General features: G+C 55.2%; 52 protein-coding genes, 1 tRNA gene and 1 riboswitch (2 of these 54 running past the window's edge). Of the genes, 36 read left to right on the forward strand and 17 right to left on the reverse strand.

Annotated elements, in window-relative coordinates; genetic code table 11:
• The 5 genes from FHS72_RS14325 to FHS72_RS14345 all read left to right on the forward strand — a co-directional run.
• Nucleotides 1-68 carry the end of a DUF1513 domain-containing protein gene (locus tag FHS72_RS14325; protein ID WP_183530336.1) on the forward strand. Its footprint begins 1,015 nt before the window's first position, so only the last 68 of its 1,083 coding nucleotides appear in the window; its start codon lies off the left edge, out of view; it ends in the stop codon at nucleotides 66-68.
• 221 nt (nucleotides 69-289) lie between these two features.
• Nucleotides 290-1,450 carry a glutamate 5-kinase gene (gene proB, locus FHS72_RS14330; RefSeq protein ID WP_183530338.1) on the forward strand — a complete coding sequence of 387 codons (1,161 nt, stop codon included), beginning with the start codon at nucleotides 290-292 and terminating at the stop codon, nucleotides 1,448-1,450.
• A 307-nt stretch (nucleotides 1,451-1,757) separates the two neighbouring features.
• Nucleotides 1,758-2,762 carry an ABC transporter substrate-binding protein gene (locus FHS72_RS14335; RefSeq protein WP_183530340.1) on the forward strand — a complete coding sequence of 335 codons (1,005 nt, stop codon included), beginning with the start codon at nucleotides 1,758-1,760 and terminating at the stop codon, nucleotides 2,760-2,762.
• Between the two features lie 60 nt (nucleotides 2,763-2,822).
• Nucleotides 2,823-3,611, forward strand: a complete 789-nt coding sequence (locus FHS72_RS14340) for an ATP-binding cassette domain-containing protein (RefSeq protein ID WP_183530469.1) — start codon at nucleotides 2,823-2,825, stop codon at nucleotides 3,609-3,611.
• Nucleotides 3,611-4,369: an ABC transporter permease gene (locus FHS72_RS14345; RefSeq protein WP_183530342.1), complete on the forward strand. Its 759-nt coding sequence runs from the start codon at nucleotides 3,611-3,613 to the stop codon at nucleotides 4,367-4,369. Before FHS72_RS14340 ends, FHS72_RS14345 begins: the two co-directional genes overlap by 1 nt.
• Nucleotides 4,370-4,596: 227 nt before the next feature.
• Here the strand turns inward: FHS72_RS14345 and FHS72_RS14350 are convergent.
• From FHS72_RS14350 to FHS72_RS14370, 5 genes are all read right to left on the reverse strand, one after another.
• Nucleotides 4,597-4,671: transfer RNA gene (locus FHS72_RS14350), tRNA-Glu, on the reverse strand.
• 83 nt (nucleotides 4,672-4,754) lie between these two features.
• Nucleotides 4,755-6,512 (reverse strand): single-stranded-DNA-specific exonuclease RecJ, encoded by a 1,758-nt coding sequence (gene recJ, locus FHS72_RS14355; protein WP_183530344.1) that lies wholly within the window; start codon nucleotides 6,510-6,512, stop codon nucleotides 4,755-4,757.
• A gap of 94 nt (nucleotides 6,513-6,606) precedes the next feature.
• On the reverse strand, nucleotides 6,607-7,572 hold the full coding sequence (gene glpX, locus FHS72_RS14360; protein WP_183530346.1) for a class II fructose-bisphosphatase: 966 nt from the start codon (nucleotides 7,570-7,572) through the stop codon (nucleotides 6,607-6,609).
• A 140-nt stretch (nucleotides 7,573-7,712) separates the two neighbouring features.
• Nucleotides 7,713-8,999 carry a homoserine dehydrogenase gene (locus FHS72_RS14365; RefSeq protein WP_183530349.1) on the reverse strand — a complete coding sequence of 429 codons (1,287 nt, stop codon included), beginning with the start codon at nucleotides 8,997-8,999 and terminating at the stop codon, nucleotides 7,713-7,715.
• Nucleotides 9,000-9,054: 55 nt separating this feature from the next.
• Nucleotides 9,055-9,363: a hypothetical protein gene (locus FHS72_RS14370; protein WP_183530351.1), complete on the reverse strand. Its 309-nt coding sequence runs from the start codon at nucleotides 9,361-9,363 to the stop codon at nucleotides 9,055-9,057.
• A 119-nt stretch (nucleotides 9,364-9,482) separates the two neighbouring features.
• Here FHS72_RS14370 and FHS72_RS14375 point away from each other — a divergent pair, with 119 nt between their 5' ends.
• Together FHS72_RS14375 and FHS72_RS14380 are read left to right on the forward strand one after the other, a co-directional pair.
• Nucleotides 9,483-10,076 (forward strand): TetR/AcrR family transcriptional regulator, encoded by a 594-nt coding sequence (locus FHS72_RS14375; protein ID WP_183530353.1) that lies wholly within the window; start codon nucleotides 9,483-9,485, stop codon nucleotides 10,074-10,076.
• Between the two features lie 134 nt (nucleotides 10,077-10,210).
• Nucleotides 10,211-10,699, forward strand: coding sequence for a hypothetical protein (locus FHS72_RS14380; protein ID WP_183530355.1), 489 nt, complete (start codon nucleotides 10,211-10,213; stop codon nucleotides 10,697-10,699).
• Here the strand turns inward: FHS72_RS14380 and FHS72_RS14385 are convergent, their stop codons facing one another.
• The 3 genes from FHS72_RS14385 to FHS72_RS14395 are packed head-to-tail and all read right to left on the reverse strand — an operon-like array spanning nucleotide 10,700 to nucleotide 13,304.
• Entirely contained in the window at nucleotides 10,700-11,287 is a 588-nt protein-coding gene (locus FHS72_RS14385) for a TadE/TadG family type IV pilus assembly protein (protein ID WP_183530357.1), read from the reverse strand.
• Entirely contained in the window at nucleotides 11,284-11,847 is a 564-nt protein-coding gene (locus FHS72_RS14390) for a TadE/TadG family type IV pilus assembly protein (protein ID WP_246414720.1), read from the reverse strand. The genes FHS72_RS14385 and FHS72_RS14390 overlap by 4 nt, the downstream gene beginning before the upstream one ends.
• Nucleotides 11,844-13,304: a TadE/TadG family type IV pilus assembly protein gene (locus FHS72_RS14395; protein WP_183530361.1), complete on the reverse strand. Its 1,461-nt coding sequence runs from the start codon at nucleotides 13,302-13,304 to the stop codon at nucleotides 11,844-11,846. Before FHS72_RS14395 ends, FHS72_RS14390 begins: the two co-directional genes overlap by 4 nt.
• Nucleotides 13,305-13,692: 388 nt before the next feature.
• On the opposite strand from FHS72_RS14395, the gene dnaG reads away from it, so the two are divergent.
• From dnaG to ribD, 5 genes are all read left to right on the forward strand, one after another.
• On the forward strand, nucleotides 13,693-15,654 hold the full coding sequence (gene dnaG / locus FHS72_RS14400; protein WP_183530363.1) for a DNA primase: 1,962 nt from the start codon (nucleotides 13,693-13,695) through the stop codon (nucleotides 15,652-15,654).
• Between the two features lie 151 nt (nucleotides 15,655-15,805).
• The gene (gene rpoD / locus FHS72_RS14405; RefSeq protein ID WP_183530365.1) at nucleotides 15,806-17,782 is read left to right on the forward strand and encodes an RNA polymerase sigma factor RpoD; all 1,977 of its coding nucleotides are present in this window, start codon (nucleotides 15,806-15,808) and stop codon (nucleotides 17,780-17,782) included.
• A gap of 3 nt (nucleotides 17,783-17,785) precedes the next feature.
• Nucleotides 17,786-18,055 (forward strand): HlyU family transcriptional regulator, encoded by a 270-nt coding sequence (locus FHS72_RS14410; RefSeq protein WP_183530367.1) that lies wholly within the window; start codon nucleotides 17,786-17,788, stop codon nucleotides 18,053-18,055.
• A 302-nt stretch (nucleotides 18,056-18,357) separates the two neighbouring features.
• Nucleotides 18,358-18,825 (forward strand): transcriptional regulator NrdR, encoded by a 468-nt coding sequence (gene nrdR / locus FHS72_RS14415; protein WP_183530369.1) that lies wholly within the window; start codon nucleotides 18,358-18,360, stop codon nucleotides 18,823-18,825.
• The gene (ribD, locus tag FHS72_RS14420; RefSeq protein ID WP_343042698.1) at nucleotides 18,822-19,910 is read left to right on the forward strand and encodes a bifunctional diaminohydroxyphosphoribosylaminopyrimidine deaminase/5-amino-6-(5-phosphoribosylamino)uracil reductase RibD; all 1,089 of its coding nucleotides are present in this window, start codon (nucleotides 18,822-18,824) and stop codon (nucleotides 19,908-19,910) included. Before nrdR ends, ribD begins: the two co-directional genes overlap by 4 nt.
• On the opposite strand, the gene FHS72_RS14425 is transcribed toward ribD, so the two are convergent.
• The 3 genes from FHS72_RS14425 to FHS72_RS14435 form a co-directional block, all read right to left on the reverse strand.
• Complete coding sequence (locus tag FHS72_RS14425; RefSeq protein WP_183530373.1) at nucleotides 19,907-21,940, reverse strand: capsular polysaccharide biosynthesis protein; 2,034 nt, start codon at nucleotides 21,938-21,940, stop codon at nucleotides 19,907-19,909. The genes ribD and FHS72_RS14425 overlap by 4 nt on opposite strands.
• Nucleotides 21,941-21,942: 2 nt before the next feature.
• Nucleotides 21,943-23,088 carry a polysaccharide biosynthesis/export family protein gene (locus tag FHS72_RS14430; protein WP_183530375.1) on the reverse strand — a complete coding sequence of 382 codons (1,146 nt, stop codon included), beginning with the start codon at nucleotides 23,086-23,088 and terminating at the stop codon, nucleotides 21,943-21,945.
• 192 nt (nucleotides 23,089-23,280) lie between these two features.
• Entirely contained in the window at nucleotides 23,281-24,567 is a 1,287-nt protein-coding gene (locus FHS72_RS14435; protein WP_343042699.1) for a capsule biosynthesis protein, read from the reverse strand.
• 144 nt (nucleotides 24,568-24,711) lie between these two features.
• On the opposite strand from FHS72_RS14435, the gene FHS72_RS14440 reads away from it, so the two are divergent.
• The gene (locus FHS72_RS14440; RefSeq protein WP_183530377.1) at nucleotides 24,712-25,314 is read left to right on the forward strand and encodes a riboflavin synthase; all 603 of its coding nucleotides are present in this window, start codon (nucleotides 24,712-24,714) and stop codon (nucleotides 25,312-25,314) included.
• 94 nt (nucleotides 25,315-25,408) lie between these two features.
• On the opposite strand, the gene ftsY is transcribed toward FHS72_RS14440, so the two are convergent.
• Entirely contained in the window at nucleotides 25,409-26,674 is a 1,266-nt protein-coding gene (gene ftsY / locus FHS72_RS14445; RefSeq protein WP_183530379.1) for a signal recognition particle-docking protein FtsY, read from the reverse strand.
• 160 nt (nucleotides 26,675-26,834) lie between these two features.
• On the opposite strand from ftsY, the gene FHS72_RS14450 reads away from it, so the two are divergent.
• Nucleotides 26,835-27,080: a hypothetical protein gene (locus FHS72_RS14450; protein WP_183530381.1), complete on the forward strand. Its 246-nt coding sequence runs from the start codon at nucleotides 26,835-26,837 to the stop codon at nucleotides 27,078-27,080.
• A gap of 32 nt (nucleotides 27,081-27,112) precedes the next feature.
• Here FHS72_RS14450 and FHS72_RS14455 read toward each other — a convergent pair whose 3' ends face one another.
• On the reverse strand, nucleotides 27,113-28,798 hold the full coding sequence (locus tag FHS72_RS14455; protein ID WP_183530383.1) for an NAD(P)H-dependent oxidoreductase subunit E: 1,686 nt from the start codon (nucleotides 28,796-28,798) through the stop codon (nucleotides 27,113-27,115).
• Nucleotides 28,799-28,983: 185 nt separating this feature from the next.
• On the opposite strand from FHS72_RS14455, the gene FHS72_RS14460 reads away from it, so the two are divergent.
• From FHS72_RS14460 to FHS72_RS14475, 4 genes are read left to right on the forward strand one after another with little or no spacing between them, the layout of a single operon-like run.
• On the forward strand, nucleotides 28,984-30,006 hold the full coding sequence (locus FHS72_RS14460) for an alkane 1-monooxygenase (protein ID WP_183530385.1): 1,023 nt from the start codon (nucleotides 28,984-28,986) through the stop codon (nucleotides 30,004-30,006).
• Nucleotides 30,007-30,040: 34 nt separating this feature from the next.
• Entirely contained in the window at nucleotides 30,041-30,430 is a 390-nt protein-coding gene (locus tag FHS72_RS14465) for a hypothetical protein (protein WP_183530387.1), read from the forward strand.
• Nucleotides 30,431-30,457: 27 nt separating this feature from the next.
• A complete protein-coding gene (locus tag FHS72_RS14470; RefSeq protein ID WP_183530389.1) occupies nucleotides 30,458-31,360 on the forward strand; it encodes a DMT family transporter in 903 nt (300 codons plus the stop codon).
• A 51-nt stretch (nucleotides 31,361-31,411) separates the two neighbouring features.
• On the forward strand, nucleotides 31,412-32,017 hold the full coding sequence (locus tag FHS72_RS14475) for an inner membrane-spanning protein YciB (RefSeq protein WP_183530391.1): 606 nt from the start codon (nucleotides 31,412-31,414) through the stop codon (nucleotides 32,015-32,017).
• Here the strand turns inward: FHS72_RS14475 and FHS72_RS14480 are convergent, their stop codons facing one another.
• Nucleotides 32,018-32,338, reverse strand: a complete 321-nt coding sequence (locus tag FHS72_RS14480; protein WP_183530393.1) for a hypothetical protein — start codon at nucleotides 32,336-32,338, stop codon at nucleotides 32,018-32,020. It lies immediately after the preceding gene.
• Nucleotides 32,339-32,529: 191 nt separating this feature from the next.
• On the opposite strand from FHS72_RS14480, the gene FHS72_RS14485 reads away from it, so the two are divergent.
• The 5 genes from FHS72_RS14485 (at nucleotide 32,530) to FHS72_RS14505 (ending at nucleotide 39,064) form a co-directional block, all read left to right on the forward strand.
• The gene (locus FHS72_RS14485; protein ID WP_183530395.1) at nucleotides 32,530-33,174 is read left to right on the forward strand and encodes a hypothetical protein; all 645 of its coding nucleotides are present in this window, start codon (nucleotides 32,530-32,532) and stop codon (nucleotides 33,172-33,174) included.
• An 82-nt stretch (nucleotides 33,175-33,256) separates the two neighbouring features.
• Nucleotides 33,257-33,334: riboswitch (SAM riboswitch) on the forward strand.
• A 66-nt stretch (nucleotides 33,335-33,400) separates the two neighbouring features.
• On the forward strand, nucleotides 33,401-34,588 hold the full coding sequence (metZ, locus tag FHS72_RS14490) for an O-succinylhomoserine sulfhydrylase (protein ID WP_183530397.1): 1,188 nt from the start codon (nucleotides 33,401-33,403) through the stop codon (nucleotides 34,586-34,588).
• Between the two features lie 227 nt (nucleotides 34,589-34,815).
• Entirely contained in the window at nucleotides 34,816-35,919 is a 1,104-nt protein-coding gene (gene folE2 / locus FHS72_RS14495; RefSeq protein WP_246414730.1) for a GTP cyclohydrolase FolE2, read from the forward strand.
• A 108-nt stretch (nucleotides 35,920-36,027) separates the two neighbouring features.
• Entirely contained in the window at nucleotides 36,028-37,476 is a 1,449-nt protein-coding gene (locus FHS72_RS14500; RefSeq protein ID WP_183530399.1) for a TrkH family potassium uptake protein, read from the forward strand.
• A gap of 1 nt (nucleotide 37,477) precedes the next feature.
• Nucleotides 37,478-39,064: a 5-guanidino-2-oxopentanoate decarboxylase gene (locus tag FHS72_RS14505; RefSeq protein WP_183530401.1), complete on the forward strand. Its 1,587-nt coding sequence runs from the start codon at nucleotides 37,478-37,480 to the stop codon at nucleotides 39,062-39,064.
• Between the two features lies 1 nt (nucleotide 39,065).
• Here the strand turns inward: FHS72_RS14505 and FHS72_RS14510 are convergent, their stop codons facing one another.
• Nucleotides 39,066-40,880 (reverse strand): trypsin-like peptidase domain-containing protein, encoded by a 1,815-nt coding sequence (locus FHS72_RS14510; RefSeq protein ID WP_183530403.1) that lies wholly within the window; start codon nucleotides 40,878-40,880, stop codon nucleotides 39,066-39,068.
• Between the two features lie 185 nt (nucleotides 40,881-41,065).
• Between FHS72_RS14510 and FHS72_RS14515 the strand changes: the two genes are divergently transcribed.
• From FHS72_RS14515 to glmM, 8 genes are all read left to right on the forward strand, one after another.
• Nucleotides 41,066-41,986 (forward strand): glycine--tRNA ligase subunit alpha, encoded by a 921-nt coding sequence (locus FHS72_RS14515; RefSeq protein ID WP_183530405.1) that lies wholly within the window; start codon nucleotides 41,066-41,068, stop codon nucleotides 41,984-41,986.
• Nucleotides 41,983-42,513, forward strand: a complete 531-nt coding sequence (locus FHS72_RS14520; protein WP_183530407.1) for a DUF6446 family protein — start codon at nucleotides 41,983-41,985, stop codon at nucleotides 42,511-42,513. Before FHS72_RS14515 ends, FHS72_RS14520 begins: the two co-directional genes overlap by 4 nt.
• Nucleotides 42,513-44,561 (forward strand): glycine--tRNA ligase subunit beta, encoded by a 2,049-nt coding sequence (glyS, locus tag FHS72_RS14525; RefSeq protein WP_183530409.1) that lies wholly within the window; start codon nucleotides 42,513-42,515, stop codon nucleotides 44,559-44,561. Before FHS72_RS14520 ends, glyS begins: the two co-directional genes overlap by 1 nt.
• 48 nt (nucleotides 44,562-44,609) lie before the next feature.
• Complete coding sequence (locus FHS72_RS14530; protein WP_183530411.1) at nucleotides 44,610-47,195, forward strand: putative PEP-binding protein; 2,586 nt, start codon at nucleotides 44,610-44,612, stop codon at nucleotides 47,193-47,195.
• A 171-nt stretch (nucleotides 47,196-47,366) separates the two neighbouring features.
• A complete protein-coding gene (locus tag FHS72_RS14535; protein WP_183530413.1) occupies nucleotides 47,367-48,041 on the forward strand; it encodes a cell wall hydrolase in 675 nt (224 codons plus the stop codon).
• Between the two features lie 97 nt (nucleotides 48,042-48,138).
• Nucleotides 48,139-49,053 (forward strand): dihydroneopterin aldolase, encoded by a 915-nt coding sequence (locus FHS72_RS14540; RefSeq protein ID WP_183530415.1) that lies wholly within the window; start codon nucleotides 48,139-48,141, stop codon nucleotides 49,051-49,053.
• Nucleotides 49,050-50,060, forward strand: a complete 1,011-nt coding sequence (gene folP, locus FHS72_RS14545; protein WP_425511121.1) for a dihydropteroate synthase — start codon at nucleotides 49,050-49,052, stop codon at nucleotides 50,058-50,060. Before FHS72_RS14540 ends, folP begins: the two co-directional genes overlap by 4 nt.
• The gene (gene glmM / locus FHS72_RS14550; RefSeq protein ID WP_183530419.1) at nucleotides 50,053-51,399 is read left to right on the forward strand and encodes a phosphoglucosamine mutase; all 1,347 of its coding nucleotides are present in this window, start codon (nucleotides 50,053-50,055) and stop codon (nucleotides 51,397-51,399) included. Before folP ends, glmM begins: the two co-directional genes overlap by 8 nt.
• Nucleotides 51,400-51,458: 59 nt before the next feature.
• On the opposite strand, the gene FHS72_RS14555 is transcribed toward glmM, so the two are convergent.
• Entirely contained in the window at nucleotides 51,459-52,355 is an 897-nt protein-coding gene (locus FHS72_RS14555; RefSeq protein ID WP_183530421.1) for an EamA family transporter, read from the reverse strand.
• Nucleotides 52,356-52,516: 161 nt separating this feature from the next.
• On the opposite strand from FHS72_RS14555, the gene FHS72_RS14560 reads away from it, so the two are divergent.
• Nucleotides 52,517-53,578, forward strand: coding sequence for a hypothetical protein (locus FHS72_RS14560; protein WP_183530423.1), 1,062 nt, complete (start codon nucleotides 52,517-52,519; stop codon nucleotides 53,576-53,578).
• A gap of 90 nt (nucleotides 53,579-53,668) precedes the next feature.
• On the opposite strand, the gene ilvC is transcribed toward FHS72_RS14560, so the two are convergent.
• Nucleotides 53,669-54,691: a ketol-acid reductoisomerase gene (gene ilvC / locus FHS72_RS14565; RefSeq protein WP_183530425.1), complete on the reverse strand. Its 1,023-nt coding sequence runs from the start codon at nucleotides 54,689-54,691 to the stop codon at nucleotides 53,669-53,671.
• 132 nt (nucleotides 54,692-54,823) lie between these two features.
• Between ilvC and FHS72_RS14570 the strand changes: the two genes are divergently transcribed.
• From FHS72_RS14570 to FHS72_RS14585, 4 genes are all read left to right on the forward strand, one after another.
• Nucleotides 54,824-55,279 (forward strand): Lrp/AsnC family transcriptional regulator, encoded by a 456-nt coding sequence (locus FHS72_RS14570; RefSeq protein WP_183530427.1) that lies wholly within the window; start codon nucleotides 54,824-54,826, stop codon nucleotides 55,277-55,279.
• A complete protein-coding gene (locus tag FHS72_RS14575; protein WP_183530429.1) occupies nucleotides 55,276-55,728 on the forward strand; it encodes an Lrp/AsnC family transcriptional regulator in 453 nt (150 codons plus the stop codon). Before FHS72_RS14570 ends, FHS72_RS14575 begins: the two co-directional genes overlap by 4 nt.
• A gap of 204 nt (nucleotides 55,729-55,932) precedes the next feature.
• Nucleotides 55,933-56,517 (forward strand): GGDEF domain-containing protein, encoded by a 585-nt coding sequence (locus FHS72_RS14580; RefSeq protein WP_183530431.1) that lies wholly within the window; start codon nucleotides 55,933-55,935, stop codon nucleotides 56,515-56,517.
• Nucleotides 56,518-56,601: 84 nt separating this feature from the next.
• Nucleotides 56,602-57,671 carry the 5' portion of an aminotransferase class V-fold PLP-dependent enzyme gene (locus FHS72_RS14585; RefSeq protein ID WP_183530433.1) on the forward strand. The gene runs 61 nt beyond the window's last position, so the window shows 1,070 of its 1,131 coding nt (coding positions 1-1,070); the start codon lies at nucleotides 56,602-56,604; its stop codon lies beyond the right edge, outside the window.

A 57,671-nucleotide genomic window follows, 5' to 3' on the forward strand; every position in this document is an offset into this window, starting at 1 on the left:
AAGGCAGCGAACAGAGCCTCGCCCAACAAACCAACATGCAATGGGATAACCACCTGATCCCGATTTGACGGACGCCAACGCGCATTTCCGGACAGCTTTGAAACGCGCGACGTCGAAAAAATGTAACACCTCATTTGCTGCATTGCGGCGACCTGTTTGCATTCCGGGTCGGGGTGCGTGTTATACAGCGCCGAACACATAAATAAGGTCGGGCACTCGGGCTGCGTCAATAGACGCGGTTGAGCGGTACTTTGTCCTTTTAAAACAGATAGATGTCGGAGATTATATCATGCCGAAGAAAAAGAAGATCGTTGTAAAGATCGGTTCCAGCCTGCTCGCGAATAGTGACAAACTCACCCTGCGCTATGCCTTTATGAACGGTTTGATGAGCGATCTCGCCCAACTTCAAAAAGAAGGGCACAACATTATTCTGACCTCGTCGGGCTCTGTTGCACTTGGGTTGAATATGGTCGGCAAACGCCCCGACGAAGCGGGCGTTCTGGACAAACAAGCCGCCGCCGCCTGCGGTCAACCCTTGCTGATGAACGCCTACCGTCAGGTCGCGTCGGAATTCGATCTTGAAGTCGCCCAAATGCTGGTGACAGTCGAAGACATGGAAGAACGTCGCCGTTTTCTGAACATCAAAAACACCATGCTGCGTCTGTTCGAAAACGACATTTTGCCGATCATCAACGAGAACGATTCCATCGCGACCCGTGACTTGCGCGTGGGCGACAACGACCGTTTGTCCGCCAAAGTCGCCCAAATGATCGAAGCCGATGCACTGATTATTCTGACCAGTGTTGACGGTCTCTACGACCGCGATCCGTCCGATCCGGATGCGAAGTTCATCCACGAAATTGACGGCGTGAACGACCATTTGGAATCCACAACGGGCATCAGCACCTTGGGTAGCGGCGGTATGCTGACGAAAATGCTGGCTGCGAACATGGCCCAGAATGCGGGCGTCGAGACGATCATCGCCGAAGGCATCATCGAACGTCCCGTGTCGTCCGTGTTGAACAACGAACGCCGCTTTACGCGCTGTCTCGTGCCAGGTGAAACCGCGTCGCCGCTCAAAGTTTGGCTCAGCAACCGTTTGCAGGTCTCTGGCACATTGGTCATTTCCAACGAAACGGCCGCCTCTGTCATCGCTGGCAGCTGTGGGATCAGCCGCATGGATGTGATCTCGATCCAAGGTGATTTCACCAAAGGCGACGTCCTGCATGTCTATAACGAAGACGGTGAAGAAGTCGCGCGCGGCCTGACTAACTTCTCGTCCGAAGAGACGATGCTGATGGCCCGCCACCTCGACATGCCCGTCGAGGATGTCATTGGTTATAAAACAAAAAGTGACATCGTGGGCGCCGAGAACATTCTGGTTCTCAAGGAAAACCACCTGCCGCATGACGCGCCAGGGCACGACCAAAAAATCGTCATTCCAGTCTAAAATACCCACAAAACTTGATCGGCACCGTCCTGGTGCCGATCACCCAAAGCGGTCCCCGCTACAGGCGGCCCGCGGCACGCGACAACACCAGATTACCGCAGCCAAAACCCAACCACCCGAATCTATTTTTGCCTAGATTTCGTGCACCCCAAACGCCTGTTAAGTTTGCGGTGTTCGTTTTTTTTGATTAATTTTTGTGCTTTTATGTTTGCCAGAACGAGAAGTTCGGCGGATAGTCGTGCCTGATGCTGTCCATTTTGGCAGTGTCTCCTAGCTTGCGATTACCAACACAACAGGAATTCTCTCTATGATTTATAAATCAATTTTGACATTTGGCGTGATGTCGCTCGCGACCACGGCCCTCGCAGAAACTGACCTGCCATTCGCGCTAGACTGGAAATTTGAAGGTCCATCTGCGCCGTATTTTCATGCGCTCGATTCGGGGCTGTTCACAGACGCCGACCTGAACGTGACAATCAGCGAAGGGGCAGGGTCGCTTGACGCGATCCCCAAAGTTGCCACTGGCGCGTTTCCTGTCGGCTTTGCCGACATTAACTCGCTGATGCGGTTCTTGGATCAAAATCCGGGCGCACCCGTCACCGCAGTCATGATGATCTACGACAAACCACCCTTTGCCGTGGTCGGGCGTAAATCCTTGGGCATTTCCGAACCTGCCGATCTTGCGGGTTCTGTCTTGGGCGCACCGCCGCCAGATGGCGCATGGGCGCAGTTCCCGATTTTCGCGGCTGAAACTGGCCTCGACATGGCGACAATCACGGTTGAACCCGTTGGTTTCCCGACCCGCGAACCGATGCTGGCCGAAGGCGAAGTGCAATCCATCGCAGGTTTCTCGTTCTCATCCACGTTGAACCTGTTGCGCTTGGGCGTACCAGAAGACGACCTGTCCGTATTGTTGATGGCCGATTACGGCGTGGATCTTTATGGAAACGCGATCATCGTTAACACAGAATTTGCAGCGGAAAATCCAGAGGTCATCACCAGCTTCTTGTCCGCAATCGCGCAGGGCTGGAAAGGTGCGATTGAAACACCTGACGTAGCTATTGCCGCGTTGATGGAACGCAATCCGGCGGCAGATGCGGACCTCGAAACACAACGCCTTCAGATGTCGATCGAAGGCAACGTTCTGACGGATTTCGTGAAAGAATACGGCATTGGATCAATCGACGCGGACCGTATGGCAAACGCGATTGAACAGACCAAAACCGTCTACGAATTCCAGAACGAACCAGATGCATCACTCTATTTCGACAGCAGCTACCTGCCCACAGACGGCAGCTTGATGCTTGAGTAAAGAGACACGTTATCGACGGGCCGCCGGTGTTACGGCGGCCCTAGCTTTCAAAGGTGCGACATCGAAAATCTTATTGAAATCAAAGGCGTGAAACACGCTTATGCCACCGCAAGCGGTCCGCTTCCGGTGCTAGACGGGTTGGACGTGTCTGTGCCAACCGGAACTTTTGCGGCCGTTGTTGGCCCATCAGGTTGCGGTAAATCCACGCTGACACGACTGGTCGCTGGCCTGCTGAAACCCGACGAAGGCGAAGTCTGGCTGCACGGCGAACGTGTCAAAGGCCCGCGTAAAACCGTCGGCATGGCGTTCCAAAATCCGGTACTGCTGGAATGGCGCACGATCCTCGACAACATCATTTTACCGCTCGAAATAGTGGCCCCGCGCATGCCCCGCAAAGACCGCGTTGACCGCGCGATGGAGCTGCTGGAAATGGTCGGCCTGACCGGTTTCGAAGACAAACGTCCGTCGGAATTGTCCGGTGGTATGAGGCAACGCGCCTCGCTGTGCCGCTCCATTGTGCATAAACCCGACGTGCTGATCATGGACGAACCGTTTGGTGCGCTCGACGCCTTCACCCGCGAAGATTTGTGGCAAACCATGCGCGATCTGCGCCGCGCCGAACCTTTCACCGCCGTTTTGATCACCCACGATCTGCGCGAAAGCGTCTATCTCGGCGATCAGGTCATTGTGCTATCCGGTCGCCCCGCGCGAACCCAATACGTCATGGACATCGACCTGCCCGAAGATCGTGCGCTTGATGTGCTCTACACGCCGCCCGTCGCCGACATGCTGCATATTCTGCGCGAGCAAATTAAGATCGCGCAAGGTCGCGAAGAGGGCGGTCACTGATGTTAAGTAAAATTGCAGTTCCGATTCTCGCGATTGTCGTTTTCCTTGGCCTATGGGAAGCATTGGTGTGGGTAAATGATTGGCCCAACTACAAAATGGCGTCGCCATCCGACCTTCCGCCTGCGTTTTGGAAATATAAAGAATTGTTCCTTACGATGGGCTGGCAGACGCTTTGGCGGACTGTCGCGGGGCTGTTGCTCGCCGTCGTCTTTGGCACGCTGCTTGGCATGATCATTGGCTTTTCGCGCATCGCCCGCGACGCGCTCTACCCGCTGCTGATCGGCTTTAACGCGATTCCCAAGGCAACATTGGTACCTGTTATTTCGCTGATCTTCATCGGCCAACACGACTTTAATACCGTCCTGATGGCCTTTATGATTTCGTTCTTCCCGATTGCCGTCTCGGTCGGAATCGGCCTGTCCACACTTGAACCCGAATATCGCGACATCCTGCGGGCACTCGGGGCATCACGGATGACGATTTTCTTAAAAATCGCTTTGCCCAAAACACTGCCCGAATTTTTTGGAGCACTGAAGGTCGCGGCAACTTTGGCCTTCATCGGCACAAACCTTGTCGAAATCGTCAGCCCGCATGGCCGTGGCTTGGGCGCATTATTCAAATCAGGCGAGACCAACGGCGACTACCCACTCATGTTCGCCGTACTGATCGCCTTGGCGTTGCTGGGAATCATTCTGTACTACGCAGTGGTGATGCTCGAACGCTATTTTGCAGGCTGGGCAGAGCGGGAAAACAGTTAGCGAACTCCCGCGATTTTACAGGCGCTGTTGTGTGGATAAGCCACGCAGCAGCGTCTGTGATTCTGGGCCACAACAACGGCATCACATCGTAAATCCTGCACCATATTGCTTTCATAGCGCAGGTCGCAAAAGCACAACGCCAACATACAAAACGATAGAACGACAAGCGGCCAAACTGACACGCGCCCCCAAAAGGGTGTTTCTATTCAGTATGTTATGAAGACTAGTGGCAGTCCCTACGAGAATCGAACTCGTCTTTCCAGGTTGAAAACCTGGCGTCCTAACCGATAGACGAAGGGACCGCAGCTAGTAGGGGGCTTTTAGTAAATGCCCCCATTGAGGGCAAGTACATTTTTCAACTTTTTCAAACTTTTTTCAAAAAAGTTTATGCCGGCGCTGCATCTTCTAATCGTAGCTGCGGTGAACGCCGCCCTTGCCACGTATTTATCTCAAGCCGTCCTGCCAAATGGAAACGCGCACCGCCATGTTTCATCAACATCGGCCCCATCGGCCCGTCCATGACACCAAAGCTAATCGCATCGATCTTTGCGCCCAGACCGTCGCCGAACGTCACCTTCAAATGGTTCGCACCAACCTGTTTCGCGAATAAAATCTGACAATCCGGAAAGGCGAATCTCGGGGCAGGGGCCCCCGCACCAAACGGCCCGGCTTTTTCGATTTGTTCGATCAATTCCACGCTTGCGGCCCCCGGCATCAAAACTCCGTCCAATCGTAGATCCGCAGGGCCGATGTCGCCCGCGCCCTGCTTCGCCAACAGCTCAGAGATTCGCGTCATCGCTTCGTCCAACTTGTCGCGCGACACCGTTAACCCTGCTGCCATTTTGTGACCGCCGCCTTTGATTAACAGTCCCTCAGCCGTCACGCGCTGAATCACCGCGCCCAAATCGATGCCAGACACGGATCGCCCCGATCCTTTGCCCTCGTCACCGTCCATGCCGATCACAATCGCGGGCCGGTTCGTGGCTTCCTTCAGCCGTGACGCGACGATTCCCACGACGCCCGGATGCCAGCCTTCGCCCGCGGCCCAGACCAACGGCGCGTCAAATCCGCGGTCCTCGGCCTGCGCCATGGCCAAGTCGCGCACCTGCGTTTCGACCTCGCGGCGTTCGGAATTCAATTCGTCCAATTTCGCGGCCATGTCGCTGGCCTCTTGGGGGTTATCCGTGGCCAACAAACGTGCGCCTAAATCCGCCTTGCCGATCCGGCCGCCGGCGTTGACGCGCGGGCCCAACAAGAATCCCAAATGATAGGACGTTGGTGCCTGATCCATGCCCGCAACGTCCGCCAACGCCGTTAAGCCAATCCGGCCACGCCGCGCCATCACGGTTAATCCCTGACGCACCAGCGCACGATTCACACCGATCAAAGGGGCAACATCAGCAACAGTGCCAAGCGCGACCAAATCCAAAAGCGCCATTAAATCAGGGCCTTTCTGACCTGCGACTTTCATCTGGCGATTGACCTCAACTAACATCAAAAACACTACGCCAGCAGCGCACAAATGAGCCAAATCGCCGCTTTCATCCTGCCGGTTCGGGTTCACAACGGCTAGCGCAGGGGGCAACGTCTCGCCGCCCAAATGGTGATCCAAAACAATAACTTCGGCGGCAGAGGCCGCTGCAATCGGACCATGCGACAGGATCCCGCAATCAACACAAACGATCAAATCGTGATCCGCCGCGAGCATCTTCATCGCCGCGTCATTCGGGCCATAACCTTCGTCAATCCGGTCCGGCACATACAGCGTCGCACGGTGGCCCATATCGCGCAGCCACGACAGCAACAGTGCCGCTGATGTTCCGCCATCCACGTCATAATCGGCAAAAACTGCGATACGTTCTTTCTTGTTTAAGGCCGCCAAAAATCGCGCCGCCGCAGGTTCCATATCCTTCAAAGACCGGGGATCAGGCAGCAAATCCCGCAACGTCGGTGCCAAAAACGCGTCGGCTTCTTCAGGTGCGACACCGCGCCGGACCAATGTGCGACACAGCGGGGCTGGTAAACCGGTGGCTTGCGCCATCGCTTCTGACGCGCGGTCCTCAGCCATGCTCGGGCCGATCCAGCGGCGGTTGGTGACAGAGGCTGCGACGCCCAAAAATGCTTTATCTAGTGGAGTATTCATCCCACGACACATAAAGTAGGGGTCTCGCTTTGACCACGCCCCTCATCTTCATTTCGCCAAAACAACTCCCGCCGGAGGCGGCATGACGCCCAATTCAGCCGACTGGATTACGATAGTGCATCCGTCGTACCGATCCAGTCTTCGATCGCATCAGAATCGTCTCGGCAGTAATAAATCCAACCTCACGCTTGATACCGGAAACAAGGTTGCCGTCGGTCACGCCCGTCGCTGCGAAAATCACGTCCTGCGTAACCATTTCATCGCGCGTGTAAATGCGGTCGAAATTCGTGATCCCAGCCTTCGCCGCCCGACCGCGTTCGTCGTCGTTTCGGAACGTCAGGCGACCCAAAATTTGACCGCCCATGCATTTTAGCGCAGCTGCAGCCAGAACACCTTCAGGCGCGCCACCCGATCCCATATACATGTCGACCCCAGTTTTCGTGGGTTCAGCACAATGCATGACGCCCGCAACGTCGCCGTCCGTGATCAACCGGATCGCGGCGCCTGTACTGCGGATTTCTTCAATAATCTGCTCATGTCGCGGGCGTTCCAACACGCAAACCATAATGCCAGTCGCGTCACAGCCCTTGGCGGCGGCCAATGCCGCGACGCGCTCTGACGGGGACATGTCCAAGGTCACAACGCCCTCTGCATAACCTGGGCCAATTGCCAATTTGTCCATGTAGACGTCCGGTGCGTGCAACATCGATCCGCGCGGCCCCATCGCGATCACGGCTAGCGCGTTTGGCATGTCTTTCGCAGTTAACGTCGTGCCTTCCAACGGGTCCAACGCGATGTCCACGCCGGGGCCATTTCCAGTGCCGACCTCTTCGCCGATGAACAACATCGGGGCTTCGTCGCGTTCGCCTTCGCCGATCACCACGACGCCTGCGATGTCCAATTTGTTCAACTGCCTCCGCATGGCGTCAACGGCTGCTTGATCTGCCGCCTTTTCATTGCCACGACCAATCAGTGGGGCGCAAGCAATCGCCGCAGCCTCCGACACACGGGCAAGACCCAGCGACAATGCGCGGTCGTTAAAGTCAGTTGAAACAGGCATAATGGCATCCTCATGAAAATTACACTTCCGGCGTAAGTCTACCGTCGATGCAAAACAACCATGTGAACGCTAACAGGCACCCAAGTTTCTTTGATCAAAGAAACCTAGCTTAAACTGTCTTTCCTCAAGGAAAGTTCGCTTCAGACCGCTTCAATACGAATGGCGACAGGCGTGCCTTCAACGACATCGGTGCTCTCGAACGCCTCTAGCGCTTCGTTCAAAGCCGTCCGCGTCGTCTTGTGCGTCACGATCAGAACCGGAGCCGACGTATCATTGTGCCCATACTGGCGCATCCGGTCGATAGAAATCCCAGCTTCACCCAGCAATTTCGCGACTTTGCCCAGTGCACCTGGTTTATCCAACAACTGCATCCGCAAATAATACGGGGCAGGGATCGCTGAATGCGCCGAACGCGCCTCGCGCAATGTAATCGCAGGTCGTCCAAACGTCGAGAGCCGTAAACCACGCGCAATATCCATGACATCGGACATCACCGCGCTTGCGGTTGGGCCTTCACCAGCACCAGCACCGCGCAGCACGATTTGTCCAACGCTATCGCCTTCCAGCACAACCATATTGGTCCCGCCTTGCAGCTGACCCAGCGGGGATGTGTCCGGCACAAGGCATGGCGACATGCGCTGTTCCAAGCCGCGACCCGTCATTTGTGCGACGCCTAACAGCTTGATCTTATAGCCCATATCCGCCGCTTGGTGGATGTCTTCGATTGTGACCGCGCCGATCCCTTCCAGATCAACACCGTCGAAATTAACCTTTGTGCCGTAGGCAATCGATGCCAGCAGCGCCAATTTATGCGCCGCATCAATACCGCCCACATCAAGTTCAGGATCGGCCTCAAGATACCCGAGCTGATTGGCCTCATCAAAAACCGCTTCATATGAAAGACCAGCATCCTCCATCCGCGTTAAGATATAGTTACAGCTGCCGTTCATCACGCCCATGATGCGTGTGATTTCGTTTCCGGCCAGACCTTCTGTCAAAGACTTTACAACCGGAATGCCGCCCGCGACCGCCGCTTCAAACCGGATCACACGATCGCGCGCTTCGGCGGCTTCCGCCAAGGCTTGGCCGTGGATCGCCAACAACGCTTTGTTTGCTGTAACGATATCCTTGCCTGCTGCGATTCCTGCTTCGGTGGATGCTTTTGCAGGGCCTTCGGACCCGCCCATTAACTCGAGATAGACATCAACATCGTCACGCGCCGCGAGTTTCACAGGATCATCTTCCCACGCGTAATCCGACAGGTCCACATCGCGATTTTTCGTGCGAGACTGGGCAGATACGGCGGAAATCACGATCCGGCGGCCGCAACGTGCTTCAAGCAAATCGGCGTGTTTTTGAATGATGCGGACAACGCCCACACCAACCGTGCCAAGACCGGCGATTCCAAGGCGAAGTGGTTGTGTCATCAAAGGTTCCGTCGTTGTCGTGAAAATCTAAAACGCTGTTACTCAATATGGGCTGTCACCGCAACGCAGCGCGGGAAATTGCACCCTGCATCCGTGCGCGTGTTGCCCCATCAACCACCGGCCCGCGCAATGCAGCAGCGTTCGCCCGCAACCTATTAACCCTGTTTTCGGTCCCAATGATTGATGCTGTGGTAATGCGGGGTTGCTCTGATAGATCCGTATTTACCAACGTTTCCAAGGCAATAAGGTCAGGGTAAGGGGCCGCACGTGCCGCAATTGCTTGCTCGCCGCCAATTTCAGGAATCGTCGCGCACCCCACCAAACCCGCAAAAACGGTTAGAATAAATGTTTGGCGAAAAAGCATAGCAACGTCCTGTGATTTCGCCCAATTTACGCGGTCTGCACGGCAAGGTGCAAGGTGCGCAGTCATTTGGTTGCCGATTGGGTCTTTCCAAGTGAACAAGCGTTCATTTACAGTGTGATATGGCACGTAAACAAGGTTCACATTCTGACATCACCGGCCCCAAAGTCAGGGCCGCGGCTTTGCGTTTGATTGCGCGGCATGGCTGTGCCGCCGTTTCGATGCGCCAGATCGCTGCCGAAGTCGGCGTGCAGGCAGGCGCACTTTACAACTATACCTCCGACAAACAGACGCTTTTATTCGATCTGATGCGTCGGCATATGGAGAAACTGCTGGCCGCTTACGACGAGACATTGATCACCGGAACGCCGACTGAACAACTGCGGGCGTTCACGCTGTTTCATATCCGTTACCACCTGCCGCGCCGCGACGAGGTCTTTGTGTCCTATATGGAATTACGCAACCTCTCTCCCGAGAACTTCCTTGTTGTCGAAGGGCTTAGGCGGAATTACGAAGATGCCCTCGAAGGTATCCTGAAGGCCGGTGAAGCCGACGGTTCGTTCACATTGCCAGACCGCAAAGTTACAGTTTTGTCGCTGATCGCACAGCTCACAGGCATCACAAATTGGTATCGCGATGACGGGCGTTTGACCCAAGAACAGGTCGAAGACATCTACTGCGATCTAGTCCTGCGCACGGTCTCAGCACCGCGTTAACACTTTACAACCATTAACCTTTTGTGAACCCACATGTCACATAACATGTTTCGCGTGCGAAACGCTGATCGGTAAACGCTTTCGCTGCGTTACCCGAACAGGTAAAGGGCGTTAACAAAGTGGGGGCTCTTATCATGTTTCATCCGGATAAAGACGGCGTTTTAGCCGTTGTTGGCGCGTCAACCGGACGCCGAGTGGTCGCATGTGGCGTCATTTACGTCTTGGGAATGTTGTTGATTTACGTGGCACTGGGCGAACCACCCGCGTTGCCATTGTTGCTGCTCGTCCTAGCGCTAGGTATCGGGTCGCTCGTGCTAGCCGAGGCATTGCGACGCGCGACATTGTCGGAAATCATGATGACAGCGGACACGATTTCAACCAGCGACGGGATGGTCATTGCGCGGATCGACGACATCGTCAGCGTTGATCGCGGGGCATTTGCCTTCAAGCCGTCCAACGGTTTCACCCTCAAGCTGAAAACCAAACAACCCCGAGGCTGGGCCCCGGGGTTATGGTGGCGCTTTGGGCGCTATGTTGGTGTGGGCGGTGCAGTTTCTGCTGGCCAGTCAAAATTTATGGCTGAACAGATCGCCCTGCAGGTCGCCACACGCAGCGCTAAATAATTAGCAGCGCGCCGTTTCTACGTCCGCAGATGCACTTTCCATATAGCACAATTGTGCGACAAAACGCGGGGCACTGACGTTAAAGTTCTCGAACGTCCGCGTCCCCAAACCAATGTCGAGCATCGGTTCGTAGTTCACGCTGGTTTCCATCAAGATGGCGCGTTGTCCGTCTTTCAAAATTGGCAATCGATCCGACACATCGTTGATGTCAGTATTGTCCATCGAGCCATATTTGCCCGTGTCTTTGGACCAAGACACCAGATAGGATTTGTCGTCGGCATCATACGTGAACGCGGTCAAGCGAAATTCTGGATCGGGGTCCGACCGGATAAGCGTTTTCATCAGACCTTCGACACCTGCAAGAAACTCAGGTGTGACGGGGGTGTCTTCGCGGCTGACCATGTCGGTGAGAACCGTGGCGGCGCGTGTCGCGTCAGTTTCCGCACGAAATGCTGCAAAAAATGTGACCATCGAAAAGGTGATAAAAGACAGCAGCGGCACCATTAATAACAGTTCGACTGATGCAGAACCGTTCTCGCTTTTGCGAAATCCGGCGACTGCTGTGCGGATACGAGGAATATGTATCATTGATAAGGCTCCACAACAAAGGATGACGTTGCTACAAGGGCATAAATGCCGCTTGCGTCTTGGGCAGCCGCACCGACTGCACTTGTCGGCAAAACCGGATCGAAGATTGCACATGCACGCAGGACCATCAGGTCGTTGTTCCCGCCAATGGTCCAGTTGACCACTGGTTCGCTGTCATCTGATCGATCGACACAGTCTTTCTCCGTGCTTACAGGGGTCCAATTACGCGGGTCCCTGCGGATCATTTCCAGCTTAACGCTTTCCATGCAATTGGGGATAATCGAAGCCACATCACAGATCATTTGCTTTAGATCCGCGTGGGTTGGGCTTTCCAATGCGCCGATCCGAACCTGGCGGACCGTCACATCGACACCGCGTTCAAGCATCACACTCCGCAGACCCATCATGCCGCTTTCGTAAGTCGCGGTAAAAAAGAACATGGCGGCCGGCAGCACCATCATAAATTCGATCGTGCTGGTGCCATCTTCTTTCCGGAAAAAGGTCTTCGCAGCCCGAGCGAACTTAGAAAGAGGGGGCATTTTCCGAAAAGTGTCCATCATTGTGTCAGCCTCAGGTCGGTAACCTGCTCGGCAATGGCGCGGAACACAGCGTTCAAGTCATCACCGTTGGTGTTGAAGTAGTGGTTCGCAGATGTCGCACAATTAGCCATAACACGTTCGCCGTCTGAACTTGCCTCAAAGGCGATGGCGAACACTTGAACTTTGGCGTCACGAGCAGCTTCACACGATGCGGCGAGCAGCGCGTTACCTTGGGAGTTCGAATAGAAATTCTCAGTGAACTCTGACATGTTATGGCTCCCAGTAAACACATTGTTGTTTCTCCAAGTGTTGACTGGCTGTTCAGCCCAATGCGCGTAATGTGTCGGATCGGCGTAAAACTCTGGCTTCACACGCGTGGATTGCGTGTTTTCACCGTCGGTCATGATCACAAGAACCTTACGTGTCTCGTTGGATTCTGTGTCGGTAATAAAGCTGTCAGGACGACCTTCAAACGCATCATCAAGATCCGGCGCGACCATCGCACGAACGGAAGGATCCAGCAGGGCGAGACCCCATTTCATGCCCAAAAAGATGGATGTCTGGGTCGTTGGCTGGAATTGTGCAATTTGAGCAACCAACGCGTCGCGATTTTGAGAAATCGCTGTGACTTCTTCATAAGATTCGCTCGGACAGTTTGTGTTGTACAAAGTGTTGCCAGTAGACCAGTTGTCGATGTGTTGACCTTGGCTATAGGTGCGACCTGCGTCGATGCCAGTTGTTCCGAAATCAGCGTCAGAAAAATCTACACAGTGTGAAAAGTTATGCTTCCGGTCTGTCGTCATGCGGTCGAACAAGCCGCGACCAATGTTCACATGCTCAGAGTAGGGGATCAACGACAAAGACACGCGGTCTCGGTTGCTTTCCTGCAGGGCTGTATTCACAAATGTCGTCGCCGCCGTCTTCATAGCGGCCATTTTTGATTGGTTTGTGTCTCTTCCTGACGCATCTTTTGTTGCGTTTCTCATCGATCCGGAAATATCCAGAACCAACGAGATTTCAACGTTACCAACACCTTGGGTCGCAACAGATTGCGCCGCTGCGTTGATAGAGTCGATACCAACCAAGTTCAGAAAGAACGTATTCACAGGCTGTTTCACGTTCACTTCAACGGTACGGTTGTTGATGTTTTCCGTGACGATTGCTGGACCGTCCAGATATTGCTGCAAACCGGCCTTGGCAAAGTAATCGTCGACCACGGCCACACCACCGCCCACATCCGTGAACTCGAGGTTGGCAGCCAAAAGGGCTGCGCGGTCTGCTGTATCTTGGATGACGGCGCGACGGCCTTCATAGCGCATAAAGTCGACGGCCATGCCGCCGAGGATCAGCATCATTGGAATTAGGAATAATGCGAGCACGATCATTGAGCCGTCTTCGCGGGTAATAAACTTGTTCACAATTTCCTGCCGTTTTTCGGCTAGTTTTCTGCGGTCACAGCAGCTTGGTAGTTGGCGCATGATCGTCTTCCTTGGATAAGCTACACAAAACGGTTCGGTCCCCACGCCTTTTGCCTGTGCGAAAGCAATATAAAGACCGTTTAAGACCTCTAGATTTGTCTGAAATGTGGCAAAGCGTTCTGAATTGCGGCGAAACCTTGCCGAAGCGCGAGGTGCATGCTTGATCGTCATAAAAATAAGAGCGTTTCTGCTGTTTACCTTACCCATATTTTTTCGCTGATCATTTGCCCTAAATCTTAGATTAACGATGTTTTTGGAAACGATTTTTGCGGACGGGTCTGATTGTTCGCAAGCCGACCCAGTGGCGTTCGTAAAAAACAGAATCGGTTTCGCCGAAATCCGATCATGCGATCTCGACTCTTCCTGCGTATTTCGCGATATTGCGGGAATGAGCTTACCCCCCGGATTCATCGACGACTTACGCACCCGACTGTCCATTAGTGACGTTGTTGGGCGCAAGGTGATGTGGGACAGCCGTAAGTCCAATCAGGGCAAGGGTGATTTCTGGGCGCCGTGCCCGTTTCACCAAGAAAAATCCGCCAGTTTCCACGTCGATGACCGCAAGGGGTTCTATTACTGCTTTGGTTGCCACGCCAAAGGCGACGCAATTTCCTTTGTGCGTGAAACCGAAAACGTGTCCTTTATGGAGGCGGTTCAGATTTTGGCAGGCGAAGCAGGCATGCCGATGCCCGCCCAAGACCCACGTGCGCAGGAAAAAACGGATCGGCGCACGTTGTTGGCTGATGTGATGGAACAAGCCGTACAGTGGCACCGGTTGCAGTTGAAAACGGGCGCAGCAGCGGAAGCGCGTGATTATCTGGAACGGCGCGGATTGTCGGAAGAGGCCCAAGCGCGGTGGGATATTGGATTTGCCCCCGACCGCGGAGGTATTCTGGCGCAGTTGACGGGCAAGGGCGTGGATAAATCGCTTGTTCTTGAAGCGGGGCTTGCTGCGGAAAGCGACCGTGGCGGCGCACCTTATGATCGTTTTCGCGGGCGCATTATCTTTCCAATCCGTGACGCGCGGGGCCGTGCGATCGGGCTAGGTGGTCGCGCAATGGCCGCTGATGCGCGTGCTAAATATTTGAATTCGCCAGAAACACCGTTGTTCGACAAGGGGCGGTCGTTGTATAACCACGGCCCTGCGCGTGAGGCTGCGGGTAAGGGTCAGCCGCTGATCGTGGCCGAAGGCTACATGGATGTGATCGCGCTGTCAGAGGCGGGTTTCACATCCTGCGTCGCCCCGTTGGGGACCGCGATTACCGAGGACCAATTGCGGATGATGTGGCGGATCGCACCTGAACCGATCATCGCGCTGGACGGTGATACGGCTGGTTTGCGGGCTGCGATGCGGGTGATTGATATTGCGCTGCCGCTGCTGGAAGCGGGCCAAAGTCTGCGATTTGCATTGATGCCCGAAGGCATGGACCCCGATGATTTGATTAAACAAAAAGGGGCTAGCGCGATGCAGGCCCTGCTGGATCAGGCGATCCCGATGGTACAGCTTTTGTGGCGGCGCGAGACCGAAGGCAAGGTGTTCGACAGCCCCGAACGCAAGGCGGGCTTGGACAAAGCACTGCGCGAAAAAATAAAATTGATTCAGGATCCGTCAATACGTTCGCATTATGGTGAAGCGATCAAGGAAATGCGCTGGGGGCTGTTTCGGCCCAAAAAGGCGCAATATGTGCCGGGCAAACGGCAGGCGTTCACGAAAGGCGATCCATGGCGTAATCAAATGAGTCCGGTTGCATCAAACAAATCATCCGCACTTGGGGCAGGGGCCGCCAAGACGGAGCACCTGCGCGAGGCGGTGATCCTTGCTACATTGATTGCGACGCCCGCTGTGATCGTCACCTTTGAGGCGCAAGTCGAACGGATGGATTGTTTCGATCCTGATCATGCGTTGCTGCGCGATGCGATTTTGCGTCATGCAGAGGCTGAAGACGTGAAAGCCGCAATCTTTGACGAGATCGGTGCGGACCCACTTGAAAAGCTGTTTTCGCAAACCCACGTCAAGATCAGCCCAGCGGTCCGCCGCGCGGGTGATATTGAAGTGGCGTCGATGTGTTTGGGCGAAGAGCTAGGTAAATTGGCGGCGAAACGTGGTCACGACCGCGAATTGCGCGACGGCATGGAAGAAATGCTAGGGCATGTTGATGAAAGCCTGACATGGCGTTTGTCGCAGGCCGCAAAGTCGATTGATACCTCTGTGCGCCAAGAGACGGACGACACGGCGGACTATGTGAAGGTTGAAAATGGATCGATGCTGAACAAAGACGAGCGCAGCGCATTTGGTAAGCTTTTGGAAAACATGCAGAATGCACGTCCCGGAAAAGGGACAGGTTCCTGATCCGCCACGTCAATTGGCGCAACAACATTAAGAAATCGCGCCCCATGTGGTTGCGAATCACCCGAATTCCTCGTTGATTCGACTTTGACCGAATCATGCGAATCACTTTGTGGGCAAAATTGCCCCCTGAACGACTTTGAAGGAGCAGCCCATGGCCGCGAAGGATAACGACGACCGCAAAGATCGTGACCAGGATGATGGTTCGCTCGACATGAGCCAGGCTGCGGTCAAAAAGATGATCGCGGACGCCCGCGAGCGTGGTTACATCACATACGACCAGTTGAACGCGGTTTTGCCGCCGGATCAGGTGTCGTCCGACCAAATCGAAGACGTGATGTCGATGCTGTCCGAGATGGGCATCCAGGTTACCGAAGAAGAAGAAAGCGAAGAAACCGACGGGTCGCGCGAAGTCGCAACCGTTTCTGGTGCGCGCGAACTTGTTCTAGGTGGCGCAGAAGCCGAGAAACTTGATCGCACAGATGACCCTGTTCGGATGTATCTGCGCGAAATGGGTAGCGTCGAATTGCTGTCCCGCGAAGGCGAAATCGCGATTGCCAAACGCATTGAGGCCGGCCGTAACACGATGATCCTCGGGCTTTGCGAAAGCCCCCTGACATTCCAAGCGATCACGATCTGGCGCGACGAATTGTTGAGCGAAGACATTCTGTTACGGGACGTTATTGATCTAGAAACGACCTTTGGAAACACGCTTGGTGAAGACGGCGAAGACGTCGCTGTGGTGGCGCCAACTGGCGACGCATCTGCGAAACCGGCTGATGGCGAAAAGACGCAAGAGTTGGACGCTGACGGCAACCCAATCGCCAAAGATGATGACGAAGATGAAGACGATCAAGCCAACATGTCCTTGGCCGCGATGGAAGCTGCGCTAAAGCCACGTGTGCTTGAAACGCTCGAAATCATCGCCCGCGACTTTGCGATGTTGTCCGATATGCAAGACGCGCGGATGTCCGCGACGTTGAACGAAGATTCATCGTTCTCGGCAAAAGAAGAAGGTAAATATCAGGCTTTGCGGTCTGAAATCGTTGAAATGGTGAACTCGCTTCACCTGCACAACAACCGGATCGAAGCCCTGATTGACCAGCTGTACGGCATCAACCGCCGCATCATGCAGATCGACAGCTCAATGGTGAAACTGGCCGACCAAGCCCGTATTAACCGTCGTGAATTTGTCGAGGCATATCGTGGTCGCGAGCTAGATCCGAACTGGCTCGAAGAAATGGGCGAAAAAGCCGGACGCGGTTGGCAGATGCTGATCGAACGCTCCACCGATAAAATCGAAGGCTTGCGCGGCGACATGGCCCAAGTTGGTCAGTATGTCGGCGTTGATATCACTGAATTCCGCCGCATCGTTCAGCAGGTTCAGAAAGGCGAAAAAGAAGCCCGTCAGGCCAAAAAAGAAATGGTCGAAGCAAACCTTCGCTTGGTTATTTCGATTGCGAAAAAGTACACGAACCGCGGCCTGCAATTCCTTGATCTTATTCAAGAAGGTAACATCGGCTTGATGAAGGCCGTGGATAAATTTGAGTACCGTCGCGGCTATAAATTCTCGACTTATGCGACGTGGTGGATTCGTCAGGCGATCACGCGGTCTATCGCTGATCAGGCCCGCACGATCCGTATTCCGGTCCACATGATCGAGACGATCAACAAATTGGTCCGTACCGGACGTCAAATGTTGCACGAAATTGGCCGCGAGCCGACACCAGAGGAATTGGCAGAAAAGCTGCAAATGCCTTTGGAAAAAGTTCGTAAGGTGATGAAAATTGCCAAAGAACCGATCTCGCTCGAAACGCCTATTGGCGACGAAGAAGATTCGCAGCTTGGTGATTTCATCGAAGACAAAAACGCGATCCTGCCGTTGGATTCTGCTATTCAGGAAAACCTGAAAGAAACCACAACACGCGTGCTTGCGTCACTCACACCACGCGAAGAGCGCGTTCTGCGGATGCGTTTCGGGATCGGCATGAACACCGACCACACGCTGGAAGAAGTCGGTCAGCAGTTCAGCGTGACGCGCGAACGTATCCGTCAGATCGAAGCGAAAGCATTGCGTAAGCTGAAACACCCAAGCCGGTCGCGCAAGCTGCGGTCGTTCTTGGATCAATAAGCGATGTCTTGGCTGTCCAAAATGTTCGGTGGCGGTTCCCCTAAGGGGCCCGTTGCCGAGGAATACAACGGGTTTCGCATCTTTGCGGAACCTATGCAGGACGGAAAACGGTACCGGATCGCGGCCCGTATCGAACGTGAAATTGATGGCGAGGTGAAGTCACATCAGTTGATCCGCGCTGATACGTTAGAAGGTCTTGATGCAGCGATTGAGGCGTCCGCCGCGAAGGCACGACAAGTGATCGACGAGCAGGGCGAGCGTATCTTTAGTTAGGTCGGTGAAAGCTGGTTTGGTTTTTGGCTTGTCTATTTCTGCTTTAGTTTGGCGAATTTCCCAAAATAATACTCACGAACTTTACATTTTCGAACATTTGGTGCCGTGGCATCGATTTGGATTGCCGCGTTTGGCCGCTGAGTGGCGTTGAAATTGATGTGCATTGCTTGATCGCTTCGAAAACGCACAAATCTATATGAAGCGTTTGAAAATGGAGACTACCCAAAGTCTTGCGGCTGACCTATAGTCACTGTGGATAAGTCCAACCCAATACTCACGATGTGCAACGAACGAGGATTATTATGCGGTGTCCATTTTGCGGAAACGTCGACACGCAGGTAAAGGACTCGCGTCCGGCTGAAGACCATGTCGCCATTCGTCGTCGTCGTTTTTGCCCCGCTTGCGGTGGTCGATTTACGACTTACGAACGTGTTCAATTGCGCGATTTGGTTGTGATCAAATCAAACGGACGTCGCGAAGATTTTGATCGCGATAAGCTGGAACGCTCTATCCGTATTTCGCTGCAAAAGCGTCCGGTGGAACCCGAGCGGATGGATCAGATGATCAGCGGTATCGTTCGCCGTTTGGAAAGTCTGGGTGAAACTGACATTCCGTCGACCACGATTGGCGAGATTGTCATGGAAAGCTTGGCGCGAATTGATACCGTCGCTTACGTCAGATTTGCCAGCGTTTACAAGAACTTCCAAGCGGCTGATGACTTTGATAAATTCGTGAGTGAACTGCGTCCAGACATCCTATCCGAGACGTGAGACCAACTGAGTTAGACACCCGATTTATGGCGCTTGCCCTGCAATTAGGGCGGCGCGGTCAGGGGCAGGTATGGCCAAATCCGGCCGTTGGTTGCGTAATCGTGAACGGTGGCCGCGTTGTTGGTCGCGGTCGGACGATGAGCGGCGGCAGGCCGCACGCAGAAGTTGCGGCACTCGCTGAGGCGGGGCAAAACGCGGCTGGCGCGACGGTTTATGTGACGTTAGAGCCTTGCGCACATCACGGTCAAACCCCGCCGTGTGCTGGTGCGTTGGTTGCAGCGAAAGTTGCGAAAGTCGTGGTCGCTACGGGTGATCCCGATCCTCGTGTGAACGGCGGCGGCATCGCGATGTTGCGCGCAGCAGGGATCGACGTTGTCACAGGTGTGATGCAGGCTGATGCCGACCGCGATCACGCTGGTTTTTTCAGTCGTGTGACCCAGCGTTTACCATATCTGACGTTAAAGGTAGCGACGACTTTGGATGGTCGGATCGCCACAAAAACTGGTGAAAGTCAGTGGATCACGGGACCTGATGCACGGTCGTCTGTCCATGCAATGCGTGCAAAACATGATGCGGTGATGGTCGGTGCAGGCACGGTTCGCGCTGATAATCCGCAGTTAACGGTGCGCGGTATGGGGCCTCGTCGTCAGCCTGTTCGTGTCGTTGTGTCCAGCGATCTTGATTTACCAATGCAATCGCAGATGTTTTTTACGACTGATGATGCGCCGCTCTGGTTGTGCCATGGTACGGGCGATGCGACGGCATTCACGGCGCAGGGGGCCGAGAGCTTGCCGTGCCCTATGGTTAACGGGCGCGTCGACGTGGCGGCGGCTTTGACCGCTTTGGCGGACAAAGGGTTAACGCGGGTGTTTTGTGAAGGCGGCGGCGGGTTGGCCGCATCGTTACTGACTGCGGGACTGGTTGATCGGCTTGAGGTGTTTCAAGCCGGAAAAGTCATTGGCGCGGACGGTATTGCGGCGGTGGCCGGCATGGACGTCGCGCATTTGGCGGACGCGCCAAATTTCAGACTGGTCGCCACGCGCCGAATTGGCGACGATGTTTTGTCGTCATGGGACCGCGTTTAACGCCATAAATGCGCGTAACTTGCGACCGCACCTTGAAGCTTTGCAATGCTTCTATTCCAGCGTGACGGCGCCGGAATATCGTTGTTTGCAAGGCGTTCGACGACTATTTCTACAGGGCAAGCCTGTCCGGTTTTCGGGTCGAAATAGCGCGGATAACGGATCAAGGTGGCATGAACGAGTGCGGTTAAATCCGGTGTTGCGGCGCGGCGCGGGCAGGGCGCACCACGGTCGTCGGTTAGCCCCCAACCCGCGTAGAATGGCATGCCTGTGCAGACGACGGTTTTGTTGCGAAGCAGCGCTTCAAAGCCCAAAAGACTGGTCATCGTCCAGACATCATCGACCAAAGTGAGGGCAGCGATGGGATTCGTGTCCGTCAAAATAGCATCGGCGTAGTCGGCAGCGTCGGGGATCGCGCCGTCGCGCAAACCCGCTTCGACATCGGGGTGGGGTTTATACAGGATCACGGCGGCGGGGTTGGCATTGCGCGCCGCGATCAACAAATCGCGGTTCGTTTTTATGTTGCCAGCGCCACATTTGATCGAGGCATCGTCTTCGACTTGGCCTGGAACCAGAATCCGCCGCCCTGCAGGAAGACCAGTTGGCAGTGTTTGCGTTCCGGTGTTGTACTTCGAAAGGCCTTTTGAAATAAGTGACTTAATTAACCTGTTGGTGCGGTCGCGATCTGCGGTGCTCAGCTTGGGTTGCGTATTGATGATTTGTTCGAGACGGCTGGGTTGGGTCGGATCATAGTAAATACCCAAGTCGTCGCAGACGAGCGATAGCGGCGCAATGAGGTCCGCGCCTAACCCCTGCGAGCGTAAGAATCCATCTTCGACACGTACCACATCGTCCATGCCGTCGGACATTTTGCTGGCCCACGACATGCAGCGCCGTGCTTCGGTCCGGGCTTTTTTAACTGCGTCCAACCCCTCGGCGAAAATGACGGGTTTGACGTGGCCAAAGACGGCTTGCAACGGTTTGCGTTTCCACATGCGCATGCCGGATGCGACCCAGCCTTGATGATCGTCGCGCCACGCGCGGGCTTGTGCGTCGAGCGTGTCAATGACTTGTTCTAATTGGCAAATACGGTCGCGGAACGGGTCGTACCATGTGGGATAGAGGATCATTGCTGCGGCGAATAATTGCGCTTTAGTTAAACTGCGTTGGCGTCGATCTAATGGGTTTCGATCGTCGGTGAGGCCCCAGCCAATGTAGAATGGTTGGCCGAAAACGACGGGTTTGTGGCCCATTAAGATCGCTTCGAAACCCATTTGCGACGACACTGTGTAGACGGCGATTGCGCCTTCAAACAGCGCGTAGGGCGAGATTGCTGTGTCGTTAAGCGTGATGCGTCCGGTGCAATCGGCATCTGTGAAGTAGCCTTCTCGGTGGCCTGCTGTGGTTTCGGGATGCGTTTTAACGATAATTTGCGCGTTCGGGTGCTCCTCTTGCGCGTAATATAACATCTCGCGAAAGGTGTTCAGGTCGGCGTTGCTGGCCTTGACCGAAGCGTCGCCTTTGGTCTGGTCGATGACGACGACGTAGCCCGGATCAGGGGCAGGGGTGGTCGGATCGAAGGCGTTGTATTTCGACAGATGTAGGTCTTGAAGCCTCTGAATGGCGGATTTCGCGCGGTTCAGGAGGGCCGTATCGTCGAGCGGATGCTCGGTGAGCAGGATTTCGAGGTCCGATTTCGTGGCAGGGTCAAAATGCACGCCTTGCGTGTCTATGTGAAGTCCAAGAGGATCAGCGCCGTCGCGGCCTGTTAACACTGATCGCAAAAATGCATCCTCGACGCGGACCATATTTGCGTCGGTCCACGCGGCAATTGTTTCACCGCGATGCGCGGTCGGACTATTGCCCCAAACGCCCACAAGATCGCCGTCACTGGGTTTGCCGAGTGTGATGTCGTAGCCCGCAAGCGTCATAATCCGGCGGACCCGCTTTTGCGTCAAAAATCCACCGTTAAAAACGTAAAGCCGCCGCAGAGGGGTGTCCTCTGCGGCGGCATGTCCGGCTGTGGACGTCATTTTTAGTTGCCGATCAGGGTCGTCGACGCTGAATCAAGCGCAGATACAGAGTTCAGCGATCCGGTCAGCGCAGCGATTGTTTTGTTGAACTGGCTGAACGGTGCTTCGGTCACGTAGACTGTATCTTCGTCACGGATCGCGAAGTCGCGGGCCATGAACACGCCATTTGGTCGTGTCAGATCAAGCACATAGACGACGCGCTGTGTACCAACTAGATCATTGCGACCTGTCAGTTGGTTCGCGATTTCCTGCGGTTCATTACGGAAGACAAACACGCCAGTCGGGTCGGCAAGAGTGGTCGATAGACCGCCGACTTGGGCGATAGCTTCGATTGCAGAGATTGCTTGGGAATCGAACTGAACCTGGCTTTGTGACCCAGTTGCGCCGAGCGCGGTGAAGCTGCGGTTGTCCTCTTCGACGAAGATGCGGTCGCCTGCACGTAGCGCGATATCGCTGCCCGGATTGTCGTACAGGTCATCGAACCAGATCGAACCAGAGTGGCTGCCGCGAATGACTGTGACCTGCGCGATTTCGGGGCGAATGCTAACGCCGCCTGCGGATGCGAGCATGGCTGCAAGTGTTCGTGTTGGGCGTTCGATGGAGTAAACACCTTGGGCGTTAACCGCTCCGGCTATCGCTACGGTTGCGCCGTCACCCGCGAGGCGGCGAACTTGGACTTGCGGATCAGGTGTTTGATCGGACAATTTTTCGCTGATAATGCGGCGCACGGCTTCTGGTGTATTTCCAGCAGCGCGGATGCGGCCTGCGTAGGGCACGAAAATGAAACCGGAACCGTCGACTTGGACTTCTTCAAGTACGGTTGCGTTCTGGCCTGTTGGCACAAGCAAACCGTCGTCCACGTTTTCCCAGATCGTCAGGCCAAGCACGTCGCCGGGGCTGATCATATCTGACCCGAGGCTCGCTGCGTTGCGGAAACTGGACGCGAAACCAAGCGCTGGCGTGACTGATGCGATCGCGTTGACGCGGTCATCGACGGTTAAAATAAAGGCGTCGCCTTGTTCAAGGACGGACCCAGAGAAGATTTCGGATTTGTTAGGACCCGCGCTTGGCAGGCCACAAGAAGCCACGAAACCGAGGGTCACGACGATAGCGACGCCCTTTGCTAGGCGCAATGTCAGGGTTTTCACTGCTTGGTCTCCTCGACCTATTATTATTCTGCCTCGTGGTCCTACTTTTGGCGCAAGACCTTTGTATTTGCAGTCAGGCTAGGGGAAAGTAGCATTAAAAACCAGATAGCTGGCGAAATCCGACTTTGATGCATGGCGAAACTGTGACTTTTCAGCCGCGACGTAGGTTATCACCACTAGTTGTTGTGGTTGTCAGGTTACAATGCGCAAGGGCTGGCGAGGTGGATTTTTGCCAGCTTTGAGCGCGTCGTAGGGATCTTCGGCGGCGAGCATCATATCGACGACCTGACGCATCAATTGACGGCGACCACGGGCGGCATAGAATCCGCCCGGAATTTGCGAGGTTTCGAGCAGGAAGCGTCTGTAATCTTTGTAAGCTTTGCTGTCGGGGCGCGTCGGGCTTGAGAAGAATTCCGGCAGCGGTTGTTCGGACACAAATTGCGGTTTGGAATAGACGGCTTGGCCGAATACCTTGATCGGAATGCCGCGCCAAAGCACCTGTTGCCCAGCCGTAGAATTGACGGTCACAGCGGTGCGCGCCTGATCCAACAACCGCGCGAGTTTGCCGCCGCGCACGTAATGCACACGCGTTTGCACGCCGTGCTTTTTAGCGGCCGCACGGATGAGTTTGCGGATCGGAGAGCGGTCATTTTCTAAAGGATGTGCTTTAAAAACAAGGTGATGGTGGCGGGGGGCGCCATTCGCGAATCCGTCCATCACTACGTCGATAAATTCGGACATGCGCGTGAACGGCGAATGCTTTTGAAAGCTCGCGTCGTGCTCTAACTGCATGAGAACAAGGTGATATGGAAAACCGCCATGCCTGATCCGCATCGATGCAATCCGCCGATCAAGGGCGATAAACGGCATGAGAAACAGGCGTTTCGTGTAGAGATATGCTTCGGTTGCGACGGGCAATTCGCGGTGCCGTGTAAAATTGCGGTAGTCGCGGTTCCGGAACATCACGAACCAATGGTAAAGTGCGCCGTAAAACACGTGTTGGCGCATGTCGCCCCAATGCGCGGGTGGGGTCGGGACCTCGAGATCGGAAAGCGCGAGCGCCTGCTGCATCTCGGGGACTGCCATGGTCATCAGCCGCGAATGGCCGTTGGTGCCGCCGCGTTCATAGGTGACCCAGTAGGGACGCATATAGCCTTCTTCGAAGACATGCACTGTGATGTTTTGGGCCTGCGCAAGTGCGACGGCTTCGGCGTGGATGGGACGGGTGTCGCCGTAAAGCACGATGTCGGTGATCTGGCGGTCATCAATGATACCAGTCAGGGTCGCCGCCCAATCGTCGGGTTTGCCGCGAAACGGGATATATCCGGGCTTGCCGAACCAGAATGCACGGTCGCCCGCGTTGAACCCGACACGCGACACTTGCACGCCCGCGGCACGCAGCATCACCCCCAATCTATGAAAGAAGGGGCCGTGCGGTCCTTGCAGGAACAAGAAGTGGCGGTTTGTTGGGTCAGTCACTGGTAAATTGCTAACTTAAAAAGGTTACGAAACGGTATCCGTCATCTGTCTGGCGAAAATATGGCGGGGCTGTCAATGCGGCGGGTGCTTGTTTGTCGCGGGTTGTGGCGCTACGTCTCACATAACTTAGCAAAAGGACGACCCATGTTTACCGGCATTATCACAGATATTGGTCACGTATTAGAAGTAGAGCAGCGCGGGGACCTGCGTGCGCGTATTGGTACGGCATATGATATTGACGGGATCGATATTGGTGCGTCGATTGCTTGTGATGGGGTTTGTTTGACTGTCATAGCACTTGGGTCCGCGCCGCAGAATTGGTTCGATGTCGAGATTTCGGCGGAAAGCGTGGATGCGACGAATATCGGTCGTCATGCGTGGGGCGTTGGGCGTCGTGTGAACCTAGAACGGGCCCTGAAGGTCGGTGACGAGTTGGGCGGTCATATTGTGTCGGGCCATGTGGACGGTGTTGCCGAGGTGGTCGCGATGCACGATGAAGGCGACAGCACGCGCGTGCGTTTCCGCGCACCGGAAGCACTGGCGCGGTTCATTGCACCGAAAGGATCGGTCACACTGAACGGCGCGTCTTTGACGGTGAACGAAGTTGATGGTGCTGTTTTTGGGGTGAATTTTATTCCACATACCAAGGTCGCGACGACTTGGGGGGATGTGGCCGTAGGTGATGTGATCAACCTAGAGGTGGATACAATGGCGCGTTATGTGGCGCGTTTGCAGGAATATGCTTAACGGGCGTTAGCGCCTGCGGCGAGCGGGTTGGAGGCGCTGCCCCCTTGGCCTGACGGCCAATTCCCCCGGGATATAGAAAAAGTCAAAGAAGCTGTTAGGTGTCGATTCCAACCAGCGCTTTGGCAAAGTCGTCGGGGTCGAAAGGTGCGAGGTCGTCGATTTGTTCGCCGACGCCGATTGCATGGATTGGCAGGCCGAATTTATCGGCAAGCGCCACAAGAACGCCACCCTTCGCTGTGCCGTCGAGTTTGGTCATCACAAGGCCGGTGACATCAGCAAGGTCTTGGAACACTTTGACCTGCTGTACTGCGTTTTGACCTGTTGTTGCGTCCAAAACCAGCAGTGTGTTGTGCGGTGCATCGGGGTCTTTTTTGCGGATGACGCGGACGATTTTTGACAGTTCTTCCATCAGATCGCTGCGATTTTGCAGACGTCCTGCGGTGTCAATCATCAGCAAATCTGCACCGTCTGCTTCGGCTTTGGTCATGGCGTCAAAGGCGAGGCTGGCGGGGTCTGACCCTTCGGGGGCGGTCAGGACGGGCACGCCTGCGCGATCACCCCAGACTTGCAATTGTTCGACTGCTGCAGCGCGGAATGTGTCGCCTGCCGCGATGACCACGGATTTGCCAGCAGCCTTAAACTGGCTGGCGAGTTTACCGATGGTTGTGGTTTTGCCAGATCCATTGACGCCGACGACCAAAACAACCTGAGGTTTATGCGTGTAAAGCGGCATCGGGCGGGCGACGGGTTCCATGATACGGCTGACTTCGGTGGCCATGAGGGACTTGATTTCGTCCACTGACAGCTTCTTGCCTATGCGTCCTTCGGCCATATTCGCTGTCACGCGCAGGGCCGTATCGACGCCCATATCGGCGCTGATCAGCAGTTCTTCGAGCTGTTCAAGCATGTCGTCGTCAAGCGTGCGACGCACGACGGTTTTCTTGTCAGCAGCGCTGAAAAGGCGCCCCAAGAGGCCGGACTTTTTCTCAGGAACGTCCGTGACGGTTTCCGCGAGCAGGGGGGCGACGGGCGAAATTTCGGTGGACAGCGTGACAGAGGGCGCAACGGCTTGCGGCTTTGGGGCAGGCGCGATGTTTTCTGGCTCTGGCTCTGGCTCTGGCTCTGGCTCTGGCTCTGGCTCTGGCTCTGGCTCTGGCACGATTTCAGGCTCAGGATCGGGCACGCTGTCGATAATGGCCTCGACATTAGCCTCAGTCGCAGTGGGTTGCGGTTCAATATTCTCTTCAACAGGAGCGGCGATGTCCTCTTCGCCACCGTCGCTGACAATGGCATCAAGCCCTTTGTCGATTTTGGCGGATGATTTGAACATCCGGTCTTTGAGCTTTTTGAAAAACGCCATTGTCGGTTGGTCCTTTGCCTTATGAAAACAGACTTAACCTTTCAAATCACGATATGAAAGAGGACGGGGCGCGAAGCTAAGCATGTATCCGTCTTGCATAGCCCATGTTTTTGATTAACGTTTTGGCAATGTGTAGGTTTTATAAGGATCGGGTAACGTCATGAGCAGCAAAGCACCGGCGCAATGGCGCGTCATATTAGCGTTTATTTTCGATTTGATCACCAGTTTTGCGGTGTTCGGGTATTTGGTCGCCTTGGTCACGGGCGGGCTGACTGAAACCGGCTTTGCTTTGGAAGGGGCGGCTGCGCTGTTGGTGTTTGTGCTGGTGATTGCCTATTTCATCTTGATGCCACGGTACGTAGGTGGTCGGATTTGGCAGCATATTTTCGGCGCCAAACCCGTTTGAAATCAGTGCTTTGATGAAATACGGACGGGGCGTTAAACCTCGTCCGCAAAGTGTTTCATCACCATCTTGATCGGGTTTGGGGCGGCTTGTCCCAGCCCGCAAATGCTGGCGTCCGTCATAGCTGTACACAGATCTGTTAACAGGGCTTGGTCCCAAGTGTCGGCTTGCATCAGTTTGACCGCCTTTTCGCAGCCGAGGCGGCAAGGGGTGCATTGGCCACAGCTTTCGTCTTCAAAAAAACGTAGCATATTCAGCGCGGCGTCGCGGGCTTTGTCCTGATCCGATAGCACGACCACGGCAGCGGACCCGATGAAGGTGCCGTGTGGTTGCAGCGTGTCGAAATCCAGCGGAATATCGTTCATGGATGCGGGCAACAGGCCGGACGACGGACCGCCAGGTTGGTAGGCCTTGAAGGTGTGACCGTCCAACATGCCGCCCGCTACGGCGATGAGGTCGGTGATGGTTGAACCCGCGGAAAGCAGATAGACGCCCGGATTTTGCACGCGCCCAGAGACAGAATAAGAGCGTAACCCCTTGCGACCGTTCAGTTCTGTTCCATTCAAGCATGCGGGGCCTTCGCGTAAGATGCGGGCAACCCAAAGTAAGGTTTCGACGTTGTGGACCAATGTTGGTCGGTTGAAAATACCAACTTCGGCGACAAATGGCGGGCGGTGGCGGGGAATGCCGCGTTTGCCTTCGATGCTTTCGATCATCGCGGATTCTTCGCCGCAAATGTAGGCGCCTGCACCGCGTCGCAGGTCGATGTAGCCTTCAGCGACGATGCCTGCCGATTCTAGTTCCTTGATTTCGCGCCGTAAAATTTCCAGAACGGCAGGGTATTCATCGCGCATGTAGATAAAGCAGGTGTCTGCTTCGACGGCCCAAGCGGCGATTAACATGCCTTCGAGGAATAGATGCGGCGTGCGTTCGAGGTAAAAGCGGTCTTTGAACGTGCCCGGTTCGCCTTCATCGCCATTGACGGCCAAGTAGCGCGGACCTGCGTGGTTGCGCACAAAGCCCCATTTTTTGCCCGACGGAAAGCCCGCACCGCCCAATCCGCGAAGTCCGCTTTCATGGATCTGGTCTTGGACTTCTTCCCAGTCGCCGCTGTCTCGGAGTTTGGTTAGTTCAGTGTAACCGCCTGATGCGGCATATGTTTTATAGGTTTCGTAGTCGGGCACGTGGGCATGCGTATCATCCTCACTGATCGCAGCTTCAACTTTTTCAGGGGTGGCGTGGTCAATATGATGGTGGCCGATTTCCAAAACGGGTGCGGCATCGCATCGGCCCATGCAGGGCGCACGCATCACCCGCACTTCGCTGGGGTCAAGGCCGTCGTTCAACGCCTTTTGCAGGGCTGCTGATCCGGCCAATTCACACGATAAGGAATCGCAGACGCGAATGGTTAATGCTGGTGGTGGCGTTTCTCCTTCTTTGACCACATCAAAATGGGCGTAAAAGGTTGCTACTTCGTAAACTTCTGCTTGAGACATGCGCATTTCTTCGGCCAAAGCGCGCAAGTGGGCGGCGGACAGGCAGCGGTATTTGTCTTGAATTAAGTGTATGAATTCAATCAACAAATCGGACCTGCGTGGGCGATCACCCAGCAATGCGCGGACGTCATCCCAAGCTTGATCGTCCAATTGACGACCTTTTGGTGTGTGCCGCCCTTTGCCTTTGCCTGATTTCCAAACGCCCTTTTTTTCGTCCAGCGCCATGGTGTATCCCCTTAATTTTGTTGACCCTTTATAGCCGTTGGCAAGACCGCTACACTACGGAAAAGCGACGTCTGATCGCCCAGAGGCGCATCGATTTCGTTCCTATCGGTGCAAAGTTGTTAAGATACGACGCATTCGCCGCGAAATTCACTGGCACTTAAGGTTTGAGCGGTTAGAAATGACCCATGATTTTGTTTGTACTCTCAACCTGTTTGCCTGCGGCCTTGATCGTCGCCGCTGCTTTATTTGCCGGACCTTGGCCGGTGCTGGCGGTCTTGTCGCTGACAGTGATGGTCTGGGGGCTGGATCATTTCGTCGCAAAAGTGTCGGTTCCGCTGAACGAACGGTCAAGCCGGACTGCTGACATCCTGTCTGCGCTGCTTGCCGTGGTTCATTTTGGCCTGCTGTCGCTGGTGATCTGGGCCATGTCGGGGGACGTTTTATCAAGCATCGACAAGGTGTTTTTGTTTTTCGCGAGCGGGACGTTCTTTGGTCAAATCAGCAATTCAAATGCGCATGAACTGATCCACCGACGCACCCGAGGATTGTTTCGTTTGGGCAAATGGGTGTATATTTCTCTGCTGCATGGGCAGCATGTGTCGTCGCATTTATTGGTGCATCATCAGTATGTTGGCACGCGACAGGACCCGAGTACGTCGCGCTTGGGCGAAAGCTATTATAGCTATGCGTATCGGGCGTGGTTGGGCGAAATTCGGGTTGGTTTTCAGGCCGAGGCCAAGCGTTTGCGCCGCGTGCAACGCTCGCCTTTGGGAAATCCATACCTGATATACGCGCTTGGCTCGCTTGGCGTGCTTGCCGTGTCTTATATGATTGGCGGATTTATCGGGGTAGTTTGGCATGTTGCCCTTGCCAGTTTTGCGCAGCAACAATTGTTGCTTTGTGACTATGTGCAACACTATGGTTTAGAAAGAAAAATTGCGGATAACGGGAAGCCTGAACCCGTTGGTGACACCCATAGCTGGAACGCACCGCAGTGGTATTCGTCGGGTATGATGTTGAACGCGCCGCGCCATTCCGACCATCATGCGCATCCATCGCGGCCTTACACGATGTTGGATTTGCCGTCTGATGGGCCGATGTTGCCGCGATCATTGCCGGTTATGGCGACACTTGCGCTCTTTCCGCGGGCGTGGCGGCGGGTGATGGACCGACGGGCGCGGGACTGGAAAGATACCACGGCCCTGTGATACGCGGGTTGAAACGGATCAACGGACGACAGCCATGCGGATTCTTGCGATCATTTTCAGCTTAATGGCGGCACCGGTTCTCGCCGAAGAGCCGATGAGTGCTGCCGAATTTGATGCGTTTGTGACCGGTCGCATCGTCAGCTTTGGGACTGAGGGCAATCCGGGCTTTGGTGTTGAGCAGTACTTGGACGACCAGCGGGTGATTTGGTCGCCGGGCGATGGGACCTGCACAAATGGCGTTTGGTACGAGAGCAAAGGTGACATTTGTTTTCGTTATGACGGTGATCCTGAACCTAAATGTTGGGCGATTTACCGCGAAGGCGACGGGATGCGCGCGATTTACACCACACGACCTGACACGACAGTGATTTTCGAAACAGAGGCTTTTAGCGTGCCGCTGATTTGCGACGGTCTTTCGTCTTGAAGCCGTACCGCAAGTGGTCGCATTCACATGGGTGACTGGCTGGTATCTATCGCCGGAACGCCGGAAGGTGCCCGCCTTGCTACTTCTTTCGCGCTGTTTTCTGCCGTTGCTCATGCGGTGTTTGGTGCGTTGCAAAAGGGGCGTCACGACCCGTGGATGACACGCGGCGCGATTGATTTTTGGCTCGCAGTTTTGTCTGCCCCTGTGGCATTGTTCTTAGTGCCTTGGCCGAACCAAACGACAGCGATTTTGCTGGTCGGTGCCGTGGTTATCCACTTGGCGTACAAGGTTACAATGGCGTTGGCCTACGAAAAAGCAGCGTATACAGTGGTTTATCCGGTGGTTCGCGGCACCGGACCGTTGGTGACAGTGATCGCCGCGACGATGTTTTTCAACGAACATTTCTCACTGGTCCAGTGGTTGGGCGTGGCGTGTTTATCCGGCGGGATTTTGTTGCTGGCGCTGCGCAATCTGGCCGAGGAAACGTTGGACCCATATACGCTAAAACTAGGATTGAGCTGGGCAATCTTGGGCGGCATTTTGGTTGCGATTTATACGACTTACGACGCTTATGGCATCCGTCAATCCCCTGATCCGTTTACGTTTTTGGCGTGGTTCTTTTTCGTGACCGCGTTTGACATGCCGTTGATCGCGGTTTGGCGCTACCGCCGGATGGTTAACTCGCCGGATTTAGGCCCGTTGCTGCAACGCGGGTTTTGGGGCGCGTTGATTGCATGGCTTAGTTTTGGCGGCGTGATGTTGGCCACAAGGTTGGGCAAGGTTGGCGAGGCGGCGGTGCTGCGTGAAACATCTACTGTGTTTGCGGCCCTGATCGGATGGTTCATTCTGGGAGAAAAGGTCGGGCCGCGCCGTCTGTTTTTGATGTCGCTGATCGCGCTGGGCGCTGTGATCGTTGAACTGGGTGGATAACAGGTGCGTTTTCGGGCTGGCGTCGCGGGATGCTTGAGGTAAAACGAGCGTATGAAAACCAAACCTATCAACCCGATCCTGAAACAAGTCCTTGAACTGGGGCCGACGCTTGTCTTTTTCTTGATTTATCTGCGGATCAAGGACGATACGTTTACTGTCGCTGGCACTGAATATTCCGGCTTTATTGTCGCCACGCTTGTATTTGTTCCGATCCTGTTGCTTGCGATGGGGACATTGTGGGCGCTGACCAGATCGATCAGCCGTATGCAGGTTTTTACCGCATTTATGGTGATTTTCTTTGGCGCGTTGACGGCTTATTTCAACGATGAGCGGTTCTTCAAAATGAAAACCTCTATCGTTTATGGCTGTTTTGCGGTCATTCTTGGTATCGGTTTGCTGCGCGGTCGCAGCTATCTGGAATGGGTGATGGGGGATTTCCTACCGATGAAAGACGAAGGTTGGATGATCCTGACCAAGCGGATCACGGTCATGTTCATCGCCCTTGCAATTGCAAACGAATTTATCTGGCGCACGCAGTCGACAGAGCTATGGGTCAAGCTAGAAACATTTGCGTTTCCGGCCATTCTGTTTCTCTTTCTTTGGTCGCAAATCGTTGGTTTGCAACGGTTTTTGATCGAACCAGAAGGCGAAAGCTGATTAATGCGGATAGGTTTCCGACGTGTATGACGTCGGCATCTGCGGATCGCGGTAACGCATCATATTGAGGTATTTTGGCTGGATCGGGCGGTTAAACACCACGCCTGTACGGCTATTTGCGGCCCATTTGACTGTGGCGACATTGGCATCATCACTGCCGCGTAGCACGACAGCCTCGCCAACGGGGACGCCCTTCAGGCCTGCCACGCAGGCACCAGCTTCGTTGATATCAACGATGTAGGCGACCTGCGGGCCACCGGGTCGGATGACATGTACGGGAATGTGCGTCTGATAACGGTGCGGTCGTGACGGATATTTCATGGATTGCCCTTTCATCTTATGACGCTTTTAGAAAAATTCACTTAAATACGCGTTAATTGCCGCTGAGATATTTCATAATTGTTCGACGCCGGATTGATCGCCGTGCGACTTGTCAGAATGGCGAAAAGACTCGACTCGTTAACGTATTCGCTGCACAAAACTGTGAACTCCAAAAAATCAGAGGTCTTATCATGCTTGTCCGGTCCATTCTTTTGACATCAGTTGCTTTGAGCCTTGCCGCCTGCGGGGGCAGCAGCAGCAGCGGTCCTTCGTTCAGCGAGTTGCAGCAGGATCTTGAAGATTCGACATTGTTTACCCTTGGTGAAGACGATGACATCAACGTGGCTAGCTTTGCGTCGTTGAAGGCGGCTGGCGGTGCTACCTACGCGGGGCAAACGGCTATTTATCTGGATATCACGGATGCCGATCTCGACAGCCCAGTAGATGATTATCCGACACCTACATTGCTGGGCGAACTCGCCTTGCAGACCTCGTTTTCAGACGATGCGGGAACGCTGACGGGCAGCATGCGCAACTTTGTTGATAGCGACGAAAATGCAAAATCTGGCACAATTAGCATCACCAAAGGCGAAATCGTTAACGAAGAGGGCGGTAATATTGTTGCGGCCTTGTTTAATGGGTCGCTGAGCGGCGCCGGTGCCGGAAGCCGTGACTATGCGGGGATTACCGTCGGTGCCATTTCTGACGCAGGCGATCTGGTCGCCCTAGGTGTTGGCGGCACGTTTGCAGGTGGATCGAGCATTCCAGTAGACCTCGAAAACCTCGACGATCTCGAGCCCGAATATCTGATGATCCTCAGCGCCAGCGAAAACTAAACTGACTACATGACGACAACGGGGCTGCCATTCGGCGGCCCTTTTTGTGAACACTGGTTGACCTTGGTGTTGGCGCTGACTATCGACGCTGCGTGGCGATTTGTTACCGGATTGCGGGCCACGTTAAAGAAACCGCTAAAAAGGCTGCGGGTTTTGAACCCCGATGCCTTGCCCGGTGTCGGGGTTTTGCTTTGAAAAGCGCCCCCTGATGAGAAAGAACTGACATATGTCCAACACATCAAACTGGTCGCGCCGCACCAAAGCCATTCACGCGGGCATCCGCCGCAGCCAATATGGCGAAGTGTCCGAGGCGATTTTCCTGACCCAAGGGTTCGTTTACGAGACCGCAGAAGACGCCGAGCAGCGCTTTATCAAGATCGAAGGCGACGAATTTATCTATGCGCGCTACGGCAACCCAACGCTTGCGATGTTCGAAGACCGGATGGCCGCATTAGAGGGTGCCGAGGCGGGCTTTGCCTGCGCATCGGGCATGGCGGCTGTAAACGGCGCGTTAATGTCGCTGGTCAAAGCGGGCGACCATGTGGTGTCGTCGCGGGCCTTGTTCGGGTCATGTTTGTACATCCTAGAGGACATTCTCACGCGCTTTGGCGTCGAAGTGACCTTGGTCGATGGTCGTGACCTCGATGCGTGGCAGGCGGCGATCCGCCCTGACACGGCGTTGGTGTTCCTCGAAAGCATCTCTAATCCGGTGATGGAAGTCATCGACCTGAAAGCTGTCGCGGATATGGCCCACGCTGTTGGCGCGATGGTCGTCGTTGATAACGTCTTTGCCACGCCGACCTATTCCTACGCGATCGAAGCGGGCGCTGATCTGGTTGTTTATTCGACCACGAAACACGTGGACGGGCAGGGACGCTGTCTGGGCGGTATCATTCTGGGGAAACGCGATATCGTGCGCGGTCCGGTTGAATCCTACCTCAAACATACCGGTGGGGCGATGTCGCCGTTTAACGCTTGGGTCATGCTGAAATCGCTGGATACGCTGGACCTGCGCGTTGATGCGCAATGTGACACGGCTGAAATCCTTGCGAATGGGCTGGCGGGTCATCCGAAATTGGACAAAGTGATCTATCCCGGTCACCCGTCGCATCCGCAATATGAACTCGCGCAGAGCCAAAGCAAACGTGGCGGCACAGTGCTGGCGATTGATGTGAAAGGCGGCAAGGCCGAGGCGTTCCGTTTCCTCAATGCGCTTGAAATCTTTACGATGTCGAACAACTTTGCCGATACTAAATCCATCGTCACGCATCCTGCGACCACGACACATCAACGCCTTGCATCTGAACATCGCGCCGAGTTGGGCATCAGCGATGGGGTTGTGCGCGTATCGTGTGGTCTTGAAGATCCAAACGACTTGCTGGCCGATCTGCAAAAGGCGTTGGACGCGATCTAAACATTGCTGGAACACGTCATTTCGGCGTGTTCCGGCCTAAATCCGTCGAAAAAGAAGGGTGCGCTCAGGTTTCACATGGCTATGCTGGGCGAACTTGTACCTTCGAAAGTTTCTGTTTCATGTCTGATCCAACCGACGCGATGGCGCGTATCTTAACTGGTATCAGTGGAAAGCTGTCACAATCGCCCGATACAACTGCGGCGGGTGATCAGCAGGGGGACGCGGCCTTGAATTTACAAACGCCTAACCTTGATCGCGACCCGACGCGGGCCGAGGCCGAAGCGGCTTTGGCCTTGCTGCGGCGCTGGGCGGGGGATGTAACAGCTGAAGAAGTTGCCACGTTAGATCCGCTGGTTTCGCGTCTGATCCCCGGGCAAGAAGTGTCGAATTATCCCGCATTGGCAAGGGCTTATCCCGATGCGTTCGAAGTGGATGATGCGTATAAAGAAACTATGCCTGATCTGCAGAACGGCCCATCCTCGCTGATTAAGGGGACGAAACAGCAAATTCAGCACGTTGGTATTTCGAATTTCCGCCTGCCAATCCGGTTCCATACGCGCGACGGTGGTGATCTGACATTAGAGACGTCGGTGACGGGGACTGTTTCGCTTGATGCCGAAAAGAAGGGCATCAACATGTCGCGCATCATGCGGACGTTCTATAAGCATACCGAAGAAACGTTCAGTTTCGACGTGATCGAACGGGCGTTGGATGCTTATAAAACTGACCTTGAAAGTTTTGACGCGCGTATCCAAATGCGCCTGTCGTTCCCGATGAAAGTGCAAAGTCTGCGGTCTGGTTTGACCGGATATCAGTACTACGACATCGCCTTGGAGCTGGTTGAGCAAGACAACGTAAGGCGCAAAATCGTACATTTTGACTACGTTTACTCGTCCACTTGCCCCTGTTCGCTTGAACTTTCCGAACATGCGCGGCAATTTCGAGGGCAATTGGCCACGCCGCATTCCCAGCGATCTGTCGCGCGAATTTCGGTGCAATTGGAAGACGGTCAAAGCATTTTATGGTTCGAGGACCTGATCGACATGGCCCGCGCGGCGGTGCCGACTGAAACCCAAGTTATGGTGAAACGCGAGGATGAACAGGCGTTTGCCGAACTCAATGCAGCGAATCCGATTTTCGTCGAAGACGCGGCACGCCTGTTCTGCGAACAACTGCTCAAAGACCCGCGCATCGGTGATTTTCGCGTCGTTGCCAGCCACCAAGAAAGCCTGCACAGCCATGATGCGGTGTCCGTGCTGACCGAAGGTAACACATTTGCATCCGACAGCATCGACCCCAAAATGTTCGCGACATTGTTCCACGTCGGTTGATGTCGAAACAGGGGCGAACGCGCTTCTGCGGTAACTGTGCCGCGCTTGCTGTGGTCGCGGGTGTCGCGGTCTCTTGACAGCCCCCACGCATCAGGCCAACCCTGCAACATGATCGACTTTCGCCCCGTTGGATATGTTATTGGCCTGCTCGTGGCGTCCCTTGGTGTGACCATGTTAGGGCCCTTGGCGCTTGATATTGCTGATCAAAACGGCGAATGGCCGATTTTTTTCGAAGCCGCGACAATCACCATTCTTGCAGGCATTCTGACCGCGATCGCTTGTTCGAACGGCATGACAGATCGCCTGACGCTGCGTCAGACCTTTTTGCTGACGTCCTTGGTCTGGATCATGCTGCCATTTTTCGGTGCAATCCCATTTGTGCTAGGCGCGACGCAGGCGAATTTCACCGATGCGTTTTTTGAAGCGATGTCGGGACTGACCACGACGGGCGGCACAGTCTTTACAGGGCTCGAAGATTTGCCACGTGGACTTTTGTTCTGGCGGGCGATCCTGCAATGGTTGGGCGGTGTTGGTATTGTCGTGGTCGCGATGGTGTTCCTGCCTGAACTGCGGGTCGGGGGCATGCAGATATTTAGATCCGAAGGCTTTGACACCATGGGCAAAATCCTGCCCCGTGCAGGTGAGATCGCAAGTTCGATTTCAACAATTTACATCGGGCTCACCATCGCTTGTGCCTTCGCATATGCGGGGGCTGGCATGGGGCGGTTCGACGCTGTCGTCCATGCAATGACCACGGTTTCGACGGGCGGCATGGCCAATACAGACGCGTCGTTTGGCGCCTACAGCGCGTCAAGCCACTATATCGCAGCGGCGTTTATGATCCTCGCCGCACTGCCGTTTGTTCGATATGTGCAATTGATGGCGGGCAGCGCGCAACCGATTTGGCACGATTCACAAATCCGTGGGTTCCTTGGCGTCATCACAATCGCAGTGCTTTTGATTACGTCGTGGGTTTGGGGCCGTGATGGAAACATGACAGAGGCAGCCTTTCGCGAGGCGCTTTTTAACGTCACATCAATTATTTCTGGCACGGGATTTTCCAGCGCGGATTACATGTCTTGGGGCACATTCCCAGTTGTGATGTTCTTTTTCATTGGCCTGATCGGGGGCTGCGCGGGATCAACGTCATGTTCGATCAAAGTGTTCCGCTTTCAACTGCTTCTCGCGTCGATCAAAAGCCAAATCCGGCAAATCCACTCGCCACATGGGATGTTCCCGCCTCGTTACGACGGCAAAACCGTGTCCGAGGACGTTTTGAACTCGGTCATGGCGTTTTTCGTCGCGTTTCTCTTGCTGCTCGGCTTTGTCGCGGTTTTACTCGGCATGACGGGCCTCGATTTCATCACATCAGTATCGGGTGCGGCGGCCGCGATTGCGAATATCGGGCCGGGTCTCGGCACTGAAATCGGACCTGCGGGCAATTACGCGGGCATCAACGACGCAGCCAAATGGATTTTGTCGGTCGCAATGTTTGTTGGCCGCCTTGAAATCATGGTTGTGTTGGTCATCCTCACACCTAAATTCTGGAGATCTTAATATGACAGACCGGCCTCTTGGTGCACAAATTTCCCACATGTTAAAATCGCGAGGGGTCGAAGTGATTTTCGGCATCCCCGGCGTGCATAACCAAGAAATGTATCGCGGCATCGAAGAGGCAGGGCTGACCCATGTGCTGGCGCGTCACGAACAGGGCGCGGGATTTATGGCTGATGGCTATGCGCGGGCGACAGGCAAACCGGGGGTTGCGTATGTGATCACGGGTCCGGGTCTGTGCAATATCATGACGCCGATGGGCCAAGCGTATTCAGATTCGGTGCCGATGTTGGTGATCTCCAGCTGCCTGAATCGCGCAGATTTGGGCATGGGGCGCGGGCGATTGCACGAGATGAAAGATCAAGAAATCGCCGCGGGAACGGTCTGCGACTGGTCATTGACAGCAATGGACGCCGCGTCCGCCTATCAGTTGATCGACAGAGCTTTGTCCGAATTCGCGACAGGACGCAAACGGCCGAAACACATTCAAGTCCCGATTGAAGTGCTCGAGGCATTGGCACTCGCCGCGCCCGAGCCGATGTCTTTGGCGACCACGGGCTACGTCCCGTATGACGTGACCGACATTGTGTTTGACGCGGTGGAAAAGGCGCAACGCCCGTTGTTCGTGTTCGGCGGTGGCGCGCGTGAAGGCGCAACCGTTTGGCGCGATGTCGTCAAGGCGGCTGGTGCGGCGAGTTTTGTAACCTATGCGGGCATGGGGATTATCGCGGAAGGTGGTTTGCACTTTGGCAGTAGCCTTGCGCGGCCTGGATCGGTGGATGTGATCGCGAGCGCTGATTTGGTCGTGGCTGTTGGAACAGAATTGTCGGAAACTGACTTGTGGCGTGACGATTTGGGCCACACGGGGACATTCATCCGGATCGACATCGACGCGGATGAATTGAACGACACCCCCGCGACCCACCGCATTCACGCGGATGCGGGGCAGGTGGCCAAAGAACTATGGGCGAAACGCGGTGATTGGTCTGACAAATCAGGTTGGACCGAAGCAGAGGTCGCCAAAACCCGAGAGAAATGGCGCGCCGAAGTCACAAGCGAACGCCCCGGCATTCCGCAAGTCGCCGACGCGTTGCGAGCTGCCTTGCCCGACGACACGGTTATCTATTCGGACATGACGCAATTCGCCTATGCCGCTTTGGAAATCTGGCCGATGAACAGGCCAAACCAATGGCACCACCCCTGCGGTTTCGGCACATTGGGCTACGCGTTGCCGTCCGCCATCGGTGGTGCACTTGCGCGCAAAGGCAAGCCGACCATTGCCATCGCGGGTGACTACGGGTTCCAATATACGCTGCAAGAATTGATGGTCGCGGTGGAATTGGAGCTCTGCTTGCCGATTATCTTATGGGACAACGGTAAACTGGGCGAGATCGAGGACAGCATGGTCGCGGCGCAAATTGCGCCAAACGCCGTTATTCAGCGCAACCCTGATTTTGTGAAATTTGCCGAAGCGTTCGGGGCGGCATCCGCAGCGCCCAAATCCTTGGATGAATTGCAGGATGTGGTGCGCGAGGCCTTGAAAACAAAAGGCCCCACGCTGATCTATGTGCGATCCGAAATCGCGGCCTAACTTACCAGCAAGACACCAAAACGGTCACATCTGTGGCCGTTTGGTTCAACGCCTCTGGCGGTAGGAATGCGACGCTGTCCGTCGTTTGTAAACGCACATCCGCCAGCAGCAACGATGCCACAATGCGGGATGCATCGACTGAAAAGTTAACTTCGGGCGGCAGTTGCTGACCGTTTTTGTTCGTGCGTGGCAGCAACATGCCCAATACGGCACCGCCGTTATCAAACACAGGACCGCCTGCGTCACCCCGTTGGGCGGTTAATGACAGGCGTTTCAACTCGTCTTCGCCGTTCAATCCACGAATGTCGGCCAAGCGCCCAAAGGTCAGCGACGGCGTCGTCAGCACGCCACCATATGGGTAGCCCGCAACCGCGATTTCGGACTGAAGACGCGGTACACCTGTCTGGAACTGCGCCACATTTGCAGGGGCCAGCGGCGCGTTCGGACGGATCACAGCGAGGCCAAGTGCCTCGTCGGTGTGAATGACCTGCGCGTCGTGTACCTCGTCAATTGTGATGCGGCTGCATTCGCCGACAGATGCGACCGTTGTCAGCACGTCGCCTTGGCTATCAACAAAGAAGCCAGAGCTGGTCAGTTTTGGTTTGCGCACGGACAATCCCGACACCAGATCGATGGCTTGGCTGTCATCAGGTGCGGCAATCGCAGGATCAAGAACGCCGTCAATCCCGGTAAAGCTGGCTTTCATCATATCCAGCACACGCACGCGACGTGCATCATCACCTGCGGGCCAAATCAGTGAAAAACCTTTGATCTGGCCGTTTCGCAACGTGGCGGTGGTGTAAGAGTGGATGCCGTCACCGATGCCTTCAATCTCGAAAGACTGATCGCGACGGCTACGTGGGCCGTCGGTCGGAACAATCGCCAAGGTTTGTAGGATTTCATACAGGCCGAACAAACGATCCTGATTACCCACTTGTGAAATCAGTAACACGCGTGCGGCCAGATCACCTTTGGCCTCGAACTGTGCAAATGGCGGCTCGTATTTGTCGAAAGCAACAACGCCAGTCGGAATAATCAATTCGATCCCGGTGGCATCGTCGCGGACCAATTGCATGTCCATACCGTCGAGGATCGCGTTGTAGGCGCTGATCAACACACCACGTTGTCGCGTGGTTAACACGCCAGTCGGCTCATAATTGTTGGCGGCTTGCCATTCGCCCATCGACGCACGGGTTCCGCGCCCGAAAGCCCCATCAATTGATGATTCATAAAAACCGGCCCATTTGAGCGCGGTCTGCAATAATTCTTTTTCGCCACGGGTCAGTGATGCTTCAGAATCGCGGGCCTGCTGGACAGTTTCGTCTGGTACCGTGATGGGGGTTGGTTCAGCAGGGGCCGCTTCAATAGGTGCAGGCTCGCGTGGGAACACATCTGGTAAGATTTCAGTGTCAGCAATGGCCTGCGCAATATCAATGGCGCTTTGCTGTGCGGCACTGTTGTCAGGCAGGGGCTGCGCAGTCGTCGGTGCGCCGACACCGATTGGCCAGAATTGCTGGCTGAAATTACGTCCATCCGCGATGAAACTATCGCTAGGGATTTGCCCACTACGGCGCAGGTCGCCCAGCAATGTATCCGCATCAGCCCGAGAATATGGCCCAAGAACAATGCCATACCAGCCGGAGCCGATGTAGTATCCGGCGACATTATCAAGTTGGGCGTCGAATGCGCGCGCACGGCTTTGTGCACCGCTCAATGTCGGTTGCGCCTCGACTTGCACCCATACTGGGCTTTGTTGCGCGGCGGCCCCAAGCGGAGCAATTGCAAGAACCAAAACGGCTAGAAAAACTTTGAACATCTGCGATCCATAGACCCTAATACTTATTTTCTGCTTAACGCGACGCGGGATCGACGAAAAATCACTCCGGCGCTGCATGATTCTGATCTAATACGGCAGAAATGCGCCGTTAAATACCCCTGCGCTACTAATTGACCCTGTCGGCTGTGCGCCCTATTGATCACCCAAAGTGAAAAGAGGGCGAAATGGCCGACAAACCACGCAGTTTCCAAGAGATCATCCTGCGGCTCCAGTCCTACTGGGCTGCCAAAGGGTGTGCGATGATGCAGCCATACGACATGGAAGTCGGGGCAGGGACATTCCATCCGGCCACGACATTGCGGTCGCTTGGGTCCAAGCCTTGGGCCGCGGCCTATGTCCAACCATCGCGCAGGCCAACCGATGGGCGTTACGGCGAAAACCCGAACCGGTTGCAGCACTATTACCAATATCAGGTGTTGATCAAACCAAGCCCGCCAGACTTGCAGGACCTCTATCTTGGCTCGCTCAAAGCCATCGGCATCGACGCGAACATGCACGATATCCGCTTTGTTGAAGACGATTGGGAAAGCCCGACTTTGGGCGCTTGGGGGCTAGGCTGGGAAGTCTGGTGTGACGGCATGGAAGTCTCACAATTCACCTATTTTCAACAGGTTGCGGGCTATGACTGCAAACCTGTGTCAGGCGAGTTGACCTACGGGCTGGAACGTCTGGCGATGTATATCCTCGACGTCGATCACGTCATGGACATGCCGTATAACGACCCCGACGCGCCCATCGCGCTGACCTACGGCGACGTGTTCAAGCAGACCGAAGAAGAATACGCGCGCTGGAACTTCGACGTGGCGGACACCGACACGTTGCTCCAGCATTTCAAAGACGCCGAGGCCGAATGCGCCCGCATCTTGGCTGAACCGCACGACGACCCGAAAACCGGCAAACGCATCATCATGGCCCATCCGGCCTATGACCAAGCGATTAAAGCCAGCCATGTGTTCAACCTGTTGGACGCGCGCGGCGTGATTTCCGTGACCGAACGCCAAGCCTACATCGGACGTGTGCGAACCCTGACCAAAGCCTGTGCGGACGCCTTTGTGCAAACAGCCGCCGCAGGTCACGCGGCATGAATGTCGCCCGTCTCGCTATAGGAGGGATCATTGTGTCAGCCATTGCTGCGGGCATCGCGCTCTATTATCTACAGGTTTACGCCTATTACGATGAAATCACGCTTCAGGTTGAAGATGTGCAAATGACATCGCTGTTTACCGGCGAACCAGAGCCAATAATGTTCGAAAACGTCAAGGCGATCGACAGCGACAGCAGCCCTGTGCGGTTCCGCGCCTGTTTTGATACGCCGCTTAGCTTTGGGTTGTTAACCGAAAGTTACGAGATTTACGATGCCGCTGAACCGCTAAACGCGCCCGGTTGGTTCGACTGTTTCCAGTCGGGTGAAATCGGGGCTGACTTGGTATCCGGCGTCGCCGTGGCGTTCCTTGGCGTCGAAAACATCCAATACGGCATCGACCGCGTGATCGCGGTATACCCCGATGGCCGCGCCTACGCTTGGCACCAAATTAACGCATGTGGCGAGGTCGTTTTTGGCGGCAATCCGACACCTGAAAACTGCCCACCAGCCCCAGAAAGACTGCAATAATGGCCGATCTTCTGATTGAACTTTTTTCCGAAGAAATCCCAGCACGGATGCAGGCCAAGGCCGCAGCCGATCTACAGAAACTGGTGACGGACGGCTTGGTCGAGGCGGGCTTGACCTACGCGGGCGCTGCTGCATTCTCGACACCACGCCGATTGGCGCTGTCATTAGAAGGGCTTACCGCAGAAAGCAAACCCGTGCGTGAAGAACGCAAAGGGCCAAGCACATCCGCGCCCGACAAGGCGCTTGACGGCTTCCTGCGTTCGACTGGCCTGACCAAAGACCAGCTCGAAGTGCGCGACGTCAAAAAAGGCCAAGTCTACTTTGCCGTGATCGAAAAACCGGGCCGGATGGCAGCGGATATCATCGCCGAAGTGCTGGAAAAAACGATCCGTACTTTCCCGTGGCCTAAGTCGATGCGCTGGGGTGACGGTGCGCTGAAATGGGTGCGTCCGCTGCATTCAATCATCTGCATTCTAAGTGACGAGGCGGGTGTTGACGTCGTGCCGATGGACATCGACGGGATCAAAACCGGCAACCAGACACGCGGACACCGCTTTATGGCGCCAGATACGTTTTCTGTAACAAATTTCGATGATTACGAGGCGAAGTTAAAGCGCGCCAAGGTCGTGTTGCGTGCCGAAGAGCGTGCCGACATGATCTGGCATGACGCCATGAACCAAGCCTTTGCGCAGGGCCTTGAGATCGTAGAGGATCGCGGGTTGCTGTCCGAGGTTGCGAACCTTGTCGAATGGCCTGTGGTTTTGATGGGGACCATCGCGGATGATTTTCTTGGGATGCCGCCAGAGGTGCTGCAAACGTCGATGAAGGATCATCAGAAATTCTTTTCCGTGCGTAATCCAAAGACAAACCGCATCGAACGCTTTGTAACTGTTGCAAATATCGAGACAGCGGACAGCGGTGCGACGATCCTTGAGGGCAACCAAAAGGTGCTTTTTGCGCGTCTGTCGGACGCGAAATTCTTTTGGGAAAATGACCTGCGCGTCGCCAAAGCGGGCATGGCGGAATGGACCGAAGGGCTGAAAGCCGTGACATTCCACAACAAGCTCGGCTCGCAATTTGATCGGGTCGAACGCATCACCGCACTCGCCCGTGAAATCGCGCCTGCGGTTGGGGCCGATCCGGATGAGGCGGCAGAGGCCGCGCGTTTGGCCAAGGCCGATCTGCGGTCCGAAATGATCTATGAATTCCCTGAATTACAAGGGCTTATGGGGCGCTATTACGCCAAATCTTCGGGGGCGTCTGACGCCGTGGCAGCGGCAGCGCAAGAGCATTACTCGCCGCTCGGCCCATCTGACGACGTGCCAACTGCGCCGGTTTCTGTGGCCGTGGCTTTGGCGGATAAGCTGGATACGCTGACAGGTTTCTGGGCGATTGACGAGAAGCCGACAGGGTCAAAAGACCCGTTTGCGCTGCGGCGGTCTGCCTTGGGTGTCATTCGATTGGTTTTGAACAATGATCTGACATTGCCGCTGTTGAATGTGGCCGGTGAAAAAGAGTGGTCCGCGAACCTTCTCTCCTTCTTCCACGATCGCCTTAAAGTCTTCCTGAAAGACCAAGGCATCCGCAACGACATCATTGACGCGTGCATTGCGATGCCGGGCAACGACGATCTGACGCTGCTTGTGAAACGGGCAAAGGCGTTGTCTGAGACGCTCAAAACCGACGACGGTGAAAACCTGTTGCAGGGCTTTAAACGCGCCAACAACATCCTGACTCAAGCCGAAGAAAAAGACGGTGTGGAATACTCTTACGGGGCGGACTTAAAGTACGCAGAAGACGACAGCGAAAAGGCTTTGTTTGTCGCCCTCGACGCTGCAGACGCCGTGATCGCCCCCGCAATGGCGGCTGAAGATTTCAGCACCGCAATGACAGCGATGGCGAATTTGCGTGGCCCGATTGACGATTTCTTTACGAATGTGCAGGTAAATGCAGATGTGTCGTTGGTGCGTCGCAACCGTTTGAACTTGTTAAGCCGGATTAGAACCATCTGCCTAAGCGTGGCTGATCTAACTCTTATCGAGGGGTAATTTAGGGATTCTAGTAAGAATGCTTTACCTTTAAGGGGTAGAGCCCCTATGCTGCGTGTGAATATAAGGATTGCCGCAGTGCAGCAAGTTGCTAGGTTTCAGTCAATCACCTTGATCACGCCAACAGCCGCGATTGCTGCTGACGCGCATGGTGGCCGCGCAAAATGTCTGCAACGTCTGGTGCGTCTCGACCTACCCGTGCCGAAAACGATTGCGCTGTCTTTTGATGCGGTCAGCCAAATCGCCAAAGGGCAGATGCCCGACATGGCGGGGATACTTGCGCCGTTTGGCTATGACCCGCTTTTGTCGATCCGGCCATCTAGCCAAGATCCCGATTGGGGCGGTCCGGGCGCGATTTTAAATATTGGTATGAACCCGTCGCAACACCGTCGTTTGTGTGACCGTATGGGCGAGCCTGCGGCGACGCGGCTTTATTTACGATTTGTTCAATCTTATGCGGTACACGTGCATAGGCTTGATCCTGAGGCGTTTGATTTTCCTGATTGCACCGACTCTGAGGCGCTAAAACGGTCGCTAGAAGCCTATGAATTTGAGGCGGACGAGGCGTTTCCTGACGATCCTGCCGTTCAATTGGCCGAGGCGTTGCGGTCGATGGCGCGTGCTTGGGACGGCACGTCGGCGCGGCTCTTGCGAGAGGCCAAAGGTGCGCCTGCGGATGCGGGGCTCGGGCTAGTTGTGCAAGCAATGGCGATGGGTCTGGGCGATGGTGAATGTGGCGCTGGCGTTATTCAGTACGTCAACAGCAACACCGGGATGCCACAGGTGACAGGACGCTATGTTGCGCAAAGCTTGCGTCGTCAGGCGTTGATCGATGCAGACAACGCGATTTATTTGACGCGGGACAAGAGGGGACCATCGCTAGAGGACCGGTCGCCGGCGGTCTTTGAGCAGTTGATCGCGATTGGTGATATCTGTCGGCGCACGTTACGCGAAGAAATGGCCGTGGAATTCACGATTGAATCCGGCACGTTATGGATTTTGGATGCTGTGCGCGTCCCGCGTGCGTCGCAAGCCGCTGTGCGCATTGCTGTGGCGCTGGCCTGCGACGAGATTATTCCGCGCGAAGAGGCTGTCATGCGTATTCAGCCAACGGCCTTGACCGAATTGCTTCACCGTCAGGTTGATCCACGCGCGCAGCGCGACATTATTGTGAAAGGTATCGCGGCTAGCCCAGGTGCCGCGACAGGTCGGATCGTGTTCACCTCGAACGATGCGCAGGCTAGTGCCGCGCGGGGCGAAGGCTGCATTTTGGTGCGTCGCGAAACGACGCCTGAAGATATTCGCGGCATGCACGCGGCACACGCGGTTTTGACGATGCGCGGTGGGATTACGAGCCACGCCGCTGTAATTGGACGGGGTTTGGGGTTGCCTTGTGTGGTTGGCGCATCCGCTTTGATTATTGACCGCAAAGAGGGCTGCATCGTCGCCGCAGATGGCCGAAAATTCGCCGAAGGTGAGATCATTACAGTCGATGGCACGACCGGCGAAGTCTTGGTTGGTGCACCCGTAATGGTTGAGGCTGCGTTGGATGATGCGTTCCAGACGTTACTGCAATGGGCCGATGATGTGCGCGATATTGGCGTTCGCGCGAATGCCGACACGCCTGACGATGCGCAAACTGCCCGCAATTTCGCGGCTGAGGGCATCGGGCTTTGCCGCACTGAGCACATGTTCTTTTCCGGCGACCGTTTGGGCGTGATGCGTGAGATGATCTTTGCCGATAACGCCGATGATCGTCGCGCTGTCTTGGATCGTTTGATGCCAATGCAACGCGCTGATTTTGCAGCGTTATTTGAGATTATGGCAGGCTTGCCCGTGTGCATCCGTCTGTTCGACCCGCCGCTTCACGAATTTTTACCATCGGACAAAGCGGGTTTGCGCGACCTGTCAGAGCAATTGGCGCTGCCCGTCGCCAAGGTAACCGAACGCGTCGCCGCATTGGCCGAATATAACCCTATGTTGGGGATGCGCGGCGTGCGGTTGGGGATCGCGATCCCTGAAATCTACGAAATGCAGGCCCGCGCGATTTTCGAGGCAACTGTCGATGCCAATAAAAACGGGGCAGGGGTTGTGCCTGAGATCATGATCCCCGTGGTCAGCGCGATGCGCGAAGTCGAATTAGTGAAGTCCCGTATCGACGCGGTGGCTGCATCGGTGCGGACCTGCCGGAAATACGACTTTGAATATCGTCTTGGCGTGATGGTCGAGACGCCACGCGCCGCGTTGCGGGCCGAAGATATCGCACAACACGCCGAATTCCTGTCCTTTGGCACAAATGATTTAACGCAGATGACCTACGGGTTGTCGCGCGATGACGCGGGGCGCTTCATGTCGGCTTATGTGCAGCAGGGCGTTTACGCCGAAGATCCGTTTCACAGTCTCGATATTGAAGGTGTAGGTGAATTGCTATCGATTGGTGCTGAACGCGGACGCAAGGGGCGTAGCAATATCACCCTATCGTTGTGCGGTGAGCATGGCGGCACACGTTCTGCGATAGATTTTTGTCGTAAGCAAGGTTTTGACTACGTGTCTTGTTCGCCATTCCGCGTTCCGGGTGCGCGACTTTCCGCCGCGCAGTTGACGTTAATCGACAAGATGAAACCCGCTATCTAGGCGAAATCTGCCCGAACTCTACACGATCTGCCTCTGCATTGTTGCATTTATGGTAACTGGCCAAATGCCGCTTAGTGCGGGGTTGCCGCTGGGGTAGACTCATCAATCTTGATCACTTAGAGGGGCAGCGCTTGCGTGGGGCTGGACCACGTGCAACGCGATGGGGTCGCGATGAAACTGGGTTTTGGACGTATTTTGCCGGCTGTCAGCTTGGCTTTGGTGGTGTTGTCGGGTCAAGCCGCATCAGCACAGGATGTTTTGGCAAGCCGCTTGGGCGCGCTCTTGGGGCAGGAAAGACAGGCCCTCGCAGTGATCCCTGATGTGCGATTGGCCGCGTTAACCACGCTACCGCCCGCCGCACAACGCAACGTCCGCACCGCAGCACGCTCTGTCGACTATAACAACGCCTACCTGACCAGCCTGCCCACAGCGTCCGGCGGTCCACAGTGGAAATGCCTGTCCGAAGCGCTTTATTTCGAAGCCCGCGGCGAAACTGCCCAAGGTCTTTTCGCCGTCGCCGAAGTCATCATGAACCGCGTCGACAGCTCTGATTATCCCAACTCTTTATGTGGCGTCATTAATCAGGGAACTGGCCGTAAATATGCATGCCAGTTTACTTACACCTGCGATGGCCGCCCCGAAGTGATCTCTGAACCCGCGTCATGGCGCAGGGTTGGCAAGGTCGCACGTTTGTTGATCGACGGCGCTGATCGCACCTTGACCGACGGTGCCACGCATTACCACACAACGGCTGTGAACCCGTCATGGGCGCGCGTTTTCCCACGCACCGCGAGCTACGGCGTTCATCGGTTCTACCGCCAGCCGACACGAACAGCGTCAAACTAAAGCGTCGGATGGCTGCGGGAAACTGCCGCCAACGACGACCTTGTGAGACCGGCCTTGTGCTAGTATTCCGCCTGTAACACGCGCGGAAAGGCACCACATGACCAATGATATTCATCTCGCGTTCGCGCATCCGTCTGAACGGGCGGCTGCCAGCGCGGACGTGCCATATGACCGGATTTCCCTGCGCGATTATACTGTTGAGGTCGAGATCGGCGCGTTTCAACTGGAACGCGGCACGTTGCAACGCGTGCGGTTTAACGTTGTTGTCGAGGTTTTGCCGCTGACCGGGCCGATTGACGATGATGTGGACCGCATCCTGTCCTACGACCGCGTGACTGAAGCGATTGGTGTGGAATTGCAGGCCGAACGGATCAATCTGTTAGAGACGCTTGCTGCGCGTGTGGCTGAACGTATTTTGTTGGAACCACAAGCCGAGCGGGTTTTCGTGCGGATCGAAAAGCTGGATCGTGGGCCGTTCTCATTGGGGGTCGAGATTGTACGCGCCCGTGATGGTAGCACGCCTGCCGCGCAGGAACATATCGAGGCGCCGCACCCTTGCGTTGTGTACTTGTCAAACGATGCGATCAATTCCGCGCATTTGAAAGGCTGGATCGATCAGTTCGCGGGGCAGGACGCGCCGTTGATCTTATGCGTTGGTACGGGCGATTTGCCTGTGGCCGCGACGGGACATGCGATGACGCAACGCCGGATTGATCTGCTAGCGATTGAGCAGAATGCGTGGGTTTTGGCGTCGCAGGATCATCGCTGCAAAGTTGTCGAGACGCGGACAGAGTTGGATTGGGCGATGAAAAACGACCAAATCTGCATCTGGGCGCCGTCGAAAATGGTTTTGGACGCGGTGGATGGCCCGTCCACATCGGCGCGTGATGCACTCGCCTTGGTCAGTTGGTTCGCCACGGACATCAAAGCCGCAGAGTTATGCGTGATCGGGGCCGCGGCACCTGAGGCGACCATGCCGACGCGATCCATCGCAATAGGGGACGTGATTTGATGTATATTCAACCGATCCCGCAGACGACAGCCTATGAAGACGCATTGCGGTTGGGTGGTAGCAGTTGGCTGTTTGCCGAAACGGCGTTGGTGCGTGATCGGGGCGAGAGCGGTGAAGAAGTCTTGGTCGAGGATCTGACCGCCGATCAGCAAACGCGGATCAGTAGACAACGCGCGACGATTTGCGGGCTGACGCTGGACGTGCCGCGCATCATGGGCATTTTGAACGTGACGCCGGATAGTTTCTCGGATGGCGGCACGATCGCATCGGTGGCAGAGGCGGTGGATCGCGCGAAGATCATGGCGCAAGATGCTGATATCATTGATATTGGTGGCGAAAGCACACGACCAGGTGCTACCGAGGTTTCGATCAAAGACGAGATCAACCGCACGGCGCCCGTGATCCGCGCGATCCGCGATGCGGGTATTACGACGCCAATTTCCATCGACACGCGTAAGGCGCTAGTGGCGCGTGCGGCATTGGAAGCGGGCGCGAACATGGTAAACGACGTGTCCGCGATGCGCTTTGACCCCGAGATTGCAGGTGTTGCCGCTGATGCTGACTGTCCGATTTGCTTGATGCATTCGCAAGGGCTGCCCGACACGATGCAGGACAACCCCGATTACGCGGATGTGGTGTTTGACGTCTTTGACCACCTTGCCGCGCAAATTGCCGTGGCCGAAGCGGCAGGTATCCGCCGTGAAAACCTCATTACCGACCCCGGCATCGGCTTTGGTAAGACTTTGCAACATAACTTGAGCTTGGTGCGTGACCTCGCCATTTACCATGACCTTGGTTTGCCGATACTATTGGGTGCGTCACGAAAACGGTTTATTGGGACAATTTCGGGCGAAGATGATGCCGCGCAGCGTCTGGGAGGATCAATCGCGGTGGCATTGCATGGGGCGGCGCAAGGTGCGCAGATTTTACGTGTCCATGATGTGAAACAAACAAAGCAGGCGTTAAGTCTGCAATTAGCATTAAATGGGGCAGTTCATTATGGTTGAGAAACTCTTTGGCACCGACGGTGTGCGCGGCACGGCGAATATTCATCCGATGACCGCTGAAATGGCGTTGAAAATCGGGGCCGCCGCAGGGCGCTATTTCCGCAACGACGGCTCGAATGGCCACCGCGTCGTGATCGGCAAGGACACGCGACTATCCGGCTATATGTTTGAAAATGCGTTAACGGCGGGGCTGACATCGACAGGCATGAACGTGCTGCTGCTTGGGCCTGTGCCGACGCCTGCGGTTGGTATGTTGACCACGTCGATGCGGGCTGATGTCGGGATTATGATTTCCGCTAGCCACAATCCGCACCACGACAACGGCATTAAATTCTTTGGGCCGGACGGGTTCAAGCTGTCCGATGAGGCGCAAGCCGAGATTGAACGGCTTGTCGCAAACGATATCGAACCTGCGCAAGCCGTGAACATTGGCCGCGCAAAACGGATTGACGACGGGCGGTTCCGCTATGCTGAACGGGTGAAAAGCACGTTCCCGTCGGGAATGCGTCTTGATGGGTTGAAGGTTGTCATCGACTGCGCAAACGGGGCCGCGCACCGCGTTGCACCCGAAGTGTTGTGGGAAATGGGCGCGACCGTGATCCCTGTCGGTGTCACGCCAAACGGCTATAATATTAACGATGGTTGCGGGTCGACGCATCCGACATTGGCTGCCGAAACCATCGTATCGCATGGCGCGGACGTGGGGATTTGCCTTGATGGCGATGCGGACCGTGTGATGATTTTGGACGAAACGGGCAAGGTCGCGGACGGCGATCAATTGATGGCATTGATGGCGTCGCGCTGGTCCGCCGAAGGACGCCTGCGCGGCGACACATTGGTCGCGACGGTTATGTCGAACCTCGGTTTGGAGCGGTATTTGACGGGTAAGGGCCTGCACCTTGAACGCACGGCCGTTGGCGACCGCTATGTCGTCGAGGCGATGCGCGAGAAAGGGTTCAACCTTGGTGGGGAGCAATCCGGTCACATCGTGATGACTGATTATGCGACCACGGGCGATGGATTACTAGCTGGGATTCAGTTCCTTGCGGCGATGATCGACAGCGGTAAAAAAGCCAGCGAATTGACGCAAAGCTTTGAAACTGTTCCGCAAATGCTAAAAAACGTGCGCTATGCGGCGGGCCAAGACCCGTTGACGGCTGCGAATGTAACGGGCGCAATCGCCGATGCCGAGACCAAGCTGATCGGCAAGGGGCGGTTGTTGATCCGAAAATCGGGCACCGAACCACTGGTGCGGGTTATGGCAGAATGCGAAGATCCTGATTTGCTCGCAGAGGTTGTGGACGGGATCGTGGCCGAAGTCGAAGCGGCGGCGTCTTGATCTGCGGTTTGGTTGGGGGCTAGCCCCCAATCCCCCAGGATTTAGAAAAGTCAAAGAAGCTAGGACCAGAGGCGTTTGAGGCTGTTGAATTGGCTGATTGCGAGGCCGATGAGGATCAGCGCGAGGGCTGCGAAGAACCGCAAGGGTAGGGTCTCGCTGAGGACGATCGCCCCGAATATCATTGACCAAACAGGGACTTGGTAGTTCACGAGCGTCATAAACACAGCGCCGGCGCTGCGGATTGTGAAGACCCGTAGCAAAGCCGCGAGGGCTGTCGGAACAAAGCCCAAAAAGATGATTGCGAGCGTGCTGCGGGTGTCTGCAATGACGGGAATGCCTTCGACGATGAGCATCGCCGGGATCAGTGTGATCATACCGATAATCATCAGGATCGTGGCCATTGTGATGGAATCGATGGGCGGGCAACGGCGTGTCATCACGCTAGAGATCGCATAGGAGAGTGCGGCAGCGACGCAGGCCAGTTGCCCCAGCGGTTCCCATCCAGAGCCGATGCGTAGCACTGACGGACCGATCAATACCACTGCGCCGATAAAGCCCAAGGTTACGCCTGTGAGGTTGCGTTTTGTCATAACCTCGTCAGAGAAAAGATGTGATAATGGCAGTACAAACAACGGGATAGCCGCCATTGAGATACCTGCGAAGGCCGATGGCACATATTGCTGGCCCCAACTGAGCATCGCAAACGGAAGTGCGGTGTTCATCACGCCGATCACAAGCAGATACTTGATCAATGGCGCGGAAAATTGCGGTATCGGGCTGCGCATCGCGACCATAATACCGATGAGCGCCAGTGACCCAAGCGTGGTTCGCGCGGTGGCAACGGTCAACGGGCCGTAGCCTTCGAGGGCGATGGAAACGACCATAAAGGTGCCGCCCCAGATCAGTCCGAGGGCGAAAATAGAAAGCCAGTTGGATTTGCTCGGTTGGATGGTCACGGCGATGCCTTTCGCGAGGTGGCCATTTCATTTCATACGGCCCGGCCGAATACCAGCCGCAAAGTGTCCGCAAAATCGCAGCGTGAGACTAAATCGAAGGTTGTTTTTGCGCGAGTTTCCGGCCTAACCTGTCGTCAGTATGTGTTAACGAAAGAGTCCGTATGTCCCTCATCTCGAACAAGAAAAACATCACGCCAACGCGTGACGGCGAAATTAACCGCTACGTCAACGCAGAAGCCTCGTCGAAGGCTTGGTTTGATCACCGTCGTGAAGTGGTTTTTGTCAACGGAATGGCTAATTCCGGCGATGATCATAAGAAAAGCGCGCTAGGTTTGTCGCTGTTGCAGGGGTGTCCTGTCGTTGGCGTTTTTAATAAAGCAGGTGGTTTCTGGGCCGATCTGGGCCAATGTTTGCAGGACAAAGGTGTTTTGGTTGGGGCGCAATCGGGTAGTTTTACCGCGTGGAGCATTGCGTTTGATGCGGCCTATCTTGCGGCTACGGTGGTAAAACCGGGCTTGAGTAGAATCGACTTTATGGAGACCTTGGTCGCTGGAAATCAGGCGACCGCGTCGCTGTACCGCTACATTGCAAACCAGACAGTGCAAGAACGCGCGACGCTCAAGATTTTCTGCCATTCGCAGGGAAATCTGATTACATCCAATGCTTTAACTGCCGTTGCTCTTGCGCTTGGCAAGGACGCGATCAAGAATATGGAAGTGAACAGCTTTGGCTCGCCGTGCCGCTATTGGCCGCCGGGGTTGGACCGCACGAACAATGCGTTCACCTTCGATCCGGTCAGCTGGCTGGACTATAATATCGGGTTTTCCAGCGTGAAAGTCGGCTTTACCCCCGGTCTGATTTCGCATGGGTTCGAGATTTATATGAACCAAGACGCCGAATTTGTAGTGAACCGGTTCCGCTGGGGATCGTTCCGCATGACGGCAAGCATGGATGAAAAGGGTCTTGCGACTTATCTATCCAAGATGGGGAACAACCCGCGCCGGTTGAAGAAAGTCTTCGAATGGCTTGATAAACATCACAATTCTGATGCTGACGACGTGGCTGTTATCTATGCGAAACTGATGCGGACGAAACATGCATCGACGCTGAAAGCACTGGCGCAGTTTGACAAATCCTTCATCACGCTGTTGATCAAATGCATGGAAGACGGCGTGACCTTTAATGATGAGCGCAAAGAGATAAGCCATCTCAAGACGTTATAGGTCGTTCTTCATGTGAAACATGAAGGCTGCGTTTGAACTGAAAAAGGCCGCCCCGACTAGGGCGGCCTTTGTTTTTGACTGATGAAGGACTTAGTTCTTGGCTTTGTCGACCATTTTGCCAGCAGAAATCCATGGCATCATGTCGCGCAATTTGCCGCCAACCACTTCAATCTGGTGCTCGTCGTTTGCACGACGGGACGCTTTGATTGTTGGCTGACCAACAGCATTTTCCAGCATGAAGTCACGGACGAATTTACCAGTTTGGATGTCTGTCAGAACGTCTTTCATCCGCTTTTTGGTTTCGTCGTATGGCAGGATGCGTGGGCCGGATACGTATTGACCATATTCCGCAGTGTTCGAGATGGAGTAATCCATGTTCGCGATGCCGCCTTCGTAGATCAGGTCCACGATCAGCTTTGTTTCGTGCAGGCATTCAAAGTAAGCCATTTCAGGCTCGTAGCCCGCTTCGACCAGTGTCTCGAAACCCATGCGGATCAGTTCAACGATACCACCGCAGAGAACAGCTTGCTCGCCGAACAGGTCAGTTTCGCATTCCTGACGGAAGTTTGTTTCGATGATGCCAGAGCGACCGCCACCGATTGCGGAACAGTAGGACAAGCCGATTTCTTGGGCTTTGCCGGATGCGTCGGTGTCGACTGCGATCAGGCAAGGCACGCCGCCGCCTTTGGTGTATTCGCCGCGCACTGTGTGGCCTGGGCCTTTTGGCGCCATCATGATCACGTCAACGCCTTCCTTTGGCTCGATGAGGCCGAAGTGGACGTTCAGGCCGTGAGCGAATGCAATCGCCGCACCTGGCTTAATGTTGTCGTGCACGTATTTTTTGTATGTTTCTGCCTGCAGCTCGTCGGGCATTGTGAACATGATCACGTCGCACCATGCAGCGGCTTCAGCGATGCCCATAACCTTGAGGCCTTCGCCTTCGGCTTTAGCTTGGGAAGGGGAGCCTTCGCGCAGCGCCACAACAAGGTTCTTCGCACCGGAATCACGCAGGTTCAGCGCGTGGGCGTGGCCTTGCGAGCCGTAACCAAGGATGGCTACTTTTTTGTCTTTGATCAGGTTCACATCGCAATCGCGATCGTAATAAACGCGCATATCAAGCACTCCATATTTGTATTCTGAAAGGACGTATAACGGGCGTTTGCATGCATTGGCAGGTTTGATTTTTGAGTTGTTTTGGCGAAATGAAGTTTGCTATGCTCCGATTGAACAAATAACGTGATTTTTATGCTTGATGACGAAAGCCGCGCGATTCTGCGCCAATATCAATCTAATCCTGCGCTGACGGTGCCGGAGTTGGCCCATCTTGTCCGGATGACACCGGCCCGTGTGACGCGGCGCTTGGATAGGCTGATCGAGGACGGAGTTATCCAAGGGCAAACCGTAGAGATTGACTGGACCGCGCTTGGCTACACCGTGCAGGTGGCGCTGCGGTTTACCTTGGATAAAACGGTGCCGCGGGCGTTTGACGAGTTTATCGCGGCGGCGCGGCGGGTGCGTGAAGTATTAGAGATACAGACGTTTTTGGGGCAGGTTGATGTGCGGCTTTTGTTGATCGCGCGTGATTTGGCTGATTACCAACGTGTTTACCGCGACGAAATTCTGACCTTGCCGCATATTGCTGACATTGAGGCGTTAATGACGCTTAGCCGTGTCAAAGGCGACGTGGCGCTGCCGCTATGACGTTGGATGAGACAGATCGCGCCTTGTTGCGCTTGTTACAGATTTATGCAGCCCAACCGACGGGACGTTTGGGAGACAAGTTGGGGCTTTCGCAACCCGCGACATGGCGACGGATCAGGCGATTGCAGGACGCGGGCGTGATTGCGGGGCAGCGGTTAACCTTGGATGCAGAAAAGCTGGGGTTCGGCGTCACTGTGTTTTTGGGGGTCAAATTGGCGACCAAAGGGCGCGTCAGTCTAGAGGACTTTGAGCGGGCCGTGTCTGCGATCGCGGAGGTGCAAAGCGTAGAGCACGTGTTGGGTTTATACGACTACCGGTTGCGGGTTGTGGCGCGCGATTTGGCCGATTTTGAACGCGTTTTGCGGCGTCGTATCATGACGATGCGGGGGGTTGGTAACGTTGAAGCCAATATCATGCTGAGCGAAGAAAAACTTGCTGGCCCGCTGTGATTAGTACGGTTTGTTAAGCCTTTTGGTATAGGTGTCGCGTGTCCACAGTGGCTTGCGAGTTCCGAATTGAGGCGTCTGATGTTTCCGCGACCGAAGACTATGAAAGCCGTTTGGCTATATACAGCACTTGCCTCCATGTGTTCGGTGGTCGTGACTATTATACTCGTGCATGTGGGGTTTTCGCATTCCGATACGGGGTTCCTATTGTTTAAATCCAGTCTGATCGCGCTTTGCTGTGCTGTTCCGACAACTTGGATTTTGTGGAATGAGATGCGCAAGAACGAAGAGTTGCTCGGCGAATTGCAAGGCCTCGTTGACCGCGATCGTCTGACCGATATTGCGACGCGTGACTATTTTTTTAGCCGTATGTCTGCAAATCCGGACGCTTATGGGGTGTCGTTGATGGTCGATATCGATAACTTTAAATCCATCAATGATACGTTTGGACATTTTGCTGGTGACAAGGTCATCCGCGAGGTTGCGACGACGTTGGCTGCCAATATACGGCCTGATGATATTGTATGTCGTTTTGGTGGTGAGGAATTTGCATTGTTTTTGCATCAACACCATCAGGATGAAGGTCTGGAGGTGGCCGAAAGTCTGCGCCAATTAGTTGAGGCGATGTCGTTAAACTACGAAGGTCAGATCATCGAGGTTACGGTGTCGATTGGTGGCTCGTTAAAGCAACGGATCGAGACGATTGAGACCGCGATCAAAGAAGCAGATGTTGCGTTGTATCGTGCGAAAAACGGCGGGCGGAATCAGACGATTTTTTCGACGGTTGGATAGGGGAAAACATCGCATTCGAGATAGGCTTTGCTTTTCGCGCCATGCAGACTTACGTCCGGATGAGAACAGCGAACGGAGGCGACAATGAACGACATATATAAATCAGACGTAGATCCCGATGGGCTAATGGAATTTTCGGTTGTTTTCACCGATCGGTCGCTCAATTCAATGTCCAAAGCGTTTCAAGGCGTGATGAACGACATCTCGAGCATGCTTAAAGACGTCTACAACGCCGATGCTGTGGCGATTGTGCCCGGTGGCGGGACATTCGGGATGGAAGCCGTCGCCCGCCAATTCGGCGCAAATGCCCACGCGTTTATCGTACGCAACGGTTGGTTTTCCTACCGCTGGACGCAGATTTTTGACGCGGGCGATTTTACCGCCAAAACGACTGTTCTAAAGGCTCGCCAGTCTGGCAACGACACGCGCGCGCCTTTTGCGCCTGCGCCGATAGAAGAAGTCACAGCGGCCATTCGCGCAGCCAAGCCGGACGTCGTTTTTGCGCCTCACGTGGAAACCTCCGCGGGCATCATTTTACCAGACAATTACATTGCCGCCATGTCCGCGGCCGCCCACGAGGTCGGCGCTTTGATGGTGTTGGATTGCATCGCATCGGGCTGTGCTTGGGTCGATATGAAAGCGACAGGCGTTGATGTGTTGATCTCTGCACCGCAAAAAGGCTGGTCTGCCACGCCAAGTGCGGGGCTCGTCATGATGTCGGAACGCGCTGTTGCACGGATGGCGGATACGACGTCGAACTCCTTCGCGGCTGACTTGAAAAAGTGGCACTCTATCATGCAGGCCTACGAAAACGGCGGCCACGCCTATCACGCCACGATGCCAACGGACAGCTTGCGGGCGTTCCGTGACACGATGGTCGAGACCCGCGAGTATGGTTTCGCAAAGCTGAAAGACGCGCAATGGGCTTTGGGCGACGCGGTGCGGGCATATCTCGCGCGCAAAGGCGTGAAATCTGTGGCCGTTGACGGGTTCGGCGCACCGGGCGTCGTTGTCGGCTACACCGATGATCCGGCGATCCAGAACGGCAGCAAGTTTGTAGCCGAAGGAATGCAAATCGCGGCGGGCGTGCCGTTGCAATGCGACGAACCTGACGATTTCCGTACATTCCGCCTCGGCCTGTTTGGGCTCGATAA

The sequence above is a fragment of the Yoonia ponticola genome, assembly GCF_014199395.1.
Lineage (GTDB): Bacteria > Pseudomonadota > Alphaproteobacteria > Rhodobacterales > Rhodobacteraceae > Yoonia > Yoonia ponticola.

Coding starts and splice junctions, on each gene's coding strand:
- FHS72_RS14385 (WP_183530357.1), bottom strand. CDS start 11,287: ATGATACATATTCCTCGTATCCGCACAGCAGTCGCCGGATTTCGCAAA.
- FHS72_RS14390 (WP_246414720.1), bottom strand. CDS start 11,847: ATGATGGACACTTTTCGGAAAATGCCCCCTCTTTCTAAGTTCGCTCGG.
- FHS72_RS14480 (WP_183530393.1), bottom strand. CDS start 32,338: ATGAAATATCCGTCACGACCGCACCGTTATCAGACGCACATTCCCGTA.
- FHS72_RS14335 (WP_183530340.1), top strand. CDS start 1,758: ATGATTTATAAATCAATTTTGACATTTGGCGTGATGTCGCTCGCGACC.
- ftsY (WP_183530379.1), bottom strand. CDS start 26,674: ATGGCGTTTTTCAAAAAGCTCAAAGACCGGATGTTCAAATCATCCGCC.
- FHS72_RS14575 (WP_183530429.1), top strand. CDS start 55,276: ATGACGTTGGATGAGACAGATCGCGCCTTGTTGCGCTTGTTACAGATT.
- FHS72_RS14510 (WP_183530403.1), bottom strand. CDS start 40,880: ATGTTCAAAGTTTTTCTAGCCGTTTTGGTTCTTGCAATTGCTCCGCTT.
- FHS72_RS14365 (WP_183530349.1), bottom strand. CDS start 8,999: ATGACACAACCACTTCGCCTTGGAATCGCCGGTCTTGGCACGGTTGGT.
- FHS72_RS14410 (WP_183530367.1), top strand. CDS start 17,786: ATGTCTTGGCTGTCCAAAATGTTCGGTGGCGGTTCCCCTAAGGGGCCC.
- dnaG (WP_183530363.1), top strand. CDS start 13,693: ATGAGCTTACCCCCCGGATTCATCGACGACTTACGCACCCGACTGTCC.
- rpoD (WP_183530365.1), top strand. CDS start 15,806: ATGGCCGCGAAGGATAACGACGACCGCAAAGATCGTGACCAGGATGAT.
- FHS72_RS14470 (WP_183530389.1), top strand. CDS start 30,458: ATGGGTGACTGGCTGGTATCTATCGCCGGAACGCCGGAAGGTGCCCGC.
- recJ (WP_183530344.1), bottom strand. CDS start 6,512: ATGAATACTCCACTAGATAAAGCATTTTTGGGCGTCGCAGCCTCTGTC.
- ilvC (WP_183530425.1), bottom strand. CDS start 54,691: ATGCGCGTTTATTACGATCGCGATTGCGATGTGAACCTGATCAAAGAC.
- glmM (WP_183530419.1), top strand. CDS start 50,053: ATGGTTGAGAAACTCTTTGGCACCGACGGTGTGCGCGGCACGGCGAAT.
- FHS72_RS14380 (WP_183530355.1), top strand. CDS start 10,211: ATGTTTCATCCGGATAAAGACGGCGTTTTAGCCGTTGTTGGCGCGTCA.
- nrdR (WP_183530369.1), top strand. CDS start 18,358: ATGCGGTGTCCATTTTGCGGAAACGTCGACACGCAGGTAAAGGACTCG.
- metZ (WP_183530397.1), top strand. CDS start 33,401: ATGTCCAACACATCAAACTGGTCGCGCCGCACCAAAGCCATTCACGCG.
- FHS72_RS14530 (WP_183530411.1), top strand. CDS start 44,610: ATGCTGCGTGTGAATATAAGGATTGCCGCAGTGCAGCAAGTTGCTAGG.
- glyS (WP_183530409.1), top strand. CDS start 42,513: ATGGCCGATCTTCTGATTGAACTTTTTTCCGAAGAAATCCCAGCACGG.
- FHS72_RS14540 (WP_183530415.1), top strand. CDS start 48,139: ATGACCAATGATATTCATCTCGCGTTCGCGCATCCGTCTGAACGGGCG.
- FHS72_RS14520 (WP_183530407.1), top strand. CDS start 41,983: ATGAATGTCGCCCGTCTCGCTATAGGAGGGATCATTGTGTCAGCCATT.
- proB (WP_183530338.1), top strand. CDS start 290: ATGCCGAAGAAAAAGAAGATCGTTGTAAAGATCGGTTCCAGCCTGCTC.
- FHS72_RS14450 (WP_183530381.1), top strand. CDS start 26,835: ATGAGCAGCAAAGCACCGGCGCAATGGCGCGTCATATTAGCGTTTATT.
- FHS72_RS14375 (WP_183530353.1), top strand. CDS start 9,483: ATGGCACGTAAACAAGGTTCACATTCTGACATCACCGGCCCCAAAGTC.
- FHS72_RS14425 (WP_183530373.1), bottom strand. CDS start 21,940: ATGACGTCCACAGCCGGACATGCCGCCGCAGAGGACACCCCTCTGCGG.
- FHS72_RS14475 (WP_183530391.1), top strand. CDS start 31,412: ATGAAAACCAAACCTATCAACCCGATCCTGAAACAAGTCCTTGAACTG.
- FHS72_RS14395 (WP_183530361.1), bottom strand. CDS start 13,304: ATGCGCCAACTACCAAGCTGCTGTGACCGCAGAAAACTAGCCGAAAAA.
- FHS72_RS14440 (WP_183530377.1), top strand. CDS start 24,712: ATGTTTACCGGCATTATCACAGATATTGGTCACGTATTAGAAGTAGAG.
- FHS72_RS14505 (WP_183530401.1), top strand. CDS start 37,478: ATGACAGACCGGCCTCTTGGTGCACAAATTTCCCACATGTTAAAATCG.
- FHS72_RS14370 (WP_183530351.1), bottom strand. CDS start 9,363: ATGCTTTTTCGCCAAACATTTATTCTAACCGTTTTTGCGGGTTTGGTG.
- FHS72_RS14455 (WP_183530383.1), bottom strand. CDS start 28,798: ATGGCGCTGGACGAAAAAAAGGGCGTTTGGAAATCAGGCAAAGGCAAA.
- FHS72_RS14485 (WP_183530395.1), top strand. CDS start 32,530: ATGCTTGTCCGGTCCATTCTTTTGACATCAGTTGCTTTGAGCCTTGCC.
- glpX (WP_183530346.1), bottom strand. CDS start 7,572: ATGCCTGTTTCAACTGACTTTAACGACCGCGCATTGTCGCTGGGTCTT.
- FHS72_RS14515 (WP_183530405.1), top strand. CDS start 41,066: ATGGCCGACAAACCACGCAGTTTCCAAGAGATCATCCTGCGGCTCCAG.
- FHS72_RS14465 (WP_183530387.1), top strand. CDS start 30,041: ATGCGGATTCTTGCGATCATTTTCAGCTTAATGGCGGCACCGGTTCTC.
- FHS72_RS14570 (WP_183530427.1), top strand. CDS start 54,824: ATGCTTGATGACGAAAGCCGCGCGATTCTGCGCCAATATCAATCTAAT.
- FHS72_RS14500 (WP_183530399.1), top strand. CDS start 36,028: ATGATCGACTTTCGCCCCGTTGGATATGTTATTGGCCTGCTCGTGGCG.
- FHS72_RS14560 (WP_183530423.1), top strand. CDS start 52,517: ATGTCCCTCATCTCGAACAAGAAAAACATCACGCCAACGCGTGACGGC.
- FHS72_RS14460 (WP_183530385.1), top strand. CDS start 28,984: ATGATTTTGTTTGTACTCTCAACCTGTTTGCCTGCGGCCTTGATCGTC.
- FHS72_RS14535 (WP_183530413.1), top strand. CDS start 47,367: ATGAAACTGGGTTTTGGACGTATTTTGCCGGCTGTCAGCTTGGCTTTG.
- FHS72_RS14345 (WP_183530342.1), top strand. CDS start 3,611: ATGTTAAGTAAAATTGCAGTTCCGATTCTCGCGATTGTCGTTTTCCTT.